The sequence below is a fragment of the Wenzhouxiangella sp. XN24 genome (assembly GCF_011064545.1).
Lineage (GTDB): Bacteria > Pseudomonadota > Gammaproteobacteria > Steroidobacterales > XN24 > XN24.
In genome coordinates, this window is record NZ_JAAMFG010000028.1 from 227,738 (window position 1) to 285,408 (window position 57,671).

Below are 57,671 nucleotides of genomic sequence, written 5' to 3' on the forward strand. Positions count from 1 at the left end.
CGCGCGGCTGCCGCAGATCAGCGCCAACGGGCTGTGGCGAGACGGACCGCTCGGACTGGACTGGCAGGTGACCACCGAGGCGGCGGGATTCGTTCGCGATGTAGGACCGGAGGGCGGGCGCGCGGTCCTCGAGCCGGGCGTCAGTCTCCCGATCGCCGCTCCGGGATTTTTCTTCACGCCGAGCGCCAGGCTGCGCATGGTGCAATACACCTTGACCGACCAGCCGCCGGGCGCGGAGGACAATCCGGGCTACGTGGCGCCCATCCTGAGCATCGATTCCGGCCTGGTCTTCGAGCGCGCGCTTTCGCGGGGCCGCTTCGTGCAGACCATCGAGCCGCGGGCGCTCTACGCCTTCATCCCGCAACGGGACCAGGATGACCTGCCCTTGTTCGACAGCGGCCGGCCGGATTTCAACTATGTCCAGCTGTTTCGCCCGAACCGCTTTCTCGGCTTCGACCGGCTTGGCGACACCAACCAGGTGAGCGTCGGCGTGACCACCCGCCTGCTCGAGTCCGAGTCCGGGCGCGAATTCCTCACCGCATCGCTCGGCAAGGCATGGTACCTGTCGGACCCGGAAGTGGCCCTGCCCGGTGAGAGCCTGGACACCGCCGAAGGTTCGCCCATCGTGCTCGAACTCGGCCTGGGCCTGTTCAACAACTGGAACGCCGACATCGGTTACCAGTGGGAAACCGGCACCGCCGAAACCCGCCTTGCACAGTTCCGGGTGCAGTACCAGCCGGCGCCGAACCGCGTCGTGAACCTGTCTTATCGTTACCGCCCGGAGCTGCTGGAAGACCTGGCGTTCTCCGTCGGCTGGCCGATCGCGCGCCGCTGGAGCTTCGTCAGCGGCATCGAATACTCGCTGCGCGACGAAACGGCCGTCGATCGCCTCTTCGGGCTGCAATACGAAAGCTGCTGCTGGGCCGTCCGCTTCTCGGCCAGCGACCAGGTCAGCCGCCGCGACGGCAGCACCGATGCGGCGATACGGCTGCAGGTGGAATTCAAGGGGCTCGGTGGCGCCGGGGCGAGGAAGCGCTTCGAGAGTGATATCCTAGGCTACTCCGCTTATGACCAATAGAGATCCTATGCGACTGTTTTCGAAGATTTTTTTATCGACCACCCTGCTCTCGTCCGGGCTGCTGGGGAGCTTCGGCGCGCCGCTCCATGCACAGTCGGGCTCGCTCAGCGATTCCGGCGTGCTGCTGGACCGCATCGTGGCGGTGGTCGACGACGGCGTGGTGTTGCAATCCGAACTCGAGGACCGCGTCGCGCGGGTCACGGAACAGCTGCGCGCCCAGGGCACCCGCATGCCGCCGGCCGAGCTGCTGCGAGACCAGATCCTGGAGAGCCTCGTGGTCCAGCAGGTGCAGATGCAACGCGCCGCGCGACTCGGCATCCGGATCAGCGACGAACAGCTGAACCTCGCACTCGAGCGCGTCGCCGCACGCAACGAAATCCCCTTTGCGAACCTGCCCGCCACCCTGGCGTCCGAGGGCATCGACTACACGGCGTTCCGCGAAGATCTGCGGCGGGAGATGACCATCGAGGCCCTGCGGCAACGTGACGTGAACGCCCGGATCCAGGTCTCCGAGAGCGAGATCGAGCGCTGGCTGGAGCAGAACGAGGCGAACGTCGGCAACCAGCTCGATTACGACGTGTCCCAGATCCTCATCGCCCTGCCGGCGAATCCGAACCAGGAGCAGCTTTCGAGCGCCCGAAAACGCGCGGATGAGGTCTATGCGCGATTGCAGGCGGGGGACGATTTCGCCGAACTCGCGGTGGCCGAATCCGCAGGACAACAGGCGCTGTCAGGCGGCCGGCTCGGCTGGCGCCGCGGCTCACGATTGCCGCAGCAATTCGCCGGAGCCATCCAGTCGTTGTCCGCGGGCGAGGTCAGCGCCCCCATCCAGAGCAGCAGCGGCTTTCACATCTTCCGCGTCAACGAGATTCGTGGCGGCGACGAGCGTGTCGTGCAGATGCAGACCCGGGCGCGCCACATCCTGCTGACCACCAACGAAGTGGTCGACGACGAGACCGTCCGCGGCCGCCTCGAAGAATTCCGGGCCCGCATCGAGGCCGGCGAAGCCTTCGCCGACATCGCCACTCTGGAGTCGGAAGATCCGGGTTCGGCCGTCCGTGGCGGCGATCTCGGCTGGAATCCGCCGGGCACCTTCGTGCCGCAGTTCGACGCGGCTCTTGCGCAACTCGAACCGGGCGAGATCAGCGAACCTTTTCGCTCGCCGTTCGGCTGGCACATCATCCTGCTCGAGGATCGGCAGGAGCGTGACACCACGGACGAAGTGAAGCGCCGGCAGGCCATCGAAGCCATCCGCGCCAGCAAGCAGGAACAGGAAACCGAGCTCTGGCTGCGTAGCATGCGCGACGAAGCCTGGGTCGAGATCCGCGGCGGCTGAGCCGCGCCTCGCATGGGGGCCCTGCCCGCTATTGCGTTGACGACCGGCGAGCCCGCCGGCATCGGTCCCGAGTTGTGCCTGGCGGTCGCCGCGCGACCCTGGGCGGCGCGCCTGGTGGCCGTCGGTCCGCTGGAGCACCTGCGGGAGACGGCCGCACGCCTCGGTTCCCAGGTGAAACCCGTCTCCGTCTCCACGGCCCGGCCTCATCGCGCCGGCGAATTGCAGGTCCTCGACATCCCGCTCGCCGTGCCAACCGTCCCCGGCCGTCTCGACCCGCGGAATGCAGAAGCCGTGCTCTCCACGCTGCGGCGCGCCGCGCGGGGCTGCCTGGAAGGCGAGTTCGACGGCATGGTCACGGCTCCCGTGCACAAGGGTGTCATGAACGATGCCGGCTACGCCTTCTCCGGTCATACCGAGTTTCTCGGCGAGCTCGCGGGCGGCCGCCCCGTCATGCTGCTGGTCTCCGGCGAGCTGCGCGTCGCCCTGGCGACCACGCATCTGCCATTGCGGGACGTCCCCGCCGCGATCACCCCGGAAGGCCTCGATGTCGTGCTGCGCGGCTTGCATGCCGGGCTGCGCGAACGCTTCGGCATCACCGAGCCGAGAATCCTCGTGGCCGGCCTGAATCCCCATGCGGGGGAGAGCGGCCACCTGGGTGACGAGGAGATCCGCGTCATCGCACCGACGCTGCAACGATTGCGTGCAGCAGGCCTCTCGCTCGAGGGGCCACTGCCGGCCGACACCCTGTTCACCCCGGAACGCCTCGCCGGGGCGGACGCCGTGCTGGCGATGTATCACGACCAGGGCCTGCCGGTCCTGAAGTACGCAGGCTTCGGCCGCGCGGTGAACATCACGATGGGCATCCCGCTGCTGCGCACCTCCGTGGACCACGGCACGGCACTCGACATCGCGGGTCGCGGGCGCGCCGACCCGGGCAGCATGGCGGCGGCACTCGAACTGGCGATCGAGATCGCGGCACGCACAGCAGCGTCCGCATGAGCCACGCGCCACGCAAGCGTTTCGGACAACATTTCCTGCATGATGCAACCGTCATCGAGCGCATCGTGGCTGCGGTCGATCCCGTGCCGGGCGAACGTCTCGTGGAGATCGGCCCGGGAGAAGGCGCCCTGACCATGCCGCTGCTGCGCCGGGGCGCCCGCCTCACCGTCATCGAACTCGATCGCGACCTCGCCGCGCGCCTCGCCGCCCGGCCGGAAGCCGGGGATTCGTTGACCGTCATCCAGGGCGATGCGTTGCGCATGGACCTCGCGGCCCTGGCCGGCGACGGGCCGCCGCTACGGCTGGTCGGCAACCTGCCCTACAACATCTCCACGCCGCTGCTGTTCCGCTTCATCCAGCAGGCCGCCGTGATCGAGGACATGCACTTCATGCTCCAGCGCGAGGTCGTCGAGCGGATGACGGCCGGGCCCGGCTCGAAGACCTACGGTCGGCTCAGCGTGATGATCGCCGTCGCATGCCGGGTCGAGGCGCTGTTCGACATCGGCCCCGGCGCCTTCCGTCCGCCGCCGAAAGTGTGGTCTTCCATCGTTCGCCTGGCGCCGTGGCGGGACCCGCCCTTCCCGGTGGTCGATCCCCAGCGCTTCGCGGAGGTCGTACGGCGGGCCTTCGGCCAGCGGCGCAAGACTTTGCGCAATGCGCTGGCCGGCCTGGTCGACGCCGATACGATACGCATGGTCGGCTGCGATCCCGGCGCACGCGCGGAAACCCTGTCACCGGGTGACTTCGCGCGCCTCGCGGCCGCCACGCGCCTATAATCATGGTGAGCACGCCAGCGGGGAGAGCGGGAATGGATTACCAGCGAATCATTGTGGCCGTGGACCTGGACACCGAGAGCGAACGGGTCCTCGCCCGCGCAAAGTGGCTTGCGGATTTCACCGGCGCGAAGCTGCGTGTCCTGCACGTCGTCGAGTACGTGCCGGTCGAACCCATGGGGGAAGCCTTGCTGCCCGCGGTGAACATCGAGCGGGAACTCGTCGCAGGAGCCCGCAACCGGCTTGCGGAACTCACGGCCGCCGCCGGCCTGCCGGATGTCGAGCAGGAGGTCGTCGCCGGCACCATCAAGGCCGACCTGCTGCGCGCCGTGCGGGACTGGCCCGCGGACCTGCTGGTGATCGGCAGTCGAGAACGCCATGGACTGGCGCTGATCGTCAACCTCACAGAGGACGCCGTGCTGCACGCCGCTGCCTGCGACGTGCTCGCCGTGCGTCTCAGCGACTAGGCCCGCACGGGCCTCGTGTAGAATCGGGGTTTACGCGATACGCCTGCCGACGGAGCATTCTCATGGCTGAATCCCGGATCTGCATCGAGGTCGAAACCGCGTACCTGGACCACCAGTCCGACCCCGCGCATGACCGCTATGCCTTCGCGTACAGCATCACCATACGCAACGAGGGGCCGACGGCCGCCCGGCTGTTGTCGCGCCACTGGATCATCACGGATGCCGATGGAGGGGTCCAGGAAGTTCAGGGGGAAGGCGTGGTCGGTGAACAGCCGCTGATCCAGCCCGGCGAGGGCTACCGCTATTCCAGCGGCGCAATCATCCCCACCCCGGTCGGCTCGATGCGCGGCGCCTACCAGATGGTCGATGAGGCCGGACGGCATTTCGAGGCGCCGATCAGCGCTTTCACGCTGGCGAGGCCGGGCGCGCTGCACTGACGTGGCGTTCACTGCACTGACATGACGGTTTACGCCATCGGTGACCTGCAGGGCTGCCTGGATCCGCTCCAGCGCCTGCTGGAGCGCATCGATTTCGATCCCGCCCGCGACCGGCTCTGGTTCTGCGGGGACCTGGTCAACCGCGGTCCCGCCTCGCTCGCGACGCTGCGCTTCGTGCACGCGCTGGGTAACGCCGCCGTGAGCGTGCTGGGCAACCACGACCTGCACCTGCTCGCCACCGCGTGGGCCAACAATCGGCCGCAGAAACCGCGCGATACGCTCCACGAGATCCTCGACGCCCCCGACCGCATGGAACTGCTCGAGTGGCTGCGACGGCGCCCCCTGCTGCATCACGACGCGGGGATCGGGTTTACCATGGTGCACGCGGGTATTCCCCCGCAGTGGGATCTCGAGGAAGCGCGCAGCGCAGCACGCGAACTCGAGGCGGCCCTCGGCGGCGACAGCTTCATCGGCGTGCTGCGCCAGATGTACGGGGAACGCCCGGACCGATGGTCGCCGGACCTCGAAGGCATCGACCGGTTACGCTTCATCGTCAACGCCTTCACGCGCATGCGCTACGTGCGACCCGATGGCAGCCTGGAATTCGAACACAAGGGGCCGGAGATCCCGGGAGATGAATCCCTGACGCCGTGGTTCCGTTTTCCGGGGCGCCGCAGCGCCGGGCAGCGCATCGTCTTTGGTCACTGGTCCACGCTCGGCGAAATGACGCACGAGGGTGTTTTCAGCCTGGACACGGGATGCGTGTGGGGTGGTCGGCTCACCGCGCTGCGACTGGACGACCGTACGCGCCACAGCGTGGAGTGCGGGCCGGGCCTTGCGCCGCAGGCTCGCTAGAACATCGGCTCTACAACAAGGAGAAAAACACGATGCAACTGAAGCTCGAGGGACGCAGGGCCGTCGTATGCGGCGCCAGCCGCGGCATCGGCCGGGCCATTGCCGGGGTGCTGGCAGACATGGGCGCGAGCCTGACGCTCGTGGCGCGCGACGAGTCGGCGCTGGCTGCCGTCGCCGCCAGGCTGCCCGGCGGTGCGGCGCAACACGGCATCCGGGCGGTCGATTTCCTGGACACGGCGGCGGTCTCGCGCGCATTCGCCGACATCGCCGGCGAAGGACCTGTCCACGTGCTGGTCAACAACACGGGCGGGCCCGCGGCGGGACCGGTATTCGAGGCCCGGCCCGAAGAATTCGCCGACGCCTTCCGCCAGCATGTCCTGGCGGCCCAGCTGGCCGCGCAGGCCCTGGTGCCGGGGATGAGAAAATCCAAGTACGGCCGGATCATCAACATCATCTCGACCTCGGTGAAGGAGCCCATCCCGGGCCTCGGCGTCTCGAACACCATCCGGGCCGCGATGGCGAGCTGGGCGAAGACGCTGTCGCGCGAGCTCGCGCCGGCCGGGATCACGGTGAACAACGTGCTGCCGGGCTTCACCAGCACCGAACGTCTCGATTACCTGTTTCGCCAGCGTGCGGAGAAATCCGGCGGCGACATCGAGGAGATCGAGCGGGCGGCGCTGGCCCAGGTGCCGACCGGGCGCTTCGCGCGGCCCGAGGAAATCGCCTGGGCGGTGGGCTTTCTCGCCTCCCCCCAGGCGGCGTATATCAACGGCATCAACGTTCCCGTGGACGGCGGGCGCATGGCGAGCCTTTGAGCGGCTTGCCCGAAATCCGCAACTACATCGACGGGCGCCTGCAGGCGCCCGCGGGCGACCAATGGCTCGATGTATATGAACCAGCCACCGGCCACGTCTACGGGCGCGTCGCGGACAGCAATGAAGTCGATCTCGAGCAGGCCGTCGCTGCGGCCCGACAGGCACAACCGGCGTGGCGCACGGCCGGCGCCGAGGCCCGGGCCGGCTGGCTGAATGCACTCGCGACCGAGGTCGAGAACCGCATCGAGACGCTCGCCCAGGCGGAATCCCGCGACACGGGCAAGCCGCTGGCGCTCGCGCGCAGCATGGACATCCCGCGGGTCGCGGCGAACCTGCGTTTCTTCGCCGCGGCGGCCACGCAATTCGCCAGCGAAGCCCATCCCATGGGCGACGCCGGCGTCAATTTCACGCTGCGCGAACCGCACGGCGTCGTCGGCTGCATCTCGCCCTGGAACCTGCCTCTTTACCTGATGACATGGAAGATCGCGCCCGCGCTGGCAGCCGGCAATTGCGTGATCGCCAAGCCGTCGGAGCTGGCGCCTGCCTCGGCAAGCCTGTTCGCCGAGATCTGCATCGCGGCCGGCCTGCCTCCCGGGGTGCTCAATATCCTGCACGGCCATGGCCCCGGCATCGGCCAGGCCATCGTCGAGGCGCCGGCGATCCGTGCGCTGTCGTTCACCGGCGGCACGCGCACCGGCGCCCGGATCGCGACGACGGTGGCGCCGTCCTTCAAGAAACTGTCCCTGGAACTCGGCGGCAAGAATCCCTCCATCGTGTTTGCCGACTGCGATTTCGAGCGCACGATCGAGGGCGTCCTGCGCGCCGCCTTCGCCAACCAGGGGCAGGTCTGCATGTGCGGCTCGCGGATCCTGGTGGAGCGATCGCTCTACGCACGCTTTCGTGACGCGCTGGTCGCCCGCACCGGGGCACTCGAGGTCGGCGATCCGCTGGCGCCGCAGACCGACCAGGGCGCACTGATCTCGGCGGCACACCGCGACAAGGTCCTGGGCTACCTGGACCTCGCGCGACAGGAGGGGGGCCGCGTCCTTTGCGGCGGGGAAGCCGTTCGCCCGGACGCGGCGCGTTGCCGCGATGGCTGGTTCGTCTCCCCGGCCCTGATCGAGGACCTGGCGCCGGCCTGCCGCAGCAACCAGGAAGAGATCTTCGGCCCGGTGGCCACGCTGCTGCCCTTCGACGACGAGGACGACGCCGTGGCGCTCGCCAACGACGTGCCCTATGGCCTGGCCGCCTCCGTGTGGGGCCGGGATATCGGGCGCTGTCACCGCGTGGCGGCGCGCGTCGAGGCCGGGATGGTCTGGGTGAACTGCTGGATGGTGCGCGATTTGCGCACGCCTCTCGGCGGCACCAAGCACTCCGGGGTCGGTCGCGAAGGCGGCTTCGAGGCGATGCGCTTTTTTACCGAACCGAAAAACGTCTGCGTGAGTTACGAGTGATATGAGCAGCACCACGACGAGTACCGCACCGCCCCCCGTGGGTCACTACCCGCATGCGCGGCGGGTCGGCAACTTGTTGTTCCTGTCCGGCCTCGGCCCCCGCGCGCCGGGCGGCGGACCCATCCCCGGCGTGACGCTGGACGAGGCCGGCAACATCCTGGCGCACGACATCGAGCGCCAATGCCATGCAGTCTTCGCCAACGTGCGCAGCGTCCTCGAAGCCGCGGGATCCCGCTGGGAACGACTGGTCGACGTGACGGTGTTCCTGACGAATATCCAGCGGGACTTCGTCGTCTTCAACCGCGTGTGGAAAGAATATTTCCCCTCCGATCCGCCCTGTCGCACCACCGTCGAGGTTACCCGGTTGCCGACGCCCATCGCCATCGAACTGAAGTGCATTGCCACCGTGGAGGACTGAGATGCGCCCGCTACGAGCATTCGATTTCCGGCAATGGATCGAGACGCATCGCGACCGGCTGAAGCCGCCGGTGTGCAACCAGGTGGTGTTCGAGGACGCCGAGTTCGTCGTCATGGTCGTGGGGGGTCCCAACAGCCGCACCGACTACCACTGGGATCCCGGCGAGGAGCTCTTCTACCAGCTGGAGGGCGACATGCTGCTGAAGACCGTGCAGGACGGCGCGATCGTCGACGTGCCGGTGCGGGAGGGCGAGATGATGCTGTTACCGCCGGGCGTGCCGCATTCTCCGCAACGTTACGCCGACACCGTCGGGCTGGTGATCGAGCGTCGCCGCCGGCCGGATGAGCAGGACGGCTTCATGTGGTTCTGCGATCGCTGCGGCCACAAGCTCTACGAGGAGTTCCTGCACGTCGACGATATCGTGGCCCAGCTGCCGCCGATATTCGATCGCTTTCACGCCGACCCGGCCAACCGTGTATGCGATTCCTGCGGTCACGAGTCCGCGCGCGAGGCCCCGGCGACGTGAACACGGGACTTTTGACCATCGACACCCACACCCACGTCCTGCCGCCCGGCTGGCCCGACCTGCAGGCACGCTACGGCTACGGCGGCTGGGTGCAGCTCGCGGAGCACGGCCCGGGCTGCGCGCACATGCTCAAGGACGGCAAGCTGTTCCGCGAGGTGCAGTCCAATCTCTGGGACCCGGACCGGCGCCTGGCCGAATGCCATGACAGCGGCGTCCACGTCCAGGTGCTGTCCACGGTGCCAATCATGTTCAGCTACTGGGCGAAGCCGACAGATGCACTGGACCTCTCGGGGCTCCTCAACGACCACGTCGCGAGCCTCGTGGCCGCACATCCGCAGCGTTTCGTGGGACTCGGCACCGTGCCCATGCAGGACGCGGATCTCGCGATTCGCGAGCTGGAGCGCTGCATGCAGGAGCTCGGACTCGCCGGCATCGAGATCGGCACCCATGTCAACGGCATGAATCTCGACCATCCCGACCTTTTCCCGGTTTTCGAGGCCGCGCGCGACCTCGGCGCCGCGGTGTTCGTCCACCCGTGGGAGATGCTCGGCCGGGACCGGATGTCCAAGTACTGGCTGCCATGGCTGGTCGGCATGCCCGCGGAAACCTCGCTGTCGATCTGCTCGATGATCTTCGGTGGCGTGTTCGAGCGCTTGCCCGGACTGCGGGTCCTGTTCGCCCACGGCGGCGGCGCCTTTCCCGCGACCCTCGGACGCATCGAACACGGCTTTCGCGTGCGCCCCGACCTGGTCGCGGTGGATAACGAGCGCAACCCGCGCGACTATGTGGGCAGGTTCTACGTCGATTCGCTGGTGCACGATCCGGACATGCTGCGTTTCATGATCCGCCTGCTGGGCGCCGAGCGAATCGCCCTCGGCAGCGACTACCCGTTTCCGCTCGGGGAAACGGTGCCCGGGGAGATGATCGCGCGGATGGACGACCTGTCGGCCGAGACCCGCGCCCGCCTGCTGGCCGGCACGGCACTGGAGTGGCTGGGCCTCGATGCGGCCCGGTTCCGCGCATGAACGCCGCACGACTCGATGCGCTCGATCCACTGGCCGCCTTCCGCGACCAGTTCCATATCCCCCGCCACGAAGGCGAGGACTGCATCTACCTGTGCGGCAATTCACTCGGCCTCCAGCCCAAGAACGCGGCGCGCTACGTTGAAGAAGAGTTGCAGGCCTGGCGTGAGCTCGGCGTCGAGGGCCATTTCCGGGGACGCCGGCCCTGGAAGGACTACACCGATCACTTCGCGGCGCCGCTCGCGCAGCTCACGGGCGCGCACGAAAGCGAGGTCGTCTGCATGAACAGCCTGACCGTCAACCTGCACCTGTTGATGGCCAGCTTCTTCCGCCCCTCCGCAGGGCGTTACAAGCTCCTGATCGAGCGCTCGGCCTTCCCGTCCGATCGCTATGCGGCGGTATCGCAGCTGCGCTTTCACGGGCTCGATCCCGAGGACGCCCTGGTCGAGGTCGGGCCGGCCCCCGGCGAGCCCCATGTCCGAACCGAGGAACTCGTGGCGGCGATCCGCACCGCCGGAGATTCGCTGGCCCTGGCGCTGCTGCCCGGCGTGCAGTATCTCTCGGGCGAGGCATTCGATATCGGCGCATTGACCGAGGAGGCGCATGCGGTGGGCGCGCTCGCCGGCTGGGACCTCGCCCATGCCATCGGCAACGTGCCCCTGGACCTGCACGACGCGAACGCCGATTTCGCGGCCTGGTGCAGCTACAAGTACCTCAACGGGGGTCCCGGCACGGTGGCGGGCGCTTTCGTCCATGCGCGCTACGGCGACGACCCCACCCTGAATCGCCTGGCGGGCTGGTGGGGACACGACAAGGCGACGCGCTTTCGCATGGATCCGGACTTCGTGCCGATCCCGGGCGCGGAAGGATGGCAGCTGTCCAACCCCCCTGTGATCGCGATGGCGCCGCTCCTCGCGTCCCTGGAACTGTTCACGGCCGCCGGCCCGTCCCTGCTGCGAGAGAAGTCACTGGCGCTGACGGTGCTGCTGGAAGACCGCCTCGACGAGCACCTCGGCTCCGCCGTCGAGATCATCACGCCCCGTGAACCGGCGCGCCGCGGCGCCCAGCTCTCCCTCCGCCTGCGTGCGGGCACGGCCGCCGGGCGCAAGGCATTCGCTCGCCTCGGCGCAGCGGGCATCGTCTGCGACTGGCGGGAACCGGACGTGATCCGCGTGGCGCCTGTACCGCTCTACAACCGCTACAGCGACGTCGAACGTTTCGTCGCGGTGCTGGCGGACGCATTGCGGTGAGCCGGGCCGTCACGCTCATCGGCGCGGGACTCGGCGGCGCACTGGCCGCCATCTTCCTGGCACGTCGCGGCCGTGAAGTGACGATCTACGAGCAGCGTCCCGACCTGCGGCGGGTGGCGCTGCCTGCCGGTCGCTCCATCAACCTGGCGCTGGCGAACCGGGGCCTGAAGGCCCTCCGGGCGGCCGGCCTCGAGACCGCCGTCGCGGAACTGTTGACCGAGATGCGCGGCCGCATGGTGCACCCGGTCGAAGGAGCGCTCGACTTCCAGCCCTACGGTCAACGGGCGCACGAGGTCATCTACTCCGTCTCGCGGCCGGGACTCAACGCCCTGCTGCTGGAGGCGGCGGAACGCGCCGGCGTGCGCATCCGTTTCGGCATGCGCTGCATGGCGGTGGATTTCGACACGGACACGCTCGAGTTCGAAGACGAAACGAGCGGCACCCGGGAGCAGGTCAGGCTGACGCCGTGCATCGGCGCCGACGGCGCCGGCTCGATGTTGCGCAAGGCCCTGGCGAACCGGCCCGGCTACGAAAGCCGCGAAGACATGCTCTCGCACGGCTACAAGGAGCTCAGCATCCTGGCCGATGCGCGGGGCGCCCCGCGCATGGATCCGGGCGCACTGCATATCTGGCCGCGCGGGGGACACATGCTGATCGCCCTGCCGAACCGGGACAACACCTTCACGGTCACCCTGTTCCTCGCGCAGAGCGGCGAACCGTCGTTCGCCAGCCTCGGCACCAAGGAGGCCGTGCGCCGCTTCTTCTCCGACGAGTTCCCGGATGCCGCAGCGCTGATCGACGAGCTGGAGGACAGCTTCCTGGCCAACCCGACCGGCACGCTCGGCACCGTGCGCTGCTCCCCGTGGCACCTCGAGGACCGGGCGCTGCTGCTCGGCGACGCCGCCCATGCCATCGTGCCCTTCCATGGCCAGGGCATGAACTGCGCCTTCGAGGACGCGCTGGAACTCGATCGCTGTTTCGGCTCCGTTGAAGACGCAGGCTCCGCAGACGATGCTCGCGCCGCGGCCTTCCGCATGTTCTATGCGCGACGTAAACCCAATGCGGACGCCATCGCGGACATGGCGCTGGAGAACTACGTCGAGATGCGGGACTCGGTCCGGGATCCCGGGTTCCTGTTACGGCAGGCGGTCGCCTTCGAACTGGAACGACGCCATCCGGATCGCTTTGCCCGGCGCTACGGCCTCGTCATGTTTCGCGACGATGTGCCCTATGCCGAAGCGCAGCGGCGGGGACGGATCCAGGAGACGCTGCTCGTCGAGTTGACCGCGGGTCTCGATAATGCCGCGGCCGTCGACTATGATCGGGCCGGAAAACTGATTGCTGCGCGCCTCGATCCCTTGCCGGAACTCGACAAACCAGGCTGAGCGCGGCACTGGAGATCCCGCCGATGCCAGCGCCGACATTCTCCCGCCTGACCCTCTTCGAGCGCTTTTTGCAGCTGTTCACCTCGCTGCGCCCCGGCGAGGGACGCACCGTGTTTCTCATGCTGGCGCAGGTCTTTCTCCTGCTGCACGGCTATTACCTCATCAAGCTCGTGCGCGATACGCTGATCCTCGTCGAAGGTTCGGCCGAGGTGCGCTCCTACGCCAACGGCGCAATTGCCGTGACGCTGATTTTCCTGGTCCCGCTGTACAAGCTGTTATTCGATTACCTCAGGCGCGGCGGCGACAAGTCGGTCGTCTTGCGCTGGGTCGGGGGATTCTTCGCGTCCAACCTGCTGATCTTCGCCTTCCTCTTCTGGCTGGGCATCCCGGTGGCGGTACCGTTTTTCATCTGGGTGGGGGTATACAGCGTCATGGTGGTCGCGCAGTTCTGGGCGTTTGCCGCCGACCTGCTGAACATCAAGACCGGGCAGCGGCTGTTCGCCCTCATCATGGTCGGCGCGGCGCTCGGGGCGTTGACGGGCAGCCAGGTGGCGGGCCGGCTCTACGAGGTGGTCGGCGTGACGAACCTCATGCTGCTTTCGGCCGCCATGCTGGTCTGCGTGCTGCTGCTCAGCCGGGTCGCCGAGCGTGCCGTCCCCGAAGGCTCGCGTGCAGCCGCAGCAGAGGAAGCGCCCGAGGCCGGGAGCTCGTTTGCCAGGGTGCTCGGCGGTTTCAGCACCGTGTTGCAAAGCAGCTACCTGTTCCGGATCGCGATATTCGTGCTGCTGCTCAACCTCGTGAACAGCAACGGCACGTATATTCTCGCGGCCTTCCTCAGCGATCATGCAGCGCAGCTGGTCGCCGCGAGCACGGCCGGCTTGACGACAGGCACCGTCATCTCGAAATTCTATGGCAATTTCTACGCCACCCTGACCGCGCTGCAGATCCTCGTCCAGCTGTTCCTGGTGTCACGCATTTTTCGCTGGTTCGGCGTGCGCGGCGCCATCCTGATCCTGCCGGCCGTCATGCTGCTGAACTACGGCCTCATCCTGTTTTTCCCGGTCTTCGCGCTCGTGCGGGTATTGATGATCATCGAGATGACCACCAACTACTCGATCCAGAACACGACCAATCACACTCTTTACCTGCCGGTGACGCGCGAAGAGAAGTACGTCGGCAAGACCACCATCGACACGTTCTTCGTGCGCTTCGGCGACCTGCTGCAGGCGATGATGGTGTTTCTCGTGGCGCAGGTGCTCGGACTGGAGATCGGCTGGATCATCGGCATCAACCTCTGCCTGGCGGCGGTGCTTTTCGCCCTGGGCAATGCCATCGGGCGCCGTCATCACGGCGAGATCCGGCACAACCTGGCCAACATGCCACCGGTCATCCAGGCGCCCCTGCCCGACGTCTACGTGCCCGCGGGGCAGATGCTGGTGTTCAGCGTCCCGGACAGGGCCTTCATGGACCCTGATCCGGGCGACACGCTGCGTTACGAAGCGAAATCGGCCGACGGCAGTCCGCTGCCGGCCTGGATCCGTTTCGACCGGCACAACCAGACGTTCACGCTGCAGCCGCCGCAGGATACGGCGGGAGAGCGGCGCGTGGTCCTGACGGCCACGGACTTCGAGGGGCTCAGCGTGCACGCCGAATTCGGCATCGAGTATGGGCCCGACCCGGTCCCCCGCTTCAGCGCAATCTCTGCAGCTGCGTCGCCCGGGTCACCAGTGCCTCCAGTTGGCGCGGATGGAGATACGCCGATAACGGCGCCACATTCTGGGCAGTAATCGTCTCGAGCGCCGCGCCCATCTGCGGCGTCAGCGTCAGCTCGGAATTACGCAACATCGCCCGGACATCGCTCGCCACGCCGAAGGCCTCCGACTGGTCGGTCAGCCAGAGTCGCCAGTCTTCATCGTAGCGCAGGGTGCCCAGGTCATGGACCGCATTCAGGATAAGCACGTCGAAGGCACTCATCAGCTGATACTGCCCGGCCAGGTCGCACGCGCCGGTGAAGGGAATCTGCTGCGCCTGGCGCTGCCGTTCGGAGAACGATCCCGGAATCCACAAACGCAGTGAGCCACGCGCATCGCCGATCTCTCGCTCCACGGTCACGGGCACCATGCCCAGTTCCAGCAGGCGATCGACCCGGTAAGCAGCGATCTCGTAGCCGAAACGTTCGGCCTGCTCGTCGCCCCGTCGCCACCTGCGCGATTCCAGCCCCGGGGCGGTATCGACCGTGTTGAACACCGCGTCGAGGCGGCGCCCGTCATGCTCCAGCACGACGCGCTGCACCTCCGCGTCGCCAGCCGCGTCGACCTCGGTCACGTCCGCCGTAAGCAGGAAAGCCTCGATCTCTGCGTCGCTCATGCCGTAAGGACGATCCCATTCACGGGGCGGAGCCGTCTCTACCTCGGCGTAGCCCTCGCCCGCGTACCAGGCGCGCACCGTGCCGTCCTCGAGCACCAGGGCCGAGGGGCGGCCTTGATAGGCCGAGACGTTCATGCCGGTATCGACGCGCAGCACGTGACCGTCCAGTCGGCTTGTGATCCTGCGGCCGCGGGTCGGCGTATGGCCGACCGCAACCCGGGCGGCGCCGAATTGTTCGAGCACGCGCTTGGTGGGCTCGGTCTCCACATAGGCGTGGCAAAGCGAATTGCCGCGGTACCAGAGCGGTCCATCCGGGATGAAAGGCAGGCCTTCCGTGGCCGCGGTGATGGCATCGCCCGCCGCCCGCACTTCCGGCGCAGCGTCCTCGCCGAGTGCGGCGGCGCGCGCAATGATCATCCTCTGGCCGTCGTCATCACTCACGATGCCCGCGTCGAGCAGGGTGTGCCAGCCCTGTGCGAATCGGCGGATATCGCTGCGCGCACGTTCATTGAGCGTGTCCAGCGTAAGCCGGTCCAGCAGCGGCGAGACGCCGCCGTGGATGAACAGGGTGTCGTTGACGACGATGGCGACCGGCAGGTCCAGCAGCCAGGCGCCGTACTCGCCGTCCGGCGCCAGCGCCGCGCGCCGCTCGAAAAAGCCGGGCGGAAACTCGCCCGCCTGCTCCGCGCCGAACTGGGCATAATCGCCCAGGCTGACGTAGCGCAGGTCCCCGGCGAGATTCATCGCCTCGTGATTGCCGTGAATGACATGCACATCGCCGCCGGCGGCCGCGGCTTCCTCGTCCAGGCGCATCAGCAGGTCCATCACCTGCTTGCCGTAGTCGCCGCGATCCAGCAGGTCCCCGAGCGACACGAGATGCGCTTCCCCGCCGCTCCAGCGCAGCTCGGCATCCACCAGGCCCGTGCCCTGCAACAGGGTGACCAGCTCGTCATAGGCGCCATGAACATCGCCGACGACGACCACCCGGTCGACGCCCTCGAAGCGGTAGTCTGCGGCCGAGAGCGCTTGTGCGCCCGGCAACAGGAACAGCAGGAGCAGCCAGGAGGCCTGGCGTATCTTCTCTTGGATGACGTGCAACATCATTGCCCTCCCACGGCTTGATCCTCCGCCACGACGGTGGTGAACAGGCCGAGGCTGATGTATCTCTCGCAGACGAACTCGGCATAGCGCGCGGAAAAGAAGCTGCCGACGGAAAACACCCGTCCCCCGCGCACGAATTTTTCCTCCCGCCCGGGCAGCAGGGTGCGGACTGCTTCCACCTGCGCGTCGCTCTGCGGCACGATCAGGACTTCATGCATCGCCACCCCCGCATCGTCGCCCGCTGTGTACCTGGCCAGCATGCCGTCCACCTCTTCCAGCGCCACGGATTCCTGCCATGCAACCTGCGCGTCGGACTCCACCAGCGCCTGCAGCACGTCACGCAAATCAGCCACCTGCTTCGCAGGCGGATTGAGGTTCAAGTAGTCCGTAATGGCCTTGCGCAGGCCGATCATGCCGCGCTGCGCGCCGTCACCGGCTACGTCGGGCATCTCCAGGCGCCACTCGCGCGCAAAGTGGCGGATGATCTCCGTCTCGCGCTCGTCCACGTGGCCGTCCACCGAGGCGAGTTCTTGCAGCACGCGCAGGATCTGCGTGGCGCCCCTGGGCTGGACAAGGCGCTTGATCAGGTCGGCCGACTCCTTGCGCTCCAGGTTGAGCGCGCGCAGGAACAGGCTGCGAAAACCGCGCTGGCGGAACTCCGCCACCCACAGCCCGCTACCGATGAGCACGAATATCACCGCCGTGACGATGCCGATCGTGGTCTTGGTCGCGGCCGCCGGGTTGGGATTGATCAGCAGGAACATGATCAGGAACGGGATACCGTTGAAAAGGCCCAGCAGTGCGGCGGCGATGGACACGCTCTCCGCGACTTCCCGGACCATGCGCCGTTTCCACAACTTGTTGATGATCAGGTAGTTGGTGACCAGGGTCACGACGATCCCGATCGCCACCAGGAACTCGACGAAGGTCAGGAAGAAATTCACTGCCGGGCGACCGCCAGGCAGGCGAGTCCGAGCGCCTCTGCGGAATCTTCGAACGTCCCGATCCGCCCCTCGTCCACGGCCTCCAGCAAGTCATCGATGCGCCGTTGCACCTGGCGGATTTCCGCCCTGGTGAGACCGAACTGTATGCGTCCCCGCCGGCTACGCACGCCGCGGGTGTTCGCGAGATTCTTGCCGAACGTGGCGACGGGCGTCAGTACGCCGTCCTCGAGATGAAACTCCGCGACCACCCCAAGGGCCTGTTCAAGGTCGTCGCGAGTGATGCTGCGCAACCGGTCGATCGTTTTCTGCGGCAGCCTGTCCACCAGCAAGGGGCTCCACGTATCGCCCCGGTCGCTGATGCGGCTATCGAAGGCGACGTCGTTATCGACGGCGAACAGGCGCGGGTCGTCCGGGTGAGTCGAGACCAGCAGGTTGCCGTAGTTGGCGTCCTTGTGGTCGATCAGGTGAGTCAGGATATTCAGGTTGCCCCAGTGGCGTGCATAACGCGGGTCCGTCGCGAAGCGCGCCGCATCCCATGGGTCATTGGGGGACACCTCGGAAAGCCAGTAGGACAGCAGGAACAGCACCGAGTCGGTGGTCAGGATGGTCGCCGGGGCCTCGTTGCGTAAGCTCCGGTATTCATCTCGCGTGAGTGCGCGCATCACCACGGGCGGCACCACGTATTCACACTCGTCGAGGAACAGCGACTGCAGGCGGTACGTCGCCAGCGCATAGCGCGGCTCGTTGTTGAAGCCGTCCCCCGGCGGACTCACGGGCTTCCACAACACTTCCATGCCGGGTTCGCCGTCCGGCCCGGCGAGCACGACGCGCGCCGAGCGATCGCCTTCCACGCTGGGCCTGGCCTGCTTGGCGTCGAGAATTTCCAGCGGCCCGTGCAGGCGGTTCTCTATGTACGCCACCGGGAACAGGATATTCGGCCCGGTCTGCGCCTGGACCGCCTGCGGCGCAAACGCCTGGAGCAGCGCCGCGAAGACCAGGACGAAAACCGATCGGCTGATTATTGATCGCATTTTTCCGTGTTCCTCAACCTATTGCCCGCCCGGACGACGATCAGCGCAGCTTGTTCATCCAGATGCTGTGGCGCTTGAAGCGCCGCACCGTGCCGTCCTCGCCAGGCTCGAAATAGACCGTCTCGCCCAGTGAGTCATCGTCGTTGCGCACGCGCCGGAAAGTGTGCTCGCCGACATGCCGTAAGCGCACCATGTCCTTGGCCGGATCTCGGCTCCCCAGGTAGAGCAGCGCCAGGCCATCCTGCCATGGCACGATGGCCACCTGGCCCCAGATGTTGTCGTAAACCCCGGTATAGCGCAGCCATTCCGCGTTGCGTGCGGGCGCCTCGTCCGGTGCGTCCAGCGCGCTTTCGATCGCGGGAGCGATAAGGTCGAAAGCCTTGGCGGCATAGAAGCCGGGCTCGGAGCCGATGGTGTTGGTCAGCACGATGGCGCCGAGCTTCGTTTTCGGCTCGAGCCGGAACTCGGTGTAGTACCCGGGACACCCGCCGCCATGGCGCGCGAAGGTGCGCTCCCCTTCGCGCCGGACGCTGAAACCGAGCCCCCAGGTCGTTTCCCAGTCGGGATCGACCCAGTGCACGCGTTGCATCTCGCGCAGGGTGGAGGCGCGCAACAACTCGTCCCCGCCGTCGCCCAACAGGCGGAACTGCCACATGGCGAACTTCGCCATGTCGTTGACGCTGGAGGCGAACCCCGCGGCGGGGGCGATGCCCCGGGTCTGGAACGGCGCGACGACTTCCCGCATCCCGTCCCGCTTCAGCGCGGTGTGGCCGACGGCCATGCGCCCGCCACGCAGTTCGATCGGGATGTCGGTATACGTGTCGCTCATTCCGAGCGGATCGAGCAGGTGTTCGCGTATGTAGGGATCGAAAGCCTGGCCGGACGTGGCCACCACGATCTCGCCGACCAGGCTCAGGCCCAGGTTGGAGTACTGGAAGTAGCGCGCAGACGGATAAAGCGTCTGCTGCGCGCCGAGCCGGGCGCGAATCTCGTCGCTTGTCGGGAACGGATAGTCCGGATCGGTCCAGTAGGGGAAGTCGGACTCGCGGGGCAGCCCGGCGGAATGCGTCAGCAGGCCGCGAATGGTGACCGGCTCATCCGCCGGGTGCGCATCCTCGATGTTGAACCAGTCCAGGTGCTGCGCGACCGGATCGTCCAGGCGCAGCAGGCCGGCGTCACGTTGCTGCATCAGCGCCACGCTGGTGAACAGCTTCGAAATCGAGCAGATGCTGTAGAGCGTATCGGGCGTCGCGGGGGCGCCGGTCGCCGGATTGGCCTCGCCGAAGGCGCCGCTGGCCACCAGTTCCTGGTCGTGAACGATGCCGTAGGAGACGCCGGGCACCCGACTGGTGCTGGCCTGGTACTCGACCCATTCGGCCCACAGCTGGACTGCACCAGAGACACGGGGATCATCCGCGAGCCGGAGCGACGGGGCCGAGGCGGCCGCCACGCCGGCCAGCCCCATGGTGGCGAGCATCAATGCACACCGCACGGCATGATGGGTGAGGCGCTTACCGTGATTCATGTTCGTCCCAGAAATCCCGGCGGTCCCCATGATGCTGCTCCTCGGTCACGGTCGATGGCGTCCTGATGCGCCGATTATGGCGCGGATTCCACGGGGAGAACCACCTCGTTACCGTCGCTAGGCACGGGAGCGCAAGACGCGCCGGGTTCAGCGTATGGCCCTGGACTGACCGCCGTCCACGACCAGTGCCGCGCCATTGACCCAACCCGCCCGCGGCGAAACCAGCCACACTGCGGCTTCAGCCACCTCCTGCGGCGTTCCGAGCCGCCCGGCCGGCACGCTCTGGCGAACCATTTCGTAAATCGCGGGTTCATTCTGGCGCATCATCTCCCAGCCGCCACCGGGAAACTCGATCGAACCGGGCAACAGGGCGTTCGTCCTGATGCCGTGGGCTCCCTCGACCACCGCCAGCTTCTTGGCAAAAGCATTCAGGGCAGCTTTCGCCGCGGTGTAGCCAAAGTCCTGCATGGGCGCGGCCTCGATCGCCGAGATGGACGACACAAGGAGGATGACGCCCTCGCGCGCGGCGCGCATCATGGGCAACACGGCCTCCACCAGCCGGACCGCGCCCATGACGTCCACACGGAGGCTTGCGTCCCAGCTCGCCCGATCCCCCGTGACCGCCAGCGCCGACGCGTTGCTGATCAGGATGTCGATTCTTCCGAAGCGCGCGCGGGCGGCCTCCACAAGTGCTGCCACACTGGCGTCATCCCCGACATCCGCCGCCACGGCCAGCACCTCGGCGCCGGTACTCTCGAGAGCGCGCCGCGCCTCATCCAGCCCTTCCGCGCCCCGGGCCGCGATGACCAGGCGCGCGCCTTCGGCGGCCAGTCCTGCCGCGATGGCCCGCCCGATCCCCCGACTCGCTCCCGTCACCAGCGCGACCTTGCCGGCAAGTCCCAGGTCCATGACTGCTACTCCGAAATCGTTGCTAGTTAAAAGAGTTCACGCCTCGCATTGCATCCGGGTCACTCGCAGCGGTAGTCGCCGCTGGCTTCCTTGCGGCAGTGCGCCGGCACCCCGAAGCGATCCCAGTAGTCGGCAATGCCGGTCTTGCGCAGGAATGCGGGGAAGGCCGGTGAGGTCCAGACGTCCGGGTACCAGCGAGTGCCCAAGACTTCACCGAGGAACAGCGGATCGTTGGTCGTGGGGTTATCTGCGAACACGCCGAGTCCCCGCTCGATATCGCCCATGGCCACGAGCGTCATCGGAACCAACGCGTTGATGCGTCCCGTTGTCCCCTCGAGATAGTCATCGATGATCGTGCGGGCCTGTTCCTGCGCCTGCACGTCGCCGGTACGCGCCGCCGCGAAGACTGCGGTGGCCTCCGGCGCGAGGTCGCCACCAAAAATCCTGTGGACTTCTTCCATGTGCGCCTGCGCCGCCGCTCGGTCACCACGTTGAAGTGCAATCCGCGACATTGCCATTCCCGTCCAGCGCAGCCCCGCTTCACGGGCCCGCTCGGTCATCCGTTCCGCAGTCGCCAGGTCGCCGGCAGAGGCATAGAGCCGGGCACGCCAGCCCAACGCGTTCGGCAACAGCGGATCGAGCATCAGGACATGGTCGAGCTCGCGTTCGCAAAGCTCGATGGCGCCGAGTGGGCAATGGAACAATGCACCCCAGAAGAGCGTAGTGGAATCGTTCGGATCGATCGCGCGCGCCTTCTGCAGCGCGGCCGCAGAGTCCGCATAGCGTCGGTCTCCCCAGTGCAGTATCCCCAGCACGGCATGCGGTTCGGCCAGTCCGGGATCCAGGTCCAGCGCCGCTTGCACCTGCCTGGCCGCCTCGCCAGTCAACGCGTCGTGACGATCCGGTGCGGCCACGTTGGACCACAGGTAGTACAGCGTCGCGAGGCGCGAATGTGCGCGGGCATAGCCGGGATCGAGACGCAGCGCCTGCTGCGCAGCAGCGATGGCGTCTTCGTAGCGTTCGGCCTGGCGACGGTTGAACACCTCGGTGGCGCGCAGGTAGAGCGCGTAGGCCTCGGGATTCGTGGTTCCCGCGTTGACCAGCCGTTCGTCCTGGCCGGTATTGAGGGCCACCTTCAGCTCGCGAGTGACCTCGCGGGCGATGCGCTCCTGCAACGCGAAGATATCGGCGTCGGTGCCGTCGTAGGTTTCCGACCACAGGTGGAAGCCGTCCTCGCTGCGGATCAGCTGCGCGGTGACGCGCAGCCGCTCGCCCTGCTTGCGCACCGAACCCTCCAGGATATGGGCGACGCCCAGCGTCGCGCCGATGTTGCGCAGGTCCTCGTTGCGACCCTTGAAATAAAACGCCGAGGTGCGGCCCGCCACGCGCAGGCCCGGCACGCGCACCAGCGCATTCAGGATCTCCTCGGCGATGCCGTCGCCGAAGTATTCCTGGTCTCCATCCGGACTCAGGTCGGCGAATGCCAGCACGGCAATCGACTGCGGGGAAGCGGCGGATGCGGACGCGTGCTCGGGCTCCGGCGCGGGCGCGAGCACGCCATCACCAGGGACCTGCGCCGCCGAGGCCGAAGCCGGCGGCCCTGGGGGCGCCGAGCCGTCACGCAGCTGCTCGTAGCCGAACAGCGCGATCGCCAGCAGCAGCAGGGCGATCACCGCGATGTTCAACCGCCGCGCGCCGTGTTCGCGCGTCGCGTCGGACAGCGACGGATCGCTCTCGCGCTTCAGGCCTTCGGGCGTGAGCTCGTAGATCCAGGCGGAGACCAACGCGGGCACAAAACCCAGCGCCAGCAGGATGACCAGCCCGCGCAGCACGCCGTCGGGCACCTCAAACAGCGGCAGGACCGTCTCGGCGACCTGGATCAGCACCCACGCCGCGACAAGGTAGAACAACGCCACGCGGATGACATTGCGGCGCTTGAGTTCATTGAACAGGGTCATGATCGACCGCTTAATCGCATGCAAACTCGTCTCCATCCAGCGGCCGGCACTTCGCCGGGAAACCATACTCGCGCCAGTAGTCCAGCACGCCTGATTGGCGAATGCGTTGCCTGAATTGCGGTGAGCCGCGATAGCGCGCGTACTCCGGATTCCACACCAGGAAAAAATATGGCGCCGCGTCATGGTCGCCCAGCGGGACCAGCAATGCGCCGACGAAAGAACCAGGATCCGGCGGTCGGGTGCTGAGAAACACCTTCAACTCCGCCAGGAGTTCGGCATGGTCGGCATCGAGGTTTCGGAAAGCGTCATACAGGTCGCCGTGGCGCGACCAGCCCGGCAGCCACTTCGACTGGTTGGCCAGCAGCATGAACGCCGTCTTCTCCTCGAAATGCGCCAGCATGCCGAAGTTGGCGTACTCGGACACGACGGCCCCGTCATTAAGCGCGTCCTGCATTCCCGCGTACGCTTCATCGAATCGGCCCATGGCCCACAGGGCGTCGTACTGGTTCTCGCGACACGGCCCAAAGCGGGGCGCTACATCCACGCAGCGACTGAAGGTGCGCAGGGCGTCCTCGTCCCGGCCCACGAAGGCCAACGCCATCCCCAGCCAGTTGAGTCCCGAGCTGTTGTGCGGATCGAGTTCCACGGCGCGTTCGAGATCCCGGATGATGTCGGCGACATCATGCCGTTGCCGCAGCATGAGCGTCGCGTTGAGCCGCATGTTCGCCAGCGTGGCCAGCGCCATGCCGCTGTCGGGCTCCAGGGCCAGCGCGCGCTCTGCAAACTCGACGCCCCGGCGCTGGTGTTCGTCTCGGGACAAGTCCGTGTAGCCGTACTCGAAGATCACCGTCTGCACTGCGGCGCGCAGTTCCCACGCATTCACGAACTCCGGATCCTGCTCGAGCGCCTGGCGCAGCAGGTCGTCCGCCCTGTCGAGACCGGTACGGCCCTGGAACAGGGCGCGGGCCTGCAGGTACATGTCATAGGCCGGCAAATTCTCGGTGGCATGCGCCAGCCGCACCTCGTCCTCGATCTCGATGCCGAGCGAATCGACCAGCGCGTCCACGATGGCGACGGCGATCTCTTCCTGGATGGCGAAGACATTCTCCGCGGTCAGCGGACGGTCGAAGGTGTCGGACCAAAGATGCCGGTCCACCTGCGCGTCGATCAGCTGCGCGGTGATCCGCAGGTTGTCGCCGGCGCGGCGCACGCTGCCCTCCAGTACGTGTCGCACCGAGAGGCGCTCGGCGATGACGGGCATGCCGAGGCTCTCCTGGCCCTTGAAGCCGAACGAGGAGGTGCGCGAGGCGACCTCGAGCCCCTTCACGCGCACCAGCGCATTGAGGATTTCCTCGGCCATGCCGTCGGCGAAATACTCCTGGTCGCCGCCGGGCGACAGGTCGGCGAACGGCAGCACGGCGATCGACGCGCCGCTGGCCGCCGAGCCCTCCGGAGTCGCAGCAGGCGCGGCATCCCGCTCTGCGGCGTCGCCCACCGACTGGGCGGCGCCCCCGACCGGCTGCGCTTCAGCCGCCACCGTCGGCAAGGCCGGCGCCTCCGGCGTCAGCCGGTCATAAACGAGTAACCCGATCGCGGCGATGGCGACGACCAGCGTGGCCCAGTTGAGCTTGTGACTCGTGCTTGTCGCCGGCTCCGGGGACGCGCCGGCATCGCGCTTGATCCCCTCGGGCGTGAGCTCGTAGATCCAGGACAGGGCCAGCGCCGGCACAAGCCCGATCACCAGCAGCACCACGAGGCCACGCAGCACCCCGTCGGGCACGTCGAAAATCGGCAGCACCGTCTCGGCCACCTCGATCACCAGCCACGCGGTGACCACGTAGAAGATCGCCACGCGGAAGACGTTGCGACGCTTGAGTTCCGCCCAGAGGCTCGTGCTGGAGCGATTATCCATCCGCCGTAACCTCGCTCGCTTGGCGCCAGGGCAACAAGGTAACGTCGCCGCGTCGCTGTGGCGAATCCCCACCGTGAACGATCCAGGGCTTCGAGCGGACGCGCGGTCCGAGCGTTGCGGCGATCCGGCGCGCGGGGGACACCAGGTCGGCGGTCACGGTCTGTCCCGCTTTTGCCTCGACGACAGTCAAGCCCTCGGGGCCGTCGATCAGCAAATCGGCCTCGACGCCGTTGTGGTCGCGATAGAAATACAGACCCCCGCGTTCGCCGGAATTAGCGCGATGCTTGGCGATTTCCGCGACGACCCAGGTCTCGAAGATCGCGCCCCGCAACGGGTGCAGCCGCAACTGCGCAGGATCGCGAATTCCCAGCAGCCAGCACGCCAGGCCAGCGTCGTAGAAATGAAGCTTGGGCATCTTGATCAGCCGCTTGCGCAGGTTCCCGCTCCAGGCCGGCAGGCGGAAGGCGACAAAGCTGGCCTCGAGCACCGAGAACCAGGCCTTGGCGGTCGGCTGGGAGATGCCGCAGTCGGCGGCCAGGCTGGAATAATTCAGCAGTTGGCCGGTACGTCCGGCACACAGGGCCAGGAAGCGCTGGAACGCGGTCAGGTCGCCTATGTTGGCCAGTGTCCGGACGTCGCGCTCGACATAACTGGCGACATAGGCCGAAAACCAGTCGGACGGCGCAATGTTGCGCTCGAACACGCGCGGGTATGCGCCGGCGAACAATGCTTCATCAAGCGAGGCTGGCGGCGATGCGAAGCGATTGATTTCCGGCCAGGTCAGCGGCAACAGGTTGAGCATCGCGCTGCGCCCGGCGAGCGACTGGCTGGTGGATTCGATCAGCGTGAAGTTTTCCGAGCCCGTCAGGATCCAGCGGCTATGGCGCGGGTCCTCATCGATCAGGACCTGCAGGTAGGAGGTCAATTCAGGCGCGTGCTGGATCTCGTCCAGCACCGCACCGTCGGGAAGCTGCGCAAGAAAGGCGCGCGGATCCTCGCAAGCGAAGCGCCGCTGGTCCGGCGACTCCAGGTTGACGTAAGGGTGGTCGGGGAATAATGCCCGGCACAGCGTCGACTTGCCGCTCTGCCGCGGACCCGTGATCGTGACGGCCGGAAACGACCCGGCCGCGCCGAGCACCTGCTTGCCAAGATCACGTGGGACATAGCGCTCGGTCAAAATGCGGCTAACTCAAGATACGATTTTGAATCAGCCTATTCACCAGCCCATCCTGAGGTCAAGCCCAGTATCTGGCCGACGGACGCCGGCCGTTCAATCCGGCTTCGGCAAAGAGATTCATCACTGCCGCACGCCGGCGACCAGCTCGGCACGCTGGCGTGCCAGGTCTTCATCGACCCGTCCTGCCAGCGCCTGGAAACTCGGGTCCTCGCGGACCGGGTCCCACGTGATATCCAGCTCGAGCTCGCGATACGAGCGCCAGCCGAGATCGATGGCGGCTTCGAGACGCGCCAGCGCCGCGGCAGGGTTGCCGCGCAAAAGCTCGATCCGGGCCAGGGTGTACTCGAGGTTGCTGCCCCAGCGGCGGGGCATTGTTTCACGTAAGCGGTGCTCGGCAAGTGCGAGCAGCGGCTCGAGATCCGCATCCGGCTGTGTTCGCGCCAGCGCCAGCGCCGCTGTGAGCGGCTGGCGCTGCTCGAAAAATTCGCGCTCGCGCTCGAACACCTGGCTCACGGCATCCAGGTCACGGAGCCTCAGGGAATGATCTAATTGGCAATTGGCCTGGAACGGCGAATCGGGCTCCAGTTCCCGCGCGCGAACAAGGTGCCTTCGCGCCGTCTCTGCATCCCCCTCCTGCAGAGCGACCTCAGCCAGCATGCAGGCCAGGCGCGCCTCATGCGGCGTGATCGATCCCCAGGCGACACGGTACGCATCACGAGCAAGCTGCAGTTCCCCGATCTGGCTCGCAGTCCCGGCAAGCTGATCCCGCAGGTTGGCATCGCCCGGCTCGATCCGGACTGCGCGGTCCAGCAGCTTTACAGCCTCGACAGGCCGGCCTTCGCTACGATGAAATCCCGCCTGCGCCGAAAGCACATCGACCGAGTCCGGCTCGATCTCAGCCGCCAGCTGGAATTGTTCGATGGCCGCTTCATCCAGCCCACGAGCCATATAGGCCCGGCCGAGCCAGACATAACCGACAGCCGACTCCGGCGCCAAACGAATGGCACGGCGCGCGGCCTCCACCCCGGCCTGGTAATTCGCCTCGGCCTGTTCCGGCTGAACCCATAACCGGGGTAGCAATGCCGATGCCAGCCCGGCCCAAGCGTCAGCGTAGTCCGGATCCTTGTCCAATGCCGCCCGGAACTGGGCTTCGGCCATGTCCAGCGCGCGCGCGATCTCGTCGAAATCGCTGTACGACTGGTTCAGCTGGGCGCGACCGAGCAGGTATTGCTCGTAGGCTGCCGCGTTGTCGGTGCCCTGGCGTTGCAGCCGCTCGCGCTCGCTGTCGGTCAATTGCAAAGCAAGGGCCTCGACGATGTGATCTGCGATCTCGGTTTGCACCGCGAAGATATCCGCCAGCTCTCGATCGAAACTTTCCGCCCACAGGTGGGCGTCGTCGGCCGCGCGGATCAACTGGCCGGTGATGCGCACCTGGTTGCCGGCCCGCCGCACGCTGCCTTCTAGCACATGGCTGACGCCCAGCTCAGCAGCGATCTCCGGCAGGCTCTTGTCCGATCCCTTGTAGCGCATGATCGAGGTGCGGCTGATCACGCGCAGCTCGCCGATGGCCGCCAGGCGGGTGAGGATGTCCTCGGTGATGCCGTCGGCGAAAAATTCCTGTTCCGGGTCGGCCGACATGTTGGCGAACGGCAGCACGGCGATCGATTCTTTTTCCGCGGCAGGCCCTGCGGCGGGCCCTGCGTCGGGCCGATCGCCGCCAGGCGCTGCGCCGGACAGATCGCCGCCTGCCCCCGCGCCGGAACGGCGTTCGCTCTCGGCGCCGGTTTGCCTTGTGTCGTCCGCCACTGTTGCAACGCTCGGCTCCGCCGACGAGTCCGTACCGGCGTCACTACCCGCTCCTGCAAACCAGACCCGCTCGACGACCAGGACCGAGATCACGGCCAGCAAGCCGATCACGATCAGCCGGTCGATGCGCCGGCCGGTGCGCGGCGTGATGCTGTCGGATTCCACAACGTCCTCGGCGCGCTTCACCCCTTCAGGGGTCAACTCGAAGGCCCAGGCCAGGAACAGCGCCAGCGGCAGGCCAAGGATCAACAGCGCGGCGAAAGACTTGAACACCCAGTCCGGTGCGCCGAAATTATCCAGCAGCACATCGGCCACCTGCAGCAGCAGCCAGCCGATGACGACATAAGCCGCGCCCACGCGGAACACGTTGCGGCGCTTGAGTTCGGCAAACAGGCTCATGAGTCAAACTGCCTCGAAGTGGGGTTCACCGGGCGCAAAAACAGAAATACCAGAGTCAGGCTGCAATATGAGGAATACGATCGAGTGACGACCCGAGCCTGGAGTGGGCCTGCTCCAGGTCATAGTCGGCCTGCAGACCCAACCAGAATCGCTCTGAGGTTCCGAATGCCCTTGCGAGACGCATGGCCGTATCGGCTGTGACGCCACGCTTGCCGAGTACGATCTCATTGATCCGTCGCGGCGGAACACCAATGGCCCGGGCCAGCGCGTTCTGGCTAAGGTCAAGTGGCTTGAGAAATTCCTCTAACAGAATCTCGCCCGGATGTACGTTGGGGAGCGTTTTCTTGGTCATAGCCTGCCTCAGCCGGAATTCAGTGGTAGTCGACGATCTCGACGTTGTAGGCGTGGTTGTTCCGCCATTCGAAGCACAAGCGCCATTGGTTATTGACGCGGATACTGTGTTGACCCTTACGGTTACCCTTGAGGGTTTCCAGTCGATTGCCAGGTGGCACTTTCAAATCCTGCAGCGTTTCCGCGTTATTGAGCATGCGCAACTTGCGCCTGGCCGTTGTCTGCATGCGCGTCACTTCACCCTCAGACCCGACGCAACACGATATCGAAACTCCCCTGCTTGACGCTTTCCTCCGCCGCTGCGCTGAACTCCACCAGCAGCATGCTGCGGCCCGGCTCGGGCACCGACTGCAGCAGGCGATCCGTTTCGTTGAGCGGGTCGCCGGCAAAATACATCTGCGTGGTGAGTTCATGAAAGCCGCGGCGGGCGATCTTGAAGTGGATGTGCGGCGGGCGGGTCCAGCCGGCCGTGACCGGATAGGCACCCGGCCGGATGGTGCGGACGCGATAGCGACCCTCGGCATCGGTCATCAGTCGGGCCCAGCCCTGGAAATTCTCGTCCAGCGGCGCCGGGTTGGAGTCGCGCTCGTGCGCGTAACGGCCGTGCGTGTTGGCTTGCCAAACATCGACCAGCGCATCCGCCACGGGCTTGCCGTCTTCGTCGAGCACCCGGCCCGTCACCTCGATGACCTCGCCGAGCGCGGGCTCGCTGTGACCCTGGATCCGCGTCATGTCAGCGTCGGTGTCGGGTTGTTCATGGGCAGGGTAGAACGGGCCTTCGGTCTGCCTCGGCGTGGTGACCGCGAGCACTGGCGCGCTGGCGACCATCGCCGCAGTGCCGATGGAGCCACGTAACAGACGGCGGCGGGCGTTATCGATTAAGTCACTCATGACCCGGGTTCTCCTCGCAGGCAAAAGGAATTCGCATCGGCGGCGGTCTTTGGATGCCCTGGCGAGCCAGCGTGTCGGCCAGCAGCGGATAATCGCCCGGATCGAAAAACGGGTAGGAGAGAACGGTCGAGAGTGCGTAAAGCCTCTCCGGGGTATCGAGCGGACGCAGGAGCTCGCGGGCCTCGGCATCACGACCGAGCGTCTTCAACATCAGCCACCGGATCAAGTCGCCATTGAAAAGCGCATAGATCGCGTCGGCATCAGCTCGACGCCCTTCAGCGCAGGCCTGTCGCACCTGGAGCATGTGGCTGAACTGGGAATCCGCATCACGCAGCACATAGGCACGCGCCACGTCAGCAGCGCGTTCGATCCGTCCCGCATAAAGGAGCACGCGGTGACTCTGGTAAAGCACCTGCAGAGAGCCGGCATCCATCTCCAGGGCGCGATCGCTCATCGCCAGTGCGGCCTCTGCATCGACACGGTGCAGCATCTGGTACACCGCCACCAGTTCGGGGGCGGTGCCGCGCCCCAGCGCCGCGGCCTTCACCAGGATATCCCGAGCTTCGGCGTATTCACCCACCTCGATCAATGCCCGGCCCAGTTGAACATGGATGTCGGCCTGCTCCGGCCGCAGTGCCATGGCCTCCCGCAGATAAGCGACCCGGTCGGCATACAGCATTTGCACCCAGGCCCTGTCGGCCTGGTAGGCCAGGCGCTCGGCCTCGCTGCCGGCCGTGCGGATGGCGTCCTCGATGTGTTTGTCGAAGCGAGCCCGGACTTCAGCCGGCGCCAGGTTCGTTGCCGCATAAAAAGCCGACACCGGCGTCATCTGCTGTTGCCAGAAGTTGGCCATGAATCCATGTGCGCGGCTGAAGCCCGGATCGACCTCGACCGCGCGCTGCGCCGACGCCAATATCAGGTCGTTCTCAGCCAGTTTGAAATCGATCATCGAAGCGTCTTGTATTAAGGCCTGTGCCTTCAGCAAGGCCTCCCAGGCCTCGACAGAGCGCGTCCCGCCGGCAAGCATTTCAGCCAGCGCGTCAGGATCCATCGCCGTTTTCAGCGCGCGCGCAATCTGGAAGGCAATCTGCTCCTGGATCGCGATCGCGTCCTCGATCGACCCGTCGAAGTTCTCCGACCACACGTGGTAGCCGTCGCTGGTGCGGATCAACTGCGCGGTCACGCGAATCCGGTCGGCGGCCCGACGCACGGAGCCCTCGAGAATGTGGGCGACTTTCAGAGCAGCGCCGATCTCGGCGGGGGATTGCGAGGTATCGCGGAAGGCGAACGTCGCAGTGCGTGACGCCACCTTGAGATCCGGCGTGCGCGCCAGGGCGTTCAGGATTTCCTCCGCCAGGCCGTCGGCGAACCAGCCCTGGTCGGCGCCCGGACTGAAGTCGGCGAACGGCAGCACGGCAATGGATTTTTCGACGGGCACAACGGGTACTTCGGGCGTATCGGCCGCATCGGGCGCGCCGGGCACATCGACCGGCTCGGTCTCCGCCGCAGGCGCGTCGGCTGTGATGCCCGGTTCCTGGTCCGCATCACCGGCGGACCAGAAGCGCTCCGCCACCAGGATCGCGATCACCGCCACCAGGCCAACGACAATCAGCCGATCGACGCGCTTGCCGGTGTGCGGCGTGATGCTGTCGGATTCGACCACGTCCTCGGCGCGCTTCACCCCCTCGGGCGTCAGCTCGAAGGCCCATGCGAGGAACAGCGCCAGCGGCAGGCCGAGAATCAACAGCGCGGCGAAAGACTTGAACACCCAGTCCGGCGCGCCGAAGTTATCCAGCAGCACATCGGCCACCTGCAACAGCAGCCAGCCGATGACGACGTAGGCCGCGCCCACGCGGAACACGTTGCGGCGTTTGAGTTCAATGAACAGGCTCATCGCCGCATCCCCGGGCAATCCAGTCGATCGGCCCCGGATGCAGCAACGCGCGAGCAGCCCGGCGGATAGCCGCGCGTTTCCCAAAGATCCACATAGCCGAGTTCACGCGCGATCTCGAAAAATCGCGGGTCCTCGCGTACGCCGGCCCACGACGGTTGCCAGGCCATGCGCAACCAATAGGCCTGGTCACTTTCCGGCAAATGCACGTAGGCGAGCGCGCTATCCAGGAACTGGTCCTCGCGACCCAGCGAGATCAGCGCTTCATTGATGGGATTATCTCCGATCACGTCACGCAGGGCTGGCGCCTGGGCGGGATCCTCGAGCGCAGCGAGGACTGCGCTGAATCCTGGAGTTCGCAGCGTCTCGGCGTCGAGGGTGCTGCGCAGGAACTCTGCCGCCCTCGTACCCTCGCCGCGTGCCGCCAGTTCAATGGTGTAGAGCCGCAGGCCGATCGCCCAGCCGTTCGCGTGGGCGAGCCGTATCTGTTTCTCCGCCTCGGCATCCTGGCCGGCCGCGAGATACGCCAACCCCAGGTAGCCGTTGTTTATCCCTGCCCGAGGATCCATCCGGCGAGCACGCTCCAGTACGACCTTCGCCTCGTCGATGTATCCCGCCATGAGCAACGCGAGGCCGTGCCACAAGGTCGGGGTCGAAACGTGGGTACGCATCCCGGACGCCCGCTCGAACAAAGTCAACGCTGCCGGGCGGTCGCGACCAGCCTCGAGGTTGCCCTGCAGGGCCACGACCAGCGGATCGTTCGGCAGCAGCGCCTTGGCGCGGGCCAATGCAACCCGTCCGGCATCCTGCGTTGCCTCGTAGGAAACATTCCGCGATGACGGATAGCCGGGCGCAACGTGGTGCGCTGCCGCGAGGTAGATCCACGCCTCTGCGAGGCTTGAATCATGTTCCACGGCGTACTCGAGGTCGGCGATGGCCTGGTCCAGCTCCGTGCGCTGGTGAAAGCGCGCACGCCCGTTGAGGAAACGCTCATAAGCTTCCAGGTCGCCGGTGGCGGCCTGCACCGTCACGCGGCGCGCGCCGAGCATGCCCTCCAGCGCGAGCGTGATCGCCTGCGCGATCTCTTCCTGGACCTTGAAGATGTCGTCGAGGGTGCGGTCATAGCTTTCCGACCACAGGTGAGCGTCCTCGCCGGCCTCGATCAGCTGGGCCGTGATCCGCACCCGGTTGCCCTGCTTGCGCACCGAGCCTTCCAGCACGTGGCGCACGCCGAGCAGTTCGGCGATCTGGGGAATGGGCGTATTGGTGTCCTTGAACGAGAACGCCGAGGTGCGCGAGGCGACCTTCAGTCCGTCGATGCCCGCGAGAATGTTCAGCAATTCCTCCGAGATCCCGTCGGCGAAATACTCGTTGCCCGCATCGTCGCTCATGTTCACGAAAGGCAGTACCGCGATGGAGGGGTCTTCGGTGACATCCGCCACGGACGTTTCCTGGTCCGCGCTCCCGGAATACAGGAACCACGCGATCGCACCCACTGCGATTGCGGCTGCGACAACATAGAAGCCGCGGTTGCCGCCGGCATTCTCGGTGACCTTCACGCCCTCCGGCGTAACGTCGAAGATCCAGGCCAGCACCAGCGCCAACGGAAAACCCAGCATGACCAGCAGGGTCACCATGCGCGGCGTCCACTCCGGCAGGTTCAAATTCGGCGCCACCGTGCTCGCCACCTCCACCACGACCCACGCCACCACCAGGTACGCGGCCGCCACGCGGAACACCTTGCGGCGCTTCAGCTCGGCGAACAGGCCAGGGCGCGCGCTCACGGCACCACCACCTGGATATCGAGGCCGGGCGCGCGGGCCAGTTTCGCATCGCGCGTGACCAGCGTGGCGTCCAGCAGGCTCGCAAGCGCCACGTACGCGGCGTCGTAGGCAGTCATGCTCTTGCGCAAGGACCAGATGGTGTCACGCAGGCTGTGGTGCCGATAGCGGCGGATGCGCAGTGCCCGCAACAGCTGGACGACGTCCCCACGGCTCGGCGGAATGGCCTTGTCTTTGTCCAGCCGGCGCAGCGCCTGCAGCACCTCGACATCGAGGAGTTCAGGCGCGGCCAGGACGCTGTCCTTTGCCCACAGCAACGCTTCGATCGGCTGCGGCCGAAACCGCCCAATCAAGTCGACCACGACCGAGGCATCGACGACCAGGACCCGGCTCATGCGGCGTCACGCTCCCGGCGAATCAGCGCGGCGGACGACTTCTTCATGGCGAAAGGCTCGGCCTGCTCCAGCCGTTCACGCAGCTCCTGTTCAGAGGGCAGCGCCAGCATCGCCTGCAGCTCCTCCAGGATCAGCTCGCTCATGCTCTTGCCGGCCAGCGCCGCGCGCGCCTTGAGCGCCCGGTGGATCTCCACCGGGACATTGCGGATCTGGATCATGCTTGACATGCGCTCATCCTCGTTTCATGTGCACTACATGCTACCATGTCAATCACATTCGAAGCCCTCCGCCCCCACCGCTCGGCACAGCGGCGGGAAGCGATGCTCGCGCCAGTAGGCCAGCACCCCGGCGTCGCGGATGATCTGCTTGAACGTTTCCGTCTGGCGGAAGCGCCGGAACGATTCGCCCCAATTCGGGGACCATAGCCCGCTGATTTCCGTGAAACCCAACGGCACGAGCAGCAACTCCGTAATTGTCTGGCCCCCGTAGGTCTGCGATGGGGGACGATACTGGATCGCGTCGGCTACCAGCTCAGCGTAATTGCCGCCGGGATCGAGATGGGCGGCGTAGAGTTCAGCCTGGCGCGGAAAGCCTTGCAGCCCCTCGGAGTGATTGGCGGCCTCCATGAAAAGGATGTCGGATTTCATTTCCACCCAAAGAGGAATGAGTCCGAAGCCGTACAGTGACAAACCACGCCCCAGGTCCCGTCGATACATCGCCAGCGCCTCTTCGAATCGGCCGAGGGCGACCAGGCTGAACGGACGATTATTCACGCACGGGAGGTACAAGGGCTCGAGCGCGACGCACTGCTGGTAGGCCGCCAGCGCCTCTTCGGTGAAACCAAGTGCATCGAGGGTGTTGCCGCGCCACAGGAAGGCGCTGGCATTGGTCGGATCCGCTTCGATCGCCCGTTCGAAATAATCGAGCACCGTCGCCCAGTCTGTGAACCCGCGCAGGGAAAGCCCCCGTTCCATCAGGATTTTGCCCATCGTGGCAAGCGCCAGAGAGCTGCCTGGATTCAGCTCCAGCGCCCTGGCCGCATACTGGCGGGAGCGCGTCTCTGCGGCCTCCAGCGGCTCGTCGGAGTCGCCATACTCGATCGCGAGCGGCGGAATGGGCGCGCGCAATTCCCAGGCGCGTGCAAAGGCCGGGTCCTGTTCGAGTGCCTGTTCGAGCAGCTTGTCCGCCCGGTCGAGGTCGTTGCGCTGGTGAAAGAGCGTGCGTGCTTGGAGGTACAGTTCGTAGGCGTCGATATCGTCCGTGGCGCCCGCAGACGAAACCAGTTGCTCGCCGTCCAGCTTCATCGCCACGCCGAGTGCGCGGGTGATCGCGGCCGCGATTTCATCCTGGATCTGGAACACGTTCTCGGCCGTCAGCGAACGGTCGAAGGTCTCCGACCAGAGGTGGCGGTCGTTGGACGCGTCGATCAGCTGCGCCGTGATCCGCAGGGTGTCGCCGGCCTTGCGCACGCTGCCTTCGAGCACGTGGCGAACGCTTAAGGCCCGGGCGATTTCCGGAATGCCGATCTCGCGCCCCTTGAACTGGAAGGCCGAAGTGCGCGAGGCGACGGCCAGGCCCTCGACGCGGGTCAGCGCGTTGAGAATCTCTTCGGCAATCCCGTCGGAGAAATATTCCTGGTCGCCGGTCGGGGACAGGTCGGCGAAAGGCAACACGGCGATCGAGGCGGCGTCGACCGCATCAGCGATGTTCGCCGTGTTCGCTTTCTCCGGGCTGTCTCCCCTGTCTGCGCCATCCGCGATGCCCGTGGCCGCCGACGGTGCCTGGGTCGCAGGCGATGCCGGTGTTGCTGTCGGTGCCGTTGTTACCGCCGGTGCTGGCGTTGCTGTAGGCGCCATGACCGACTGTGCCGGGCGCATCCGGTCCATCGCCATGAAGCCGATCGCGATGAGCGCCACCGCCAGCGTCGCCCAGTTCAACTTTCGGCCCGTGTCGGAGGACTGTTGTCCGACGGTAGCGGGTCCGGCATCGCGCTTGATGCCCTCCGGCGTGATCTCGTAGATCCACGCCAGCCCCAGCGCCGGCACCAGCCCGATCACCAGCAGCACCACCAGCCCGCGCAGCACACCGTCCGGCACCTCGAACAACGGCAGCACCGTCTCGGCCACCTCGATGACCAGCCACGCGGTCACCACATAGAACAGCGCCACGCGAAACACGTTGCGGCGCTTGAGTTCGGCGAAGAAGCTCATGAAAAGAATTCCGGCGCCGCATCCAGCCCGAGCACGCAATCGCGAAGGCGCTGTCCGCCCGTTTGGGCGAGCTTGTTCACCAGCCTCCCGTCAGCCGTCACGAAGCGGCAGTCGCGGGCCAGCGCAAGTGCGAGATACAGGCAGTCATAGGCAGGATGGTCAAGCTCGAGCGCCAGTTTCAGGCTCTCTGCGAGGAGCAGGCGCATCGGCACCAGTTCGATTTCGACCCGCTCGATCGCTTCCGCGGCGACGATGGCAGCACCCGCTTCCATCTCGCTGCGGGCAACCTTCTTCCACAGGATGTTGGCGCATTCGGCGACCAGCAGATCCGGCGCGGACAATCGTGGGCCTTCGAGCAGGGCAACGGCGCGCTCGCTCAATGCCTCCGGCGCGACCCATTTGATCGCGACACTGGCGTCGATGACGACCTCGCTCAACGCTCGTCCCGGCCTTCGCGCTGTAGCACTTCGGAAGGGGTCTGCTCGCGTCCGGCGCTGAGCGCGCGGATCTTGGCGAGCAAAGGCTTGATCTCCAACTCCGCCTCGGACTCCAGCGCCTGGCGAAGGATCTCGCGGTGCTCGGCCTCGGCCGAGCGACCATGGCGCGCGGCCCGACGCTTCAGGCGCACGATGAGCTCGTCGTCGACATTTCGCACATGAAGGCTGCTTGCCATTGTGATCCTTCGGTTTTGCTTTATGTGATAGCAAATATATCGACGGCGAGTCCGGACCGCAATTCGGGTAACAGGACCCGCGCTGCAACAAGGTAAAACAACGCCACGCGGATGACGTTGGGGCGCATGAGTTCCGACCAGAAGGATTGTTCTGCGCTCACTGCCCCGACTCCACCGGACCGGCCGGGGCAGCCCGCCCCAATCCGGCGGCAATCATCGCATCCATTTCCGTGGCGATGCCCTCGGCCTCGACCCGGGCGCGCTGGTCCGCCTGGGCGTCGTCCATGCGCGTAATGATCTCCTGGAAGCGGGCATCGTCGTGCAGCGTGGCGAAGCGCCGGTCCACGGCAAGCGCAGCGGGAACATAAAGACCCGCGTCGAAAGTGCGCTGCAGCCATTGCAGCGACTCCTCGGGCCGCCCAAGCAGCGCGTGGATCGCGGCAGACTGCAGCCAGCGATCCGGCCAGCCGCGACCCTCGTCGAACATTTCCTCATGGATCCGCAGGGTTTCCTCGAACAGGGCGGTGGCTCGCGCGACCTCCCCCTCGTCCAGCAGCACCTGGGCGAACAGGCTGCGAGGGGCCCCGAAAACATACAAGCGCGCTGCCGGCGCGATCTCGGCCTGGCGCTCGATGAAGCTGCGCACGTCCTGGTAATCCCCGAGGAAGACCTGTATGGCGGCGGACAAGCGCTCGAATTCCTCGTTGCCGTCCCAGCGTTCGCGGCCCGCGCGCAGGAGTTCGAGGGCCTCCCCCGAGCGTCCCTGCCGCGCCAGCAGCCAGGCACGCTCCATGTCCAGCCGGCCCAGCTCCAGGCCCTCGGCGGCGGCCAGGTCGAGCCAGTTCTCCAGTCGCTGCTCGTCACCCAGCCTCATGAGCACGTTCGCAGCATGCCAGCGCGTGTTGGGCACGTTCCGGGACAGGCGCACGGCGCGAGTGATCTGCGCCAGCGCGACCGCCGACCTGCCGGTCAGCGCATTGTTGTAGCTCAGGTCCGTTAGCGTGAAGTGGTCCGGGTCCAGCGCGATGGCTTGCTCGAAAGACGCGATATTCTCCTCGATCTCTTCGGAGACGCTGTAGGCACTGCCCAGGGCGAAGTGGGCGAAGGGCGACTCGGGATCGACGTCCAGTGCCCGCCGGGCCGTCGTGAAGGCCTCCTCGACGGCATCGAGGTCGCCGAGCCGGGCCGCCCAGGTGTAGCGCCACGAGAGGCGCGCCCAGGCGTCGCTGAAGCCCGGATCCATCGCGACAGCCTGGCGCAGCAGCTCGATGCCCGTGCGATTGGTCGCAATGCCCACGGACGAGAACTCCCGGCTGCGCAGGTAGAGCTGGTAGGCCGCGACATTGTCCGTGGGCGGGGTTTCGATACGCGCCTGCTCGCCCGGACTGAGTTCCGCCTGCAGCGCCGCGGCGATCGCCAGCGCCACATCACGCTGTATGCCGAACACGTCGGCCAGCTCCCGGTCGAAGTCGGTGCTCCAGAGATGCTGGCCGCTCGTCGCGTCCACCAGCTGCGTGGTGATCCGGACCATGTCGCCGGATTTGCGCACGCTGCCCTCGAGCACCGCGCCGACGCCCAGCGTCGCGGCAATCTCCGCCAGTGAAAGCCGGCTTTCGAGCGCGCGGCTGACCGCCGTGCGGCTGATCACGTGCAGGGCCGAGACACGCGACAGCTGGCTGGTGATCTCCTCGGTCATGCCGCTGGCGAAATAGGCGTCGGCAGGATCAGGCGAATAGTTGTCGAACGGCAGCACGGCGATGAACACGCCCTCCTCGGCTGCGCGCTGGGCCGGCGGGACGGGCCCGGGCCGCGGTGTTGCGTCCGACATCGCCCCCGCTGCGTCGCCCTGTTCCGTGGTGGCCGGCGCCCAGACGCGATCCGCGACCATCACCACGATCACCACCGCGATGCCGGCGAGTATCAGCCAGTCGATCGGCTTGGCCGCCTGTGATCCGGACGTTTCCGCGGAAACGTCGGCGGCGCGCTTCACGCCCTCGGGCGTCATCTCATAGGCCCAGGAAAGAAACAGCGCCAGCGGAAAGCCAAGCGCCAAGAGCGCCACGAAAGACTTGAACACCCAATCCGGCGCGCCGAAGTTGCCGAGCAGGATGTCGGCGACCTGGATCAGTAGCCACGCCACGACGACATAGGCCGCGCCCACGCGGAACACATTGCGGCGCCTGAGTTCGGCGAAAAAACTCATCGGCTCGGGCCCGGCACGTAGCGGACGCCGTCAAGCGTTTCGAAGTCGGCGTCCTGCGTCCATACAACGGCGCTGAGGCTCTGCGCGGTGGCATAAATGATGCTGTCGGCCGGCGGCAGCTTGTGGCGCAGCCCGAGCGCCGCAGCGCGTAGCGCAAGCGCAGCGTCAAGATCCACGACCCGCCCCTGCTGCATCACCGCGACATATTTCAATGCCGTCGCCTCGTCACGCTGCTGGCTGATGCGCTTGAACACTTCGAGCAGGGTGATCGCCGGCACGAGAAGCGCCGCGGTATCCTCGATGGCGCTCGCGAAATGCTCCGCGTTGGGGCCATCCGCGAAATATTCCAGCCAGGCCGAGGAGTCGACGACATTCATCTCGGCCTACACCCGGTCGGCATCGCGCGGCACCTCCGTGTCCAGGCCAGGCAGGGAACCGCGCAAGCTCTTGGCGCTGCGCAGCGGGATCAATTCGATGCGGTCCTCGAACTGCACCACCTGGAGCCGCGTGCCGGGCTTCAGCGCCATCGCCTCGCGCACGCGCTGCGGTATGACGACCTGGTATTTGGGTGAGACCTTGGTGGTTTCCATGCTTCCGCTCCTCGCAGCCTATCGATGGCGATATCGTTTTACGATAGTACTATCGATCGAATTGCAGTGCTTCGGTTCGGCGAACAGGTTCATCCCGCAGGTCCTTGACAGATATCCATATCGTTCATATGGTTTCCCATATGAAGACCACGCTGAACATCGACGACCACGTGATGCAGCGCCTGCGCGAGGCGGCCGCGCGCCAGGGCCGGACAATGTCGGAGCTGGTCGAGGCCGGTCTGCGCCGGGTGCTGGACGAGGTGGAGGAAGGCACGGACCAGGTGCGCGAGCCTTTGCCGCAATGGCAAAGCGGCGGCGCGTATGTCGACGTGGCCGATCGCGACGCGCTGCAAGACCGGATGGAGCGGGACTGAGCGTCGCCCGTGTTCGTCGTCGATACCAATGTGCTGTTGTATGCGGCCGATGCCGACAGCGAATACCATGCACCCTGCCGAAAGCTCATCGAGCAGGCCCGCGGCCAGGCGGCGCCCTGGTTCCTGACCTGGGGGATCTGCTACGAATTCCTGCGCGTCAGCACGCACCCGCGCGTATACCGCAGCCCGTGGACCAACGCCGCGGCCTGGCGATTCATCGAGACCCTGCTGGCCTCGCCCAGCCTCAGCGTCCTGACCGCGACTCGCCGGCACGCGGCCGTGCTGCGCCAGTGCCTCGACGAACTGCCGGAAGCGCGCGGCAACCTCATGCATGACCTGCATACTGCGACGCTGATGCGCGAGCACGGCATAGCCCGCATCGTGACCCGCGATACCGATTTTCATCGCTTCGGCTTCCTGGAGGTCATCGACCCCCTGCGCCCGGCATGAATCCGCCGCAATGCTAAGTCGTGGTTTCGACTGCGCGAAAATGCTACTCAATGGTCCGCGCCTCCGCCCACGCCTGGTAGCCGGCCTGCAGCGCGAGATAGCGCGGATGGTCGCGCAGCGAGTCGAAATCCGGATCGATTGAGAACACCAGGAACCGGTGCGGACCGAAGACCTCCACCTGCTGCTCGAGGTAGTGCACGGCCCGGTCGGGATCGCCGGCACGCGCGAATGCGCCAGCTAGCCTGGGCAGAATGGAGGCCAGGCCCCAGACATCACGTGGCGCGTTCGCGAGGAAATCTGCCTCGGCCGCCCGCACGCCCTCCAGGTCACCCATCAGGCCGGGCAGGTCGGAAGGGTGGTAATAGTTGTTGCCCAGCCACCGCGAAGGATAGGGCTCGCTGCGCTGCTCCATCCGGGCCTTGATTTCCGCCAGCAGCCCATCGGCCTCGGCCTGCCGGCCCATCACCAGCAGGGCCCAGGCCCTGACCATCGCGTAGGTTTCGGGAAAGTCACCCGGGGCCCGCTGGTCCTCCGGCCACAGGGCGGGAGACAGCGCGTATTCGATGCGCTCGGGGTCGCGGGAAAAGATGGCGATGCGAGCGGGGGTATCCACGAAGTTCGGCAACGGCCCCTCGATGGCAGCCCATGCGGCTTCCACGTCACCCCGCCATTCATGCAACCAGATCTCGCGAATCCGGGTGTCGCCGCCGAGCCGCTCCGCGCGCTCCAGCCAGGCGGCGGCCGCAGCGAAGTCGCCGCGCGCCTGCGCGGTCGTCTCGACCATGGAATTGATCACGTCGACCGCCTGCGGATTGATCGCCAGCGCGCGCTCGAAAGCGAAGATCGCATCGTCGAAGCGGCCATCACGGCGGGCCACGTAGGCACTGGCCTCCCAGGCTTCGGCGTGGTCGGGCACCTCCGCGAGGATCCCCTGCAGGATCCGGTCGGCCGAGGCGAAATCGAGCTGCGCGAAGTAATAATGGCGCGCTTCGACCAGCCGGGTCTCGATACTGTCCGGCGCCAGCCGCTTCGCTTCTGCCACGCTTTTCCGGGCGTCCTCGCGCAGCGAGCGCGGGCCGACGGCCAGCCAGAAACTCACGAGCTGGACTTCCGCCTTACGCGCATAGGCCTCGGCAAACCCGGGATCGAGCGCAATGGCGCGGTCAAACTCGGCGATGGCTTGGCGGGAGCGATCCGGGGAAATCTCCGAGAAGCCGGACAATAGCTTGCCGCGCAGGAACGCCTCGTACGCCTGCAGGTTCCGCGTCGACCCCGCCCGCAGTGCGTCGGTTTCCTCGGGGCTCAATACCACCTGCATCGCACTGGCGACGGCCTGGCCGATGTCCGCCTGGATCGCGAAAATCGTCTCGGTGCTCAGCTCACGATCGTAGCTCTCGGCCCACAGGTGCACGTCGCTGGCGCCGTCGATCAACTGCACCGTGACCCGCACCTGGTTTCCGGCCCGCTGCACGGCCCCTTCCAGCACCACCGCCGCGCCGAGTTCGCGTGCGATCTCGGGGATCGACTTGTCCGAGTCGGCATAGCGCATCATCGAGGTGCGCGAGATCACCTTCAGCGAGCCGATCTTCGACAACTGGGTGAGCAGGTCATCGTGGATGCCCTCGGCGAAGAAGGCGTCCTCCTCGCGCACGCTGCGATTGCGAAATGGCAGCACCGCGATCAGGCCTTCCTCGCGCGCCACGCTCAGCGCGGCAGGCGCGACGCCTGCTGCGGGGACGTCCTTCGTCGCCGGTGCCTCCGCGGTGGCGGGCGTTGCCGGGACCCCGGCGACCGGTCCTTGCGGATCGTCCGTCCCGGGCTTCAGCCACCAGCCCGCGCTCAGCCCGACGCCGACCGCCACCAGCAAGCCGGCGACGAGCACGGTGCGCTTGCCCAACAGCGCCGGCATGGCTTCCTGTTCGCCCTGCACAGCCGGCACCTCGTCCGTGCGCCTGACGCCGTCCGGCGTCACCTCCAGGGCCCAGCCCAGCACCAGTGCGATCGGGAAACCGAGTACCGTCAGCGCCACGACCAGGTTCATGCCCCACTCCGGCACCCCCATCCGCGGCAACAGCATGTCGGCCGCCTCCAGCACGGCAAACGCCGTCGCCGCATACACCACGGCGACACGCACCACCTTGCGGCGCTTGAGTTCGGCGAGCAAGCCGGAGGAAGCACGGGTCACTTCAACGCCTCAAGGTGCCGCGGCAAGTCTGTGGCCTGGTGGAAGCATTCGAGCACGATCAACGCCTCTTCCGAGTCACGCATGACAATGTAGTGACCGCCTTCACGGTAATAAACGAGCTCCTTGGCACCGGGATTCTTGCCCATCAACTGGCCGCATGACCGGGGATGCGGCGGCTGGCCAGCGGCAATCGCATCGATGCGTTCGATCAGCGTATCGCGGCAGGCGATTGCCTGGCGCTCGCCAAAACGGTCCAGGGTCCAGGCGAAGATTTCCACCAGGCTACTCTCGGCGCGCCGGGTCAGTCGCCAGGGCTTCACGAAGCCGTGGCGTCGCGCGCGCGGTCAAAGGCGCGCTTCACAGCGGCCTCGCCCGAGCCCTCGGCAAACTCGCCGGCATCAGACTCCCTCAACGCAAGCTGGAGGCGTGCCCGAATCTCGGCCAACTCGGCCTCGGCCCGCTCACGATCGTCATGCAGGGCGCGCAGCCCATCCCTGACCACCTCGCTGGCACTCTGGTATTCCCCGCTGGCCACCAGTTCGTCAACCCAGCGGGCCCATTGCGGCGTCAGCGCGATGCTCTTGGCGTTCCGGGCAGACATGGTTTTATCCTCTTTCACCTGTGATTTCAGGAAAGTAGCAAAGGGTAATAAAAATTACTACCCACGCTCACGGCCCGTACCCGCTGCAGTCCAGCCGGCGCCGTCTCGGTGCGCTTGATGCCCTCCGGCGTCAGCGCGGCGCTTGAGCTCGGTGAACAGGCTCACGATCCCGCCCCCCGCGGCGGACAGGCGAACGGCAGCGCTACCGTTGCGGGGCGCGGAATCTGCTCGCGCTCGAGGATTTGCACCAGCGACGGGAAAGGACTCGGATCAAAATGCGGGTAAACGAGAAAACTCGACAGGGCAAAGATCCGCCCGTCCCGCTCGAGCGGCATCAATAACTCGGTGGCCGCGGCGTGCTCGCCGAGCATCATCAGCAGGTGCCAGCGCAGCGAAATGCTGTCTCCCGAAAAATTCGCAAGGATCTTCTCAGCGTCTTCGCGGCGACCCTCGGCGCAGGCCTGGCGCGCCGGCGGGATAGCGCCCCATGCCTCGTCGCCGCGGGCAATGCGCTGCATGTGCTCCAGCACGTCGCGGGCGGCATCAACGCGGCCGTCCCAGAGCAGCACCCGGTGGACCTGGTACAGCATGCCGAAATCATCGGGCCACCGCTCCAGCAGGGTGAGTGCCCGATCCGCGGCGCGGGTGTAGTTGCCCGAACGATAATCGTAATTGACGTGCAACAGCGCCATTTCCAGCCGCTGTTGCGCTTCCGGCCAGAGGCCCTCAAGCAGTTGTTCCAGCAGTGCCTGGTCCTCCATCCGCTTGGCCAGGTCCACCAGTCCACCCTTGACGGCGGCGTCGCCCGGACGCTCGGCCAGGTAGGCCTGGTACAGGTCGATCGCTTTTCGCCAGCGCAACTCCACCGCGGCGTCGCTCGCTTCGTAACCCGCGCGTTCCGCTGCCGTGGAGGCCGTGTCGATCGCCCGCCTGATGCGCTCGTGGAAGCGAGCCTCGATCTGCCCGGGTGACAGGTCCGTGATTCCGGCTGCGATCCGGGTGATGTCGAGCTGCTCAAGCCAGAAGTACGCGGCGTATGCATGTGCAGCGGCGAAGCCGGGATCGAGCGCGCGAGCCCTTTCGAACGAGGCGTAGCTTTCTTTCGTGTTCGCCGTGCTGCCAACCAAAGCCGCCACACCACGGATATAGGCCTGGTAAGCCTCCACCGAGCGGGTGCCGACCGTCGCCATGTCCGACAGGGCCTGCGGGTCCATGGTGGTCTGCATGGCCAGCGCGATACTGCGCGCCAGGTCTTCCTGGATCTCGATCATGTCGGCGGGGTCGCGATCGTAGGTCTCCGACCACAGGTGAAAGCCGTCGGCGGCACGGATCAGCTGCGCGGTGACCCGGATGCGCTGCGGCGTGCTGCGGATCGAACCTTCCAGCACGTGGGCCACGCCCAGTTCAGCGGCGATCTGCGGAACGTCCAGTGTGCTGTCCTTGTAGCGGAACGACGAGGTGCGCGCCGAGACCAGGAGGTCCGGCGTGCGCGCCAGCGCGTTGAGAATTTCCTCCGCCAGGCCGTCGGCGAACCATTCCTGGTCGCGCCCCGGGCTGAAGTCGGCGAACGGCAGCACGGCGATGGTTTTCTCCGTGACGACCGGCGCGGTCGCGGCGGGTGCCGCGATGGGCTCCACCGCCGGAGCAACGTCCGGCGCGCTCGCGGGCCGCAGGAACCAGCCGGCACCGATGCCGAGGCCCAGCACCACCAGCAGCGCGCTGGCAAACACCGTGCGCTTGCCCAGCAGCGAGGGTGGCGGTTCGTCCGCCGGCGCCGTGTCCCGTGGTCGCGTCACTTTGACGCCGTCGGGCGTCACTTCCAGCGCCCAGGCCAACACCAGCGCGATGGGGAAACCCAGGACGGTCAAGGCGACGACCAGGTTCATGCCCCAGTCCGGCACGCCCATCCGCGGCAGGATGATGTCCGCGCCCTGCAGCACGGCGAACGCCGTCGCCGCATAGACGACCGCGACCCGGATCACCTTGCGGCGCTTCAGCTCGGCAAAGAAACTCATCGACCCCACTCCGCCCGCAGCCGCGCCATGTAGTCGCGATAGGCGGCCGCGTCGCCGTACAACGCATCGAAATAAGGCTCCAGGCCGAGCAGGAGACCGTCCGGAAGCCAAAAAGGGTCCCCCAGGTAAGGCTCGAGCAACTTCCAGGCAGCATCCGGATCACCCCGCCAGCGCCGGCTGTCGGCAAGCGTAAAATCCCGTTGCACGCGTTCGAACACGACGAGTTCCGCCATGTCCAGGGCCCGGACCTCCCAGTGCAGGGCCGCTTCATGCTCGCCAGCGAGGGCCGCCATCCAGGATGCCGAGGCCAGCCATGCGGCGTCGTAGCCACCGGGCAGCGGGCGGCGGCTTTCGAGCCACGCTTCCATGGCCTCGAAGGCGCGCCGCGCAGGAGCTTCGGCTTCAGCATCACGTCCCGCCAGCCGCAGGTATTCGGCCTCGGTCGCGTCGAGCACCGCGATCTCGAGTCCGCTGGCCCGGGCACGCCGCTGGGCGACCATCTCGAGCGCCCCATCCAGGTCGCCCTCGGCAAAGCGGGTCCGCTCGAGAGTGTCTGGCCGTATTGTCGAAAAGCCCAGGCCATGCGTGCGGCCGTAGTCCAGCATGGCCCCCCGGTCCGCCTTGAACGAGAGCTTGCTGTACGCGAGCACCCATGGATAGTTGGGATCATCGGGGAACTGCGTCATCGCCTGTTCGGCCATGGCGATCGCCTCCTCCCCCTGGCCGTTCTGCAACAGCGCAATCAGCATCTCGCTCCAGTCAGAACTGTTCTCCGGGTCCAGCGCCCGCACCCGCCGGGCCATCTCAAGAAACTTTTCGCGGCGGCCAAGCCACTTCAGCGCCGTCCTCACAGCGCGCATCAGCTCGATGTCGTTGGGCTGCTCCGCCAGCAACGCCTGGAACTCGGCCAGCGCCAGCTCGAAGTTACGCTCGATGAGACGATGGTAATGCGCCAACGCGATACGGCTCTCGGCCCGCTCCGGCCACCGCCGGCGCAGTTCCGTAACCAGCGCCAGCGCCTTGCGCTCATAATTGCCGTCGAGGTCGCTCCCCAGGCGATACAGCTGGCCGTACGCATAGGTGAGCCGAGCCTTCGCGGCCAGGAAATCCGGGTCCAGCTCGATCGCCTGTTCGAGCAACGGGGCTGCATCGCGAAAACCCTCGGCGGCGCGCCAGACTCTTAGCTTCTCGCGCGCGCGGAGATAAAGGTCGTAAGCGGCCGGGTTGTCCGTCGGCCGTGCCTCGATGCTGGCGCGCAGCTTCGGATCCAGGCTCGCCTGGAGTTGCGCCGCGATCGCCAGCGCGATCTCCGACTGGATGGTAAAGGTGTCGTCGATGGTGCGGTCGAAGTTTTCGGCCCAGATGTGCTGGTCGCTGGCGGCCTCGATCAGCTGCACGGTCACGCGGACCCGCTCGCCAGAGCGACGCACACTGCCCTCCAGCACGTGGCTGACGCCCAGACGACGGCCGATCTCGGAAACCTCGAGCCCGTCGCCGGCGATCTTTTCCATCGAAGTGCGCGAGATCACCCGCAGCTCGGGGATCAGCGACAGCCGGGTGAGCACTTCCTCGTGCACGCCACTGGCGAAGAAGGCATTGTCCGGGTCGGGGCTGAGATTGGTGAACGGCAGCACGCCCACGCCACGTGCGGGGGCCGGCCCAGCAGTCGCGGCGACGCCGGCAATACCGGGGCTTCCGGGTTCCGTGCTCGTCGCTGCCTGTTCCTGCTCCGGAGCGCCGGGCTTCAACAGCCAGCCGGCTGAGAGGCCAATGCCGAGCACCACGAGCAACCCGGCGACGAGCAGCGTGCGCTTGCCGAGCAACGCCGGCGTCGCGGCAGCCGCGTCCTGCTCGCCCTGCCCCGTCTGCGCCTGCGGCGCCGTCTCGGTGCGCTTGAGGCCATCGGGGGTCAGTTCAAGCGCCCAGCCGAGCACGATGGCGATCGGGAACCCCAGCACGATGAGCGCGACCACCAGGCTCAGGCCCCACTCCGGCACGCCCATCTGCGGCAGCATGATGTCCGCGCCCTGCAGCACGGCGAACGCCGTCGCCGCATAGACCACGGCGACACGGACGACCTTGCGGCGCTTCAGCTCAGCGAACAGGCTCATGCCCCATCCTCCGAATCGAGTCCCGCCATGTGCGCCTGGTAGGCCGCAGACTGGCCGAATCGTGCCTCGTGCAGGGACCGAAAGGCACGCAGCAGGCCCGGCGTCATCATCATTCCGCTGGCACGGGCGGCGTCGGTGTAGTGTGCCCAGGCAGCGTCATGATCGCCGAGAAGGCTTGCGGCGCGAGCCAGCTCGGCCAGCCGGTTACGGTCCTCAGTGATATCCAGCCTTGGCTCGGACTGCGCGCGCCGCGACCATTCGGCGGCCGACTGACGCTCGCCGGCGGCAGCAGCCACGGCAGCGGCCAGGGCATAGGCCGCCCCGCGCCCGCGCGGCGGCAGCGCGGCGAACTCGGTTTCCCCGCGATCCTCGAGGTAGTCGTAGGCGCGACGCGCGTGAGACCGGGCCTCTTCGCCACGCTCTGCGTAAATCAGGAGCTCGGCACGCAACAGGTCATCGTGAACGGCCTCAAGATCGTAACCGCCGGCAGCAGGCGCCAGCACCGCCAGCGCCCGCTCGACATCGCCGCTGGCGAACAAGGCTTCGGCAATAACAGAATTCGTATATTCATTGGCTCGACCGGCCAGGGCCAGGATCGATTGAATGTCGCCACGAAATGCCAAGACATAGAACGCCCGCCAGAAATCGAAGACCGTATTCTCGGGAAACAGTGCGCGGGCGCGATCGACCACCTCGATCGCTTCCTCACCGCGTCCGAGCTGCGCCAGGGCATTGAAAAGCTCGAACCAGGCGACGCCGGTTTCCGGATCGATCTCGAGCCAGCGCCGCGCGGCGACGAGGTTCTCCTCACGTTGGTTCAGTCGCTTGTGGCTGGCAGCGATACAGGAATGCACCCACGCGTCGTTGGGCCGCAGCGACAATATTTCCTGGCACGCTTCGAGGGCTCCGGCGTAGTCGCTTTCGACCAGGTAGAGATACATCGCCTGTGACAGCAGGGCCTCGGGCCGATCGGGCCAGCGGCGGGAAATCTCCTCGACCAGTTCGCGCGTGCGCGCTACGTGCGAGCCCGCCGTATCCGCGCCGTCCCAGAACATACGGCCATGGGCCTCGACCAGCATCAGCCGGGCCTGCAGGAATTCCGGATCGAGGACAAGCGCCTGCTCCAACAGGGCGATTTGCGCACGCCAGCCGTCGATCCCGAAAAAAGCCCGGCGGCGGTCGAGTGCGCGCAAGTACAGGTCGTGCGCCTGGGAATTCTCCGTCGGCCGTTCGGCCAGCGCCTCGGCCTCGCGCGGGCTCAGCTCGATGCGCAGCTGCTCGGCGATGGCGCGGGCGATGTCGCTCTGGATGGCGAAGATGTCATCGAGCTCGCGATCGTAGTTCTCGGCCCACAGGTGCTCGTCGAGCGCCGCATCGATCAGCTGCACGGTGACCCGCACGCGGTTGCCCGCGCGCCGCACGCTGCCTTCCAGCACATGCGAAACGCCGAGCCGTTGCGCCATGGCCGGCACGTCCAGCTGGCTTTCGGCGATGCGCAGCATCGAGGTGCGCGAGATCACGCGCAGGTCGGCGATCAGCGACAGGCTGGTCAGCACTTCCTCGTGGACGCCGCCGGCGAAAAAGGCGTTGGCCGGATCCTCCGACAGGTTCTCGAAAGGCAGCACCGCGACGCCGCGTGCCAGCGGCTCGACGGCGAGGTCCCGCACGGGTTGGGTTTCCGTCGCGGCTGCGTTTTCTGACTGGGGCGCGGTGGCCGGTGTGGGCGCCGGGCGCTCCGCCACCGCAGGTGGGTCTGACGGCGGGTCGGCCGGCGGCACGGGCGGCCTCAGGAACCAGCCGGCGCCCAGGCCGATGCCCAGCAGCAGCAGGCCCGCGGCCACCGCCAGGGTGCGCTTGCCCAGCAGCGCCGGCGTGGATGCGCTGTCGTCCGACTCTTCAGCCGCTGCAGTCGGCGTCACGCGCAGGCCCTCCGGCGTCAGCTCCAAGGCCCACGCCAGCACCAGCGCGATGGGGAACCCCAGCACGGTCAACGCCACGACCAGGTTCATGCCCCAGTCGGGGACGCCCATCCGGGGCAGCATGATGTCCGCGCCCTGCAGCACGGCGAAGGCCGTCGCGGCATAGACCACGGCGACGCGGACGACCTTGCGGCGCTTGAGTTCGGCAATCAGGCTCATGGCGCATACTCGCTGCAATCCAGCCGCCGGCCCGCCGGATCGTCCACCGGGCGGCAGCCGCCCGGGTAACCCTCGGCTTCCCAGTAAGCCACCGCGCCACTGTCAGCCATGAACTCGTAGAAACGCGGATCCTCCCTGAGCCAGCCGAGCGACGGCAGCCAGGCGGCGAAGCGCATGTAGTTCTGGCCGCTGCGATCGGCGCTCCCTACCGCTTCGAACAACCGGTCGGTATCGCGAAACACCAGTGACAGGACGACCCGGGCCGCGTTCAAGAATCTTGGTGACGCGTCAGGCGGCAGCGCCGCGAACGCCGCGGCCTGTTGGCCGGGGTCGGCCAGGGCGGCCAGTACCGCCCGATCGATTTCACCGTCATCCAGCATTCGCCAGAGCTCAGCAAACCGCGCCGTATCGCCCTGGTGTATGGCTTCGAAGGCCAGCAGCTGCGTCCAGTACGGGGAGTTTGGATTCAACTCCAGGCCCCGCTTGACGAGCTGCGCGGCCTCCTCTTCGCGGCCGAAAACGGCATGGGCGTAACCGAGATAACCGTGATTGATCGGCACCAGCGGGTCCTGGGCATGTGCGCTCTGGAACCAGGGCAGCGCAAGATCCACGCGCCCGACCTCCGAAAGCGAAAGACCTAGCCAGAGCCGAGGAGAGGTGTCCGGGTCGACCTGGCGGGCGGCTTCCTCGAGCCTGGCGAGGCCTTCCACCACGTTGCCTTGTGCCACCAGGCTCATGCCCATCCCGGCCAGCAGGATGGGAATGTCGGGATCCAGCGCCAGCGCCCGTGCCTGGGCTTCGTCGCTGCGCTCGTCGAGATCCGCGGCGTCCAGCTCCGTCGGATAACCGCCGCCGGCTACTACACCGGTGGCCGCGGCAAGGAATGCCCAGGCTTCGGCGAATTGCGGATCACGATCGACCGCGGCCTGCAGGTCCTCGATCGCCTGGTCCAACTCGAAGCGCTGGTAAAAGCGTGATCGGCCACGCAGGAAGTCCTGGTAGGCGTCGAGGTCGCGGGTGGGCGTATCGACCGAAACCTCCGGCGTGCCGAGGATGTCCTCGAGCGCGGCCGTGATCGCCAACGCGATCTCCTCCTGCACGCGAAAGATATCCACCAGCTCGCGCTCGTAGGTCTCCGACCACAGGTGGGCATCGCTGCCGGCATCGATCAGCTGGGCGGTGATGCGCACGCGCTGGCCCTGCTTGCGCACCGAGCCCTCGAGCACGTGTTGCACGTCCAGCAGCCGCGCGATCTCGGTGATCGGCGTGTCCTTGCCCTTGAAAGAAAACGCCGAGGTGCGCGAGGCGACCTTCAGACCCTCGATACCGCCGAGAATATTGAGCAGCTCCTCCGAGATACCATCGGCGAAATAGGCGTTCTCGGGATCCGGACTCATGTTGACGAAGGGCAACACGGCGATGCCGCTGGCCTGGGGCTGTGCCGCTGCAACGGAGAGGGCGCCGACCGGCTGCCCGCCTGAAGCATCGACAAGCGATGGGCTTTGCACGCCCGAGTCGCCAGCCGCTCCCGCCGATACTGGTGTCGTGTCTTCCCGCTCGGCCACGCCTGCCGTCTCGACAGGCAGGTCACGCGCGCCCTGCCCGCTCTCCTTGAACAGGAACCGGTCCGCCACGATCACGGCCACCACCACCACCATGCCGACGAGGATCAGCTTGTCGATGGCCCGACCGGTCTGCGGCGTCACCGAGGCGTCTTGCTCCACCTCCTCGGTCCGCTTCACCCCTTCCGGCGTCAGCTCGAAAGCCCAGGCGAGAAACAGTGCCAGCGGCAGGCCGATCAGCAGCAAGGCGATGACGAAAGTCACCGTCCATTCGGGCAGGCCGAGGCGCGGGAAAATCGTGTCGCTGATCTCCACCAGCAGCCAGGCCACCACCAGGTAGGCCGCGCCCACGCGGAACACGTTGCGGCGCTTGAGTTCGTCGAACAATCCCGGCGCCGAACTCATGACGCACCGCCTATGACCGGGCTGTGGTAGACCGGTGCGGGGAGCGGTCCCATTTCGAGCTTGTCGCGCTCGATGTTGATCAGGTCGATCATGCGGCTGACCTGTGCCTGGAAGGCCGGATCGTCGTGCAACTCCACAAACGCCGGGTCCCGGCCCAGCAGCGGATTGCGGGTGCCCCGGTCGATGGCCACGGCCAGCGCCGCAAGCGCCGCGGCGCGTTCGCCGGCCAGCGCCAGGTAGCGGGCTTCGGTGATCAGGAAGCTGGCACTTGCAAAGCCTTGTCCACGCAGAAAATCCAGGTGCTCGCCCCATCGTGCCAGCGTCTCGGCCAGCGCCTCATGCCGGCCCAGCGCATGCTGCGCGGCGGCGATCGGCGCCAGCAGTTGCAACACTCCCGTGCCGCCGAAACCCGCGCCTATCCCGTCGAGGTCACCCCAGCGCTCGCGATACAAGGCCAGCGCCTCTTCATGCCGACCGGTCTGCGACAAGGTGTACAACAGGTCTGTGGCAGTAACGTGATCACCCGGTGCCGCCGCCGCGCGGCCGCGGGCCAGGGCCACGGCCTCGCCATCCAGGCCCTTTGCCACCAGTGCCCGCGCGTGCAAACCCGTATCCGGCAGTGACAGGACCCGTTCCAGGTCGCCGAGTGTGATGTAGAGCCAGGCGTTCATCCTCTGCGCGAAGGCGTCTTTCGACGCCAGCTCCAGCGCCCGCGCCACGGCCGCCTGGGCCTCTGCCAGGCGGCCCGAGGCATATAGCACCACGGCTTCGCGCGTGAAGCCCTGCGGATTGTCCGGAAAGGCGCGCTGCATGCGCACCGCCGTCGCCTGTGCTTCAGCCAGCTCGCCGCTAGCCAGCAGGGCCCCGGACATAGTGGCCAGATTGGCCACGTACAGCGGGTCGAGCTCGGCCAGGCGGCGCTGGGCGGCCAGCTGCTCGCGCAGGCGCCCAGCGCCGCCAAGGAGTTCCGCCTGCCAGTGCAGCACATCCGACTGGCCGGGGTTCAGCGCCAGCGCCCGCGCCAGCGCCGGTTCAGCACGCGCAGGGTCCCGCTGCATAAGGAACAGCAAACCCTGCACCGCATGCGCCTCGGCGAGGTCGGGATCGAGCGCCAGCGCCCGGTCCAACAGCGGTTGCGCGAGGGCCACTGCCTCGTCCAACGGGATGTCGCCGTAACCGCGCCACACTTCATTGTTCAGGAGCAGCAACACCTGCGCCGCCGCCGCCTGCGCCGGGGCATAGTCGGGATCCAGCGCGAGCGCCTCGTCGAGCAATTCGCGCGCAGCCCCCAGGCCGCTGCGCGTACGGCCCTGGATCAGCCGCCGGGCCTGCAGGTAAAGGTCGTAGGCCGGCAGCGAAGCCGCCGCCTGGGCCACCGGCGCGGCCTGCTCCGGGCCCACCAGGCTCACGCGCAGGGCCTCGGCAATGGCGCCCGCAATCTCGGTCTGGATGGCAAACACGTTCTCCAGCCGCCGGTCGTAGCTTTGCGACCAAAGGTGCGAGCCATCGTCGGCCTGGATCAGCTGTGCGGTGATCCGCAGGTCGTCACCGGCCTTGCGCACGCTGCCTTCCAGCAGGTAAGCCACGCCCAGCGTGCTGCCGATGGTGCGGAGGTCCTCGTTGCGACCCTTGAAGGCGAACGAGGACGTGCGGCCGATCACCTTCAGGTCGCGGATCTGCGCCAGCAGGTTGAGGATTTCTTCGGACAGGCCGTCGGAGAAATACTCCTGGTCGCTGTTCGGGCTCATGTCCGCGAACGGCAGCACGGCGATGGATCTCTCCCGCGCAATTTGGGCGGCCGATTCCCCAGCCAGCGCCTCGGCCGGCGCCTCGGCCGACGCCGCGCCAGGATCGCTCACGGGCCGCAGGAACCAGCCGGCGCCGATGCCGAGACCGAGCACCACGAGCAGTGCGCTGGCAAACACCGTGCGCTTGCCCAGCAGGGCGGGCATTGCCGCGTTGGCCGTCTCGGACGGAATCGCCTCGGTGCGCTTGAGTCCGTCCGGCGTCAGCTCCAGCGCCCAGCCGAGCACCAGCGCGATCGGGAAGCCCAGCACGATCAGCGCCACGACCAGGTTCATGCCCCAGTCCGGCACGCCCATGCGCGGCAACATGATGTCCGCACCCTGCAGCACCGCGAAGGCGGTCGCAGCGTAGACCACCGCGACGCGGACGACTTTGCGGCGCTTGAGTTCGGCGAACAGGCTCACGGCGCGCACTCGTAACCGTCTTCGCCCACCGGCCTGCACTGCGGCGGGTAGCCGTGCTCGCGCCAGTAGTCGGGGACGCCCTGCCGCTCGATGATGCTACGGAAGGCCGGAGAATCACGGAACGCCGCGTGCAGCGGATCCCACTGCGCGACCATGGTGGTGAGGCGAACAGAGGATTCAGCAGCGCGCTCGTAGTCGTGCAGGACGAAGTGCCAGTTAGGCGTATCGAAGCGCGGATTGCGCGCCATCAGCCCGTCCATGTCTGCGGGAGCCTCGCCCTGCCCGATCGCCGCGAGGACCGCATGCTGCAGTTCCAGCGACATGTCCAGGTCGCGCATCATCAGCAGGGCGGGCAGCCGCCCCCCCTGCGCCACGAGCCGGAATAGGAAGGTATCGCCACGATTGTGTGTGAAACCTGCCAACACACCCTGCTCGTATAGCGCCAGGGCCTGGTCGTCGTCACCTGCAAAGGCAAGCGCAAGCGCCTTCCAACGCACGCAGTTGCCGTAGGCGGGATCGATGGCCAGGCAGGCCTCGAGGTCGGCAAGCGCGCGCTCCATGAAGCCGAGATTGATCCAGGTGATCGCACGCCAGAGATAGACCGAGGCCAGCATCGGGTCCGCGTTGAGCGCCCGGTCGAACAGGGCCAGGGTCTCGGCGAAGGGAATGGGCAAGCGGTACTGAATCAGCAGGGCACGCACGGCCCAGGGCATGGCGAGCGTCGAATCGAGGGCCAGTGCCCGCTCTGCGGCCATGAGCGCCCGCGCATCCATCGCCGCGGCATCCGTGTCCGGGTACTCCTCATCCCAGTCGATGATCACCGCGGCGGCGGCGGCGAGACCCTCCCAGCCGCGTGCGAAGCCGGGATCGAGCGCCACCACTTCCTCGAACAAGCGCACCGACTCGTCGAGCTCGGTGCGCGTCAGGAACAACTCACGCGCCTTGAGGTAAAGCTGGTAGGCGTCGAGGTTGCCGGTGTCCGCGCGCACGGTCACCGCGCGCTCGGCCTCGCCCGTGCCCAGCGTGCCGCGTAGCGCGGCGACGATGGCGTTGGCGATCTCGTCCTGGATGGCGAAGATGTCCGTCAGCTCGCGGTCGTAGGTCTCCGACCAGAGGTGGCGGTCGTTCACCGCGTCGATCAGCTGGGCCGTGATGCGCACGCGGTTGCCCGCCTTGCGTACGCTGCCCTCGAGGATGTGGTTGACGTTCAACTGGTCGGCGATGACGGCCGCGCCGAGTTCGCGACCCTTGTAGGCGAACGACGAGGTGCGCGACGCCACGCCGATGTCGTCGACCTTGACCAGCACGTTGAGGAGTTCTTCCGAGATTCCGTCGGCGAAGAACTCGTTCTCCGGGTCGGCGCTCATGTTGACGAAAGGCAGCACCGCAATGGATTTGCCGGCACGAGCTTCCGACAAACGGGTAGACGATGCAGAAGACTCGGCCGCGGCCGGTGGGGCGCTGGGGCCGCCCAGCGCGGTATTCGGGGCGGCCGCTGGTGTGTTCGCGACGCCCGGCGGAGTAATCGCCGCGCCCGGCGGCAATGACGCGGGATTGGCAGCAGCCTGGGCCGGCAATTTTTCGGTCTGCGTTGCCGGCCACAAGGTCCAGGCCAGCGCGAGCGCCGTGATGAGCGCCACCATGCCATAGAACCGCTTGCTGCCCGTGCGGCCTTCGGTGACGTGCATACCCTCCGGCGTGACCTCGAAAATCCAGGCCAGGATCAGCGCCAGCGGAAAGCCGAGAATGACCAGCAGCGTCACCATGCGCGCGGTCCACTCGGGCAGGTTCAGGTTCGGGGCGACCGTGCTGGCCACCTCGATCACGACCCAGCCCACCACCAGGTAGGCGGCGGCGACCCTGATCACCTTGCGGCGCTTGAGTTCGTCGAAGAAACTCATGGCCCGTACCCGCTGCAATCCAGCCGGCGCCCGGCGGGGTCATCGATCGCGCGGCAGCCCGGTGGGTAGCCCTCGGCTTCCCAGTACGCGGCGACGGCGTTGTTGTGCATGATCTCGTAGAAGCGTGGGTCCTCGCGCAGCCAGGCCATCGAGGGCAGCCAGGCGCTAGCCCTCAGGATAGTGAGAGTGCCGCGCGTATCACCCACACGGAAGACCTCATCTTCATCTCGGAACATCAGGGCCGCGTACATCGCGCCCACGGCATTGTCCCGCTGCGGGTCGAAACGGTTAGCCGCCAGGAAATCAGCGCGCCGGCCCGGATCCTCGAGCGCAGCCAGTATCTCGTCGAGTTTCTCCCCGTCCAACAGTGAACCTGGTGCCATCATCGGCTGCGCCGCAGAGAGCAGCCGCTTGGCCTCTTCCTCCCGACCGGCATGCACGAGCCCAATCGCGATGTTGTACGTCCAGAATGAAAGGGGACTGAGCTCGACGGCCCGGTGCGACAGGCGGCTGCCCTCCTCCCAGCGGCCCTGAATGGCATAGGCCAGCCCCAGCCAGCCGTTGTTGATCGCCACCAGCGGATCCTGGTCCTGCGCACTCTCCAGGTGCGGCAGGGCACGCTCGACAAAGCCCAGCTGGATCCACACCAGCCCGAGCCAGAGGCGCGCGGAGGTATCGGCCGAGACGCGCGCCGCTGCGCGCTCGAGCAGGCGGAGACCTTCCGCGATCGACTCCGCACTGGCGGACCCGCTGAGAAGCTGTCCTTTCACCGCCAGCGCTGTCGACAACTCGGGGTCGAGCTCCAGGGCGCGCTCCGACGCCTCCAGCGCATGCGCCATGAGGGCGTCACGATCCATCTGTGTCGGGTAACCGCCATTGCCGACGACGAAACTTGCCGCGCCGAGGAACGCCCAGGCCTCGGCGAACCCTCGATCCCGTTCCACGGCGAAGCGCAGGTCACTGATCGCTTCGTCGAGGTCCACCCGTTGATAAAACCGCGACCGGCCGCGCAGGAAGCGCTCATAGGCCTCTAGGTCAGCGGTAGCGGCTGCCACCGACACGGTCTGAACGCCGAGCACGTCTTTCAGCGCGCCCGTAATGGACTGCGCAATCTCCTCCTGCACCCGGAATATATCCACAAGGTCGCGCTCGAAGGTCTCCGACCACAGGTGAGTGTCGCTCTCCGTCTCGATGAGCTGGGCCGTGATCCGCACCCGGTCACCCTGCCGCCGCACCGAGCCCTCGAGGATGTGGCGCACGTCGAGCTCGCGTGCGATCTCCGGAATCGGCGTGTCCTTGCCGCGGAACGAGAAGGCCGACGTGCGCGACGCGACCTTGAGCCCATCCACGCCGGCCAGGATGTTGAGCAGCTCCTCGGCGATGCCCTCGGCAAAGAACACGTTCTCGGGATTGGCGCTCATGTTGACGAAGGGCAGCACGGCGATGGTGTTCTTGTCTGCGCTATCGACTGCGGACACCGATGTCGGTGGCTCGGCAGTGGCCGGCGGCGTTGTGGCAAGCGTCGATGACTGTGCCGGCATTGGCTCCGGGCCGGAGGCAGGCCACAACGTCCAGGCGAGCGCCGCAGCCGTCACCAGCGCAACGATGACGTAGAACCGCTTGCTGCCCGTGCGGCCCTCGGTGACGTGCATGCCCTCCGGCGTGACCTCGAAGATCCACGCCAGGATCAGCGCCAGCGGGAACCCGAGGATCACCAGCAGCGTCACCATGCGCGCGGTCCACTCGGGCAGGTTCAGGTTCGGGGCCACCGTGCTGGCCACCTCGATGATCACCCAGCCCACCACGAGATAGGCTGCGGCCACGCGGATGACCTTGCGGCGCTTGAGTTCGTCGAAGAAGCTCATTGCCCGTACCCGCTGCAATCCAGCCGGCGGCCGGCTGGATCATCGACCGGCCGGCAGCCAGGCGGGAAACCGTCCAGCTCCCAGAAACCCACGGTGCCGATGCGGTCCATGTACGCGTAAAGGGCGGGGTCCTCCCGCAGCCACCCCAGCGATGGCAACCACGCGCCGATCGTCAGCATTAGCTGGCTGACTCTCAAGTCCCCCATGCTGATAGCACGCGCACCATTACGGAACATGAGGTCCTTGACCACGGCCCGGAAACGGTCGACCTCGTCTGCGCCAGGCTCGCCGGACACAAACACCGAGTCGCGCTGCGCGGGATCTGAGATTGCGAGCTGCAGCTCGGTAAAGAACTGCCGGTCAACAGGGTTGAGGTCGTCAGCGGCCAGCATGGCGCCGAGCAACTCGTAAGCACGCGCCTCGGCACCGGAGTTCACCAGCTCAATGAGCATCTGGAAAGACCAGAAAACACTGCCGGTGAGTTCCTGGGAGCGCAGGCCGAGAAGAATCGCTTCCTCGGCTCGCCCAGCGGTGACATAGGCAATGCCAAGATAGCCCTGGTTGATCCCCACCAGCGGGTCCAGCGCGTTGGCCTTCTCGAGATGCGGCAGGGCGCGATCGACACGCCCGAGCTCCAGCAGGGACAAGCCGAGCCAGAGCGGCGCAGAGGAATCGGCGGTCACCCGACTGGCTGCGCGCTCAAGCAGCTGCAAGCCTTCCACGACTTGGGCCGGGTCCCTGTTACGCGTCAGCAGCTGGCCCTTGACCGCCATTGCAGTCGCGAGTTCGGGGTCAAGGGCGAGGGCCCGCTCCACAGCGGCCCCGGCCTCGTCCATCAGGCGCGCGCGATCGAGCCCGGTGGAGTAGCCGCCGTTGCCAACCACGAAGCTGGCCGCGCCGAGGAACGCCCAGGCCTCGGCGAAAT

General features: G+C 66.8%; 50 protein-coding genes (2 of these 50 running past the window's edge). 17 read left to right on the forward strand and 33 right to left on the reverse strand.

Annotated features, from left to right (window positions below):
• The 15 genes from G6032_RS05380 to G6032_RS05450 all read left to right on the forward strand — a co-directional run.
• A protein-coding gene (locus G6032_RS05380; protein ID WP_165281101.1) for an LPS-assembly protein LptD crosses the window boundary here: on the forward strand, window positions 1-1,078 show its 3' portion. 1,097 nt of this gene lie to the left of the window's left edge; 1,078 of the gene's 2,175 nt are visible here — the last part of the coding sequence; its start codon lies beyond the left edge, outside the window; it ends in the stop codon at window positions 1,076-1,078.
• Between the two features lie 7 nt (window positions 1,079-1,085).
• Entirely contained in the window at window positions 1,086-2,414 is a 1,329-nt protein-coding gene (locus tag G6032_RS05385) for a peptidylprolyl isomerase (protein WP_165281102.1), read from the forward strand.
• A gap of 12 nt (window positions 2,415-2,426) precedes the next feature.
• Window positions 2,427-3,413, forward strand: a complete 987-nt coding sequence (pdxA, locus tag G6032_RS05390; RefSeq protein WP_165281103.1) for a 4-hydroxythreonine-4-phosphate dehydrogenase PdxA — start codon at window positions 2,427-2,429, stop codon at window positions 3,411-3,413.
• Window positions 3,410-4,189, forward strand: a complete 780-nt coding sequence (rsmA, locus tag G6032_RS05395; protein WP_165281104.1) for a 16S rRNA (adenine(1518)-N(6)/adenine(1519)-N(6))-dimethyltransferase RsmA — start codon at window positions 3,410-3,412, stop codon at window positions 4,187-4,189. Before pdxA ends, rsmA begins: the two co-directional genes overlap by 4 nt.
• Window positions 4,190-4,221: 32 nt before the next feature.
• Window positions 4,222-4,653 carry a universal stress protein gene (locus tag G6032_RS05400; RefSeq protein ID WP_165281105.1) on the forward strand — a complete coding sequence of 144 codons (432 nt, stop codon included), beginning with the start codon at window positions 4,222-4,224 and terminating at the stop codon, window positions 4,651-4,653.
• Window positions 4,654-4,715: 62 nt separating this feature from the next.
• On the forward strand, window positions 4,716-5,090 hold the full coding sequence (gene apaG, locus G6032_RS05405; protein WP_165281106.1) for a Co2+/Mg2+ efflux protein ApaG: 375 nt from the start codon (window positions 4,716-4,718) through the stop codon (window positions 5,088-5,090).
• Window positions 5,091-5,111: 21 nt separating this feature from the next.
• The gene (locus G6032_RS05410; RefSeq protein ID WP_165281107.1) at window positions 5,112-5,945 is read left to right on the forward strand and encodes a symmetrical bis(5'-nucleosyl)-tetraphosphatase; all 834 of its coding nucleotides are present in this window, start codon (window positions 5,112-5,114) and stop codon (window positions 5,943-5,945) included.
• A gap of 32 nt (window positions 5,946-5,977) precedes the next feature.
• Window positions 5,978-6,760 carry an SDR family oxidoreductase gene (locus tag G6032_RS05415; RefSeq protein ID WP_165281108.1) on the forward strand — a complete coding sequence of 261 codons (783 nt, stop codon included), beginning with the start codon at window positions 5,978-5,980 and terminating at the stop codon, window positions 6,758-6,760.
• Entirely contained in the window at window positions 6,757-8,214 is a 1,458-nt protein-coding gene (locus tag G6032_RS05420) for an aldehyde dehydrogenase (protein WP_206211824.1), read from the forward strand. Before G6032_RS05415 ends, G6032_RS05420 begins: the two co-directional genes overlap by 4 nt.
• Window position 8,215: 1 nt before the next feature.
• Window positions 8,216-8,632 (forward strand): RidA family protein, encoded by a 417-nt coding sequence (locus G6032_RS05425; RefSeq protein ID WP_165281109.1) that lies wholly within the window; start codon window positions 8,216-8,218, stop codon window positions 8,630-8,632.
• 1 nt (window position 8,633) lies between these two features.
• On the forward strand, window positions 8,634-9,158 hold the full coding sequence (locus tag G6032_RS05430) for a 3-hydroxyanthranilate 3,4-dioxygenase (protein WP_165281110.1): 525 nt from the start codon (window positions 8,634-8,636) through the stop codon (window positions 9,156-9,158).
• Window positions 9,155-10,183 carry an amidohydrolase family protein gene (locus G6032_RS05435; RefSeq protein ID WP_206211825.1) on the forward strand — a complete coding sequence of 343 codons (1,029 nt, stop codon included), beginning with the start codon at window positions 9,155-9,157 and terminating at the stop codon, window positions 10,181-10,183. Before G6032_RS05430 ends, G6032_RS05435 begins: the two co-directional genes overlap by 4 nt.
• Window positions 10,180-11,430: a kynureninase gene (gene kynU / locus G6032_RS05440; protein ID WP_165281111.1), complete on the forward strand. Its 1,251-nt coding sequence runs from the start codon at window positions 10,180-10,182 to the stop codon at window positions 11,428-11,430. The genes G6032_RS05435 and kynU overlap by 4 nt, the downstream gene beginning before the upstream one ends.
• Entirely contained in the window at window positions 11,427-12,815 is a 1,389-nt protein-coding gene (locus G6032_RS05445; RefSeq protein ID WP_206211826.1) for an NAD(P)/FAD-dependent oxidoreductase, read from the forward strand. The genes kynU and G6032_RS05445 overlap by 4 nt, the downstream gene beginning before the upstream one ends.
• A gap of 23 nt (window positions 12,816-12,838) precedes the next feature.
• Window positions 12,839-14,602, forward strand: a complete 1,764-nt coding sequence (locus G6032_RS05450; RefSeq protein ID WP_165281112.1) for an ATP translocase — start codon at window positions 12,839-12,841, stop codon at window positions 14,600-14,602.
• Here G6032_RS05450 and G6032_RS05455 read toward each other — a convergent pair.
• The 22 genes from G6032_RS05455 to G6032_RS05560 form a co-directional block, all read right to left on the reverse strand.
• Entirely contained in the window at window positions 14,505-16,283 is a 1,779-nt protein-coding gene (locus G6032_RS05455; protein WP_165281113.1) for a metallophosphoesterase, read from the reverse strand. The genes G6032_RS05450 and G6032_RS05455 overlap by 98 nt on opposite strands.
• On the reverse strand, window positions 16,283-17,227 hold the full coding sequence (locus tag G6032_RS05460; RefSeq protein ID WP_165281114.1) for a TerB family tellurite resistance protein: 945 nt from the start codon (window positions 17,225-17,227) through the stop codon (window positions 16,283-16,285). The genes G6032_RS05455 and G6032_RS05460 overlap by 1 nt, the downstream gene beginning before the upstream one ends.
• On the reverse strand, window positions 17,224-18,258 hold the full coding sequence (locus G6032_RS05465; protein ID WP_165281115.1) for a hypothetical protein: 1,035 nt from the start codon (window positions 18,256-18,258) through the stop codon (window positions 17,224-17,226). Before G6032_RS05465 ends, G6032_RS05460 begins: the two co-directional genes overlap by 4 nt.
• A gap of 40 nt (window positions 18,259-18,298) precedes the next feature.
• The gene (locus G6032_RS05470; RefSeq protein ID WP_165281116.1) at window positions 18,299-19,783 is read right to left on the reverse strand and encodes a serine hydrolase domain-containing protein; all 1,485 of its coding nucleotides are present in this window, start codon (window positions 19,781-19,783) and stop codon (window positions 18,299-18,301) included.
• 147 nt (window positions 19,784-19,930) lie between these two features.
• The gene (locus tag G6032_RS05475) at window positions 19,931-20,692 is read right to left on the reverse strand and encodes an SDR family oxidoreductase (RefSeq protein ID WP_165281117.1); all 762 of its coding nucleotides are present in this window, start codon (window positions 20,690-20,692) and stop codon (window positions 19,931-19,933) included.
• Between the two features lie 59 nt (window positions 20,693-20,751).
• Window positions 20,752-22,650: a hypothetical protein gene (locus tag G6032_RS05480; protein ID WP_165281118.1), complete on the reverse strand. Its 1,899-nt coding sequence runs from the start codon at window positions 22,648-22,650 to the stop codon at window positions 20,752-20,754.
• A 10-nt stretch (window positions 22,651-22,660) separates the two neighbouring features.
• The gene (locus G6032_RS05485; RefSeq protein ID WP_165281119.1) at window positions 22,661-24,562 is read right to left on the reverse strand and encodes a hypothetical protein; all 1,902 of its coding nucleotides are present in this window, start codon (window positions 24,560-24,562) and stop codon (window positions 22,661-22,663) included.
• The gene (locus G6032_RS05490; protein WP_206211827.1) at window positions 24,555-25,739 is read right to left on the reverse strand and encodes an ATP-binding protein; all 1,185 of its coding nucleotides are present in this window, start codon (window positions 25,737-25,739) and stop codon (window positions 24,555-24,557) included. Before G6032_RS05490 ends, G6032_RS05485 begins: the two co-directional genes overlap by 8 nt.
• 120 nt (window positions 25,740-25,859) lie before the next feature.
• Entirely contained in the window at window positions 25,860-27,944 is a 2,085-nt protein-coding gene (locus G6032_RS05495) for a tetratricopeptide repeat protein (protein ID WP_165281120.1), read from the reverse strand.
• A gap of 55 nt (window positions 27,945-27,999) precedes the next feature.
• Window positions 28,000-28,296 carry a HigA family addiction module antitoxin gene (locus G6032_RS05500; protein ID WP_165281121.1) on the reverse strand — a complete coding sequence of 99 codons (297 nt, stop codon included), beginning with the start codon at window positions 28,294-28,296 and terminating at the stop codon, window positions 28,000-28,002.
• 19 nt (window positions 28,297-28,315) lie between these two features.
• A complete protein-coding gene (locus tag G6032_RS05505) occupies window positions 28,316-28,561 on the reverse strand; it encodes a type II toxin-antitoxin system RelE/ParE family toxin (RefSeq protein ID WP_346763767.1) in 246 nt (81 codons plus the stop codon).
• Entirely contained in the window at window positions 28,539-29,186 is a 648-nt protein-coding gene (locus G6032_RS05510; RefSeq protein WP_165281123.1) for a protocatechuate 3,4-dioxygenase, read from the reverse strand. Before G6032_RS05510 ends, G6032_RS05505 begins: the two co-directional genes overlap by 23 nt.
• Window positions 29,179-31,080 carry a tetratricopeptide repeat protein gene (locus G6032_RS05515; protein ID WP_165281124.1) on the reverse strand — a complete coding sequence of 634 codons (1,902 nt, stop codon included), beginning with the start codon at window positions 31,078-31,080 and terminating at the stop codon, window positions 29,179-29,181. Before G6032_RS05515 ends, G6032_RS05510 begins: the two co-directional genes overlap by 8 nt.
• The gene (locus G6032_RS05520) at window positions 31,077-32,861 is read right to left on the reverse strand and encodes a hypothetical protein (protein WP_165281125.1); all 1,785 of its coding nucleotides are present in this window, start codon (window positions 32,859-32,861) and stop codon (window positions 31,077-31,079) included. The genes G6032_RS05515 and G6032_RS05520 overlap by 4 nt, the downstream gene beginning before the upstream one ends.
• Window positions 32,858-33,253, reverse strand: coding sequence for a type II toxin-antitoxin system VapC family toxin (locus G6032_RS05525; protein ID WP_165281126.1), 396 nt, complete (start codon window positions 33,251-33,253; stop codon window positions 32,858-32,860). Before G6032_RS05525 ends, G6032_RS05520 begins: the two co-directional genes overlap by 4 nt.
• Window positions 33,250-33,480: a hypothetical protein gene (locus tag G6032_RS05530; protein WP_165281127.1), complete on the reverse strand. Its 231-nt coding sequence runs from the start codon at window positions 33,478-33,480 to the stop codon at window positions 33,250-33,252. The genes G6032_RS05525 and G6032_RS05530 overlap by 4 nt, the downstream gene beginning before the upstream one ends.
• Before the next feature lie 39 nt (window positions 33,481-33,519).
• Entirely contained in the window at window positions 33,520-35,463 is a 1,944-nt protein-coding gene (locus G6032_RS05535; protein ID WP_165281128.1) for a hypothetical protein, read from the reverse strand.
• Entirely contained in the window at window positions 35,460-35,900 is a 441-nt protein-coding gene (locus G6032_RS05540) for a type II toxin-antitoxin system VapC family toxin (RefSeq protein WP_165281129.1), read from the reverse strand. Before G6032_RS05540 ends, G6032_RS05535 begins: the two co-directional genes overlap by 4 nt.
• Window positions 35,897-36,136 (reverse strand): hypothetical protein, encoded by a 240-nt coding sequence (locus G6032_RS05545; RefSeq protein ID WP_165281130.1) that lies wholly within the window; start codon window positions 36,134-36,136, stop codon window positions 35,897-35,899. Before G6032_RS05545 ends, G6032_RS05540 begins: the two co-directional genes overlap by 4 nt.
• 157 nt (window positions 36,137-36,293) lie before the next feature.
• Window positions 36,294-38,339: a hypothetical protein gene (locus G6032_RS05550; RefSeq protein ID WP_165281131.1), complete on the reverse strand. Its 2,046-nt coding sequence runs from the start codon at window positions 38,337-38,339 to the stop codon at window positions 36,294-36,296.
• Window positions 38,336-38,716, reverse strand: a complete 381-nt coding sequence (locus G6032_RS05555; RefSeq protein WP_165281132.1) for a type II toxin-antitoxin system VapC family toxin — start codon at window positions 38,714-38,716, stop codon at window positions 38,336-38,338. Before G6032_RS05555 ends, G6032_RS05550 begins: the two co-directional genes overlap by 4 nt.
• 6 nt (window positions 38,717-38,722) lie before the next feature.
• The gene (locus G6032_RS05560) at window positions 38,723-38,929 is read right to left on the reverse strand and encodes an AbrB/MazE/SpoVT family DNA-binding domain-containing protein (RefSeq protein ID WP_165281133.1); all 207 of its coding nucleotides are present in this window, start codon (window positions 38,927-38,929) and stop codon (window positions 38,723-38,725) included.
• Between the two features lie 140 nt (window positions 38,930-39,069).
• On the opposite strand from G6032_RS05560, the gene G6032_RS05565 reads away from it, so the two are divergent.
• Together G6032_RS05565 and G6032_RS05570 are read left to right on the forward strand one after the other, a co-directional pair.
• The gene (locus tag G6032_RS05565; RefSeq protein ID WP_165281134.1) at window positions 39,070-39,303 is read left to right on the forward strand and encodes a hypothetical protein; all 234 of its coding nucleotides are present in this window, start codon (window positions 39,070-39,072) and stop codon (window positions 39,301-39,303) included.
• A 9-nt stretch (window positions 39,304-39,312) separates the two neighbouring features.
• On the forward strand, window positions 39,313-39,753 hold the full coding sequence (locus tag G6032_RS05570; RefSeq protein WP_165281135.1) for a TA system VapC family ribonuclease toxin: 441 nt from the start codon (window positions 39,313-39,315) through the stop codon (window positions 39,751-39,753).
• A gap of 43 nt (window positions 39,754-39,796) precedes the next feature.
• Here the strand turns inward: G6032_RS05570 and G6032_RS15905 are convergent, their stop codons facing one another.
• The 11 genes from G6032_RS15905 to G6032_RS05625 all read right to left on the reverse strand — a co-directional run.
• Entirely contained in the window at window positions 39,797-41,938 is a 2,142-nt protein-coding gene (locus G6032_RS15905; protein ID WP_165281136.1) for a tetratricopeptide repeat protein, read from the reverse strand.
• Complete coding sequence (locus G6032_RS05580; RefSeq protein WP_346763764.1) at window positions 41,935-42,258, reverse strand: type II toxin-antitoxin system RelE/ParE family toxin; 324 nt, start codon at window positions 42,256-42,258, stop codon at window positions 41,935-41,937. Before G6032_RS05580 ends, G6032_RS15905 begins: the two co-directional genes overlap by 4 nt.
• Complete coding sequence (locus tag G6032_RS05585; RefSeq protein ID WP_165281138.1) at window positions 42,255-42,539, reverse strand: type II toxin-antitoxin system ParD family antitoxin; 285 nt, start codon at window positions 42,537-42,539, stop codon at window positions 42,255-42,257. The genes G6032_RS05580 and G6032_RS05585 overlap by 4 nt, the downstream gene beginning before the upstream one ends.
• Window positions 42,540-42,700: 161 nt before the next feature.
• Entirely contained in the window at window positions 42,701-44,554 is a 1,854-nt protein-coding gene (locus G6032_RS05590; protein ID WP_165281139.1) for a hypothetical protein, read from the reverse strand.
• Entirely contained in the window at window positions 44,551-46,665 is a 2,115-nt protein-coding gene (locus tag G6032_RS05595) for a hypothetical protein (RefSeq protein ID WP_165281140.1), read from the reverse strand. Before G6032_RS05595 ends, G6032_RS05590 begins: the two co-directional genes overlap by 4 nt.
• A complete protein-coding gene (locus tag G6032_RS05600) occupies window positions 46,662-48,803 on the reverse strand; it encodes a hypothetical protein (protein ID WP_165281141.1) in 2,142 nt (713 codons plus the stop codon). Before G6032_RS05600 ends, G6032_RS05595 begins: the two co-directional genes overlap by 4 nt.
• Window positions 48,800-50,770 carry a tetratricopeptide repeat protein gene (locus G6032_RS05605; RefSeq protein ID WP_165281142.1) on the reverse strand — a complete coding sequence of 657 codons (1,971 nt, stop codon included), beginning with the start codon at window positions 50,768-50,770 and terminating at the stop codon, window positions 48,800-48,802. Before G6032_RS05605 ends, G6032_RS05600 begins: the two co-directional genes overlap by 4 nt.
• Complete coding sequence (locus tag G6032_RS05610) at window positions 50,767-52,980, reverse strand: hypothetical protein (protein ID WP_165281143.1); 2,214 nt, start codon at window positions 52,978-52,980, stop codon at window positions 50,767-50,769. The genes G6032_RS05605 and G6032_RS05610 overlap by 4 nt, the downstream gene beginning before the upstream one ends.
• On the reverse strand, window positions 52,977-54,881 hold the full coding sequence (locus G6032_RS05615) for a hypothetical protein (protein WP_165281144.1): 1,905 nt from the start codon (window positions 54,879-54,881) through the stop codon (window positions 52,977-52,979). Before G6032_RS05615 ends, G6032_RS05610 begins: the two co-directional genes overlap by 4 nt.
• Window positions 54,878-56,746 carry a hypothetical protein gene (locus tag G6032_RS05620; RefSeq protein WP_165281145.1) on the reverse strand — a complete coding sequence of 623 codons (1,869 nt, stop codon included), beginning with the start codon at window positions 56,744-56,746 and terminating at the stop codon, window positions 54,878-54,880. Before G6032_RS05620 ends, G6032_RS05615 begins: the two co-directional genes overlap by 4 nt.
• On the reverse strand, window positions 56,743-57,671 hold the 3' end of the coding sequence (locus G6032_RS05625) for a tetratricopeptide repeat protein (protein WP_165281146.1). It continues 1,024 nt past the right edge of the window; only the last 929 of its 1,953 coding nucleotides appear in the window; its start codon lies beyond the right edge, outside the window — the gene reads right to left on this strand; it ends in the stop codon at window positions 56,743-56,745. Before G6032_RS05625 ends, G6032_RS05620 begins: the two co-directional genes overlap by 4 nt.

Excerpts from the sequence above, each read along its gene's own strand:
- G6032_RS05425 (WP_165281109.1), top strand. The coding sequence starts at position 8,216 with ATGAGCAGCACCACGACGAGTACCGCACCGCCCCCCGTGGGTCACTAC.
- G6032_RS05415 (WP_165281108.1), top strand. The coding sequence starts at position 5,978 with ATGCAACTGAAGCTCGAGGGACGCAGGGCCGTCGTATGCGGCGCCAGC.
- G6032_RS05510 (WP_165281123.1), bottom strand. The coding sequence starts at position 29,186 with ATGAGTGACTTAATCGATAACGCCCGCCGCCGTCTGTTACGTGGCTCC.
- G6032_RS05455 (WP_165281113.1), bottom strand. The coding sequence starts at position 16,283 with ATGTTGCACGTCATCCAAGAGAAGATACGCCAGGCCTCCTGGCTGCTC.
- pdxA (WP_165281103.1), top strand. The coding sequence starts at position 2,427 with ATGGGGGCCCTGCCCGCTATTGCGTTGACGACCGGCGAGCCCGCCGGC.
- apaG (WP_165281106.1), top strand. The coding sequence starts at position 4,716 with ATGGCTGAATCCCGGATCTGCATCGAGGTCGAAACCGCGTACCTGGAC.
- G6032_RS05495 (WP_165281120.1), bottom strand. The coding sequence starts at position 27,944 with ATGAGCCTGTTTGCCGAACTCAAGCGCCGCAACGTGTTCCGCGTGGGC.
- G6032_RS05545 (WP_165281130.1), bottom strand. The coding sequence starts at position 36,136 with ATGGCAAGCAGCCTTCATGTGCGAAATGTCGACGACGAGCTCATCGTG.
- G6032_RS05480 (WP_165281118.1), bottom strand. The coding sequence starts at position 22,650 with ATGACCCTGTTCAATGAACTCAAGCGCCGCAATGTCATCCGCGTGGCG.
- G6032_RS05590 (WP_165281139.1), bottom strand. The coding sequence starts at position 44,554 with ATGAGTTTCTTTGCCGAGCTGAAGCGCCGCAAGGTGATCCGGGTCGCG.
- G6032_RS05515 (WP_165281124.1), bottom strand. The coding sequence starts at position 31,080 with ATGAGCCTGTTCATTGAACTCAAACGCCGCAACGTGTTCCGCGTGGGC.
- G6032_RS05500 (WP_165281121.1), bottom strand. The coding sequence starts at position 28,296 with ATGACCAAGAAAACGCTCCCCAACGTACATCCGGGCGAGATTCTGTTA.
- G6032_RS05485 (WP_165281119.1), bottom strand. The coding sequence starts at position 24,562 with ATGGATAATCGCTCCAGCACGAGCCTCTGGGCGGAACTCAAGCGTCGC.
- G6032_RS05615 (WP_165281144.1), bottom strand. The coding sequence starts at position 54,881 with ATGAGTTTCTTCGACGAACTCAAGCGCCGCAAGGTGATCAGGGTCGCC.
- G6032_RS05530 (WP_165281127.1), bottom strand. The coding sequence starts at position 33,480 with ATGTCAAGCATGATCCAGATCCGCAATGTCCCGGTGGAGATCCACCGG.
- G6032_RS05525 (WP_165281126.1), bottom strand. The coding sequence starts at position 33,253 with ATGAGCCGGGTCCTGGTCGTCGATGCCTCGGTCGTGGTCGACTTGATT.
- G6032_RS05400 (WP_165281105.1), top strand. The coding sequence starts at position 4,222 with ATGGATTACCAGCGAATCATTGTGGCCGTGGACCTGGACACCGAGAGC.
- G6032_RS05470 (WP_165281116.1), bottom strand. The coding sequence starts at position 19,783 with ATGAATCACGGTAAGCGCCTCACCCATCATGCCGTGCGGTGTGCATTG.
- G6032_RS05535 (WP_165281128.1), bottom strand. The coding sequence starts at position 35,463 with ATGAGCTTCTTCGCCGAACTCAAGCGCCGCAACGTGTTTCGCGTGGCG.
- G6032_RS05620 (WP_165281145.1), bottom strand. The coding sequence starts at position 56,746 with ATGAGCTTCTTCGACGAACTCAAGCGCCGCAAGGTCATCCGCGTGGCC.
- G6032_RS05585 (WP_165281138.1), bottom strand. The coding sequence starts at position 42,539 with ATGTCTGCCCGGAACGCCAAGAGCATCGCGCTGACGCCGCAATGGGCC.
- G6032_RS05605 (WP_165281142.1), bottom strand. The coding sequence starts at position 50,770 with ATGAGTTCGGCGCCGGGATTGTTCGACGAACTCAAGCGCCGCAACGTG.
- G6032_RS05430 (WP_165281110.1), top strand. The coding sequence starts at position 8,634 with ATGCGCCCGCTACGAGCATTCGATTTCCGGCAATGGATCGAGACGCAT.
- kynU (WP_165281111.1), top strand. The coding sequence starts at position 10,180 with ATGAACGCCGCACGACTCGATGCGCTCGATCCACTGGCCGCCTTCCGC.
- G6032_RS05475 (WP_165281117.1), bottom strand. The coding sequence starts at position 20,692 with ATGGACCTGGGACTTGCCGGCAAGGTCGCGCTGGTGACGGGAGCGAGT.
- G6032_RS05385 (WP_165281102.1), top strand. The coding sequence starts at position 1,086 with ATGCGACTGTTTTCGAAGATTTTTTTATCGACCACCCTGCTCTCGTCC.
- G6032_RS05595 (WP_165281140.1), bottom strand. The coding sequence starts at position 46,665 with ATGAGCCTGTTCGCTGAGCTGAAGCGCCGCAAGGTCGTCCGTGTCGCC.
- G6032_RS05450 (WP_165281112.1), top strand. The coding sequence starts at position 12,839 with ATGCCAGCGCCGACATTCTCCCGCCTGACCCTCTTCGAGCGCTTTTTG.
- G6032_RS05465 (WP_165281115.1), bottom strand. The coding sequence starts at position 18,258 with ATGCGATCAATAATCAGCCGATCGGTTTTCGTCCTGGTCTTCGCGGCG.
- G6032_RS05565 (WP_165281134.1), top strand. The coding sequence starts at position 39,070 with ATGAAGACCACGCTGAACATCGACGACCACGTGATGCAGCGCCTGCGC.
- G6032_RS05555 (WP_165281132.1), bottom strand. The coding sequence starts at position 38,716 with ATGAATGTCGTCGACTCCTCGGCCTGGCTGGAATATTTCGCGGATGGC.
- G6032_RS05410 (WP_165281107.1), top strand. The coding sequence starts at position 5,112 with ATGACGGTTTACGCCATCGGTGACCTGCAGGGCTGCCTGGATCCGCTC.
- G6032_RS05560 (WP_165281133.1), bottom strand. The coding sequence starts at position 38,929 with ATGGAAACCACCAAGGTCTCACCCAAATACCAGGTCGTCATACCGCAG.
- G6032_RS05600 (WP_165281141.1), bottom strand. The coding sequence starts at position 48,803 with ATGAGCCTGATTGCCGAACTCAAGCGCCGCAAGGTCGTCCGCGTCGCC.
- rsmA (WP_165281104.1), top strand. The coding sequence starts at position 3,410 with ATGAGCCACGCGCCACGCAAGCGTTTCGGACAACATTTCCTGCATGAT.
- G6032_RS05550 (WP_165281131.1), bottom strand. The coding sequence starts at position 38,339 with ATGAGTTTTTTCGCCGAACTCAGGCGCCGCAATGTGTTCCGCGTGGGC.